Annotated in this window: 55 protein-coding genes and 1 pseudogene (1 of these 56 cut by a window edge); 20 read left to right on the top strand and 36 right to left on the bottom strand. The window is 63.3% G+C overall.

Annotated features, from left to right (window positions below; genetic code table 11):
* Nucleotides 1–170 precede the first annotated feature (170 nt).
* The 5 genes from NKH30_RS08850 to NKH30_RS08870 all read right to left on the bottom strand — a co-directional run bounded on the left by NKH30_RS08850 (nt 171) and on the right by NKH30_RS08870 (nt 5,669).
* Entirely contained in the window at nt 171–551 is a 381-nt protein-coding gene (locus NKH30_RS08850) for a GFA family protein (RefSeq protein WP_352542779.1), read from the bottom strand.
* A 52-nt stretch (nt 552–603) separates the two neighbouring features.
* On the bottom strand, nt 604–1,656 hold the full coding sequence (locus NKH30_RS08855; RefSeq protein ID WP_352542780.1) for a Gfo/Idh/MocA family protein: 1,053 nt from the start codon (nt 1,654–1,656) through the stop codon (nt 604–606).
* A gap of 55 nt (nt 1,657–1,711) precedes the next feature.
* A complete protein-coding gene (locus tag NKH30_RS08860; RefSeq protein ID WP_352542781.1) occupies nt 1,712–2,497 on the bottom strand; it encodes a ThuA domain-containing protein in 786 nt (261 codons plus the stop codon).
* 185 nt (nt 2,498–2,682) lie between these two features.
* Nucleotides 2,683–4,212: a DUF2778 domain-containing protein gene (locus NKH30_RS08865; protein WP_352542782.1), complete on the bottom strand. Its 1,530-nt coding sequence runs from the start codon at nt 4,210–4,212 to the stop codon at nt 2,683–2,685.
* Nucleotides 4,213–4,856: 644 nt separating this feature from the next.
* On the bottom strand, nt 4,857–5,669 hold the full coding sequence (locus tag NKH30_RS08870; protein ID WP_352542783.1) for a class I SAM-dependent methyltransferase: 813 nt from the start codon (nt 5,667–5,669) through the stop codon (nt 4,857–4,859).
* 191 nt (nt 5,670–5,860) lie between these two features.
* Between NKH30_RS08870 and NKH30_RS08875 the strand changes: the two genes are divergently transcribed.
* Entirely contained in the window at nt 5,861–6,283 is a 423-nt protein-coding gene (locus NKH30_RS08875) for a hypothetical protein (RefSeq protein WP_352473275.1), read from the top strand.
* 285 nt (nt 6,284–6,568) lie between these two features.
* Here NKH30_RS08875 and NKH30_RS08880 read toward each other — a convergent pair whose 3' ends face one another.
* Together NKH30_RS08880 and NKH30_RS08885 are read right to left on the bottom strand one after the other, a co-directional pair.
* Nucleotides 6,569–7,165 carry a cation efflux transmembrane domain-containing protein gene (locus NKH30_RS08880; protein ID WP_352743631.1) on the bottom strand — a complete coding sequence of 199 codons (597 nt, stop codon included), beginning with the start codon at nt 7,163–7,165 and terminating at the stop codon, nt 6,569–6,571.
* A gap of 31 nt (nt 7,166–7,196) precedes the next feature.
* The gene (locus NKH30_RS08885) at nt 7,197–9,398 is read right to left on the bottom strand and encodes a heavy metal translocating P-type ATPase (RefSeq protein WP_352994911.1); all 2,202 of its coding nucleotides are present in this window, start codon (nt 9,396–9,398) and stop codon (nt 7,197–7,199) included.
* A gap of 63 nt (nt 9,399–9,461) precedes the next feature.
* Between NKH30_RS08885 and NKH30_RS08890 the strand changes: the two genes are divergently transcribed.
* The 8 genes from NKH30_RS08890 to NKH30_RS08925 all read left to right on the top strand — a co-directional run bounded on the left by NKH30_RS08890 (nt 9,462) and on the right by NKH30_RS08925 (nt 15,075).
* The gene (locus NKH30_RS08890) at nt 9,462–9,887 is read left to right on the top strand and encodes a MerR family transcriptional regulator (protein WP_352455405.1); all 426 of its coding nucleotides are present in this window, start codon (nt 9,462–9,464) and stop codon (nt 9,885–9,887) included.
* A gap of 87 nt (nt 9,888–9,974) precedes the next feature.
* On the top strand, nt 9,975–10,382 hold the full coding sequence (locus NKH30_RS08895) for a hypothetical protein (RefSeq protein ID WP_352994914.1): 408 nt from the start codon (nt 9,975–9,977) through the stop codon (nt 10,380–10,382).
* Between the two features lie 130 nt (nt 10,383–10,512).
* On the top strand, nt 10,513–11,946 hold the full coding sequence (locus NKH30_RS08900) for a multicopper oxidase family protein (protein ID WP_352994917.1): 1,434 nt from the start codon (nt 10,513–10,515) through the stop codon (nt 11,944–11,946).
* A gap of 28 nt (nt 11,947–11,974) precedes the next feature.
* A complete protein-coding gene (locus NKH30_RS08905) occupies nt 11,975–12,415 on the top strand; it encodes a DUF411 domain-containing protein (protein WP_352994920.1) in 441 nt (146 codons plus the stop codon).
* Between the two features lie 7 nt (nt 12,416–12,422).
* Nucleotides 12,423–12,962 carry a TlpA family protein disulfide reductase gene (locus NKH30_RS08910; protein ID WP_352994922.1) on the top strand — a complete coding sequence of 180 codons (540 nt, stop codon included), beginning with the start codon at nt 12,423–12,425 and terminating at the stop codon, nt 12,960–12,962.
* A 3-nt stretch (nt 12,963–12,965) separates the two neighbouring features.
* Nucleotides 12,966–13,679, top strand: coding sequence for an SCO family protein (locus NKH30_RS08915; RefSeq protein WP_502911455.1), 714 nt, complete (start codon nt 12,966–12,968; stop codon nt 13,677–13,679).
* A 53-nt stretch (nt 13,680–13,732) separates the two neighbouring features.
* Complete coding sequence (locus NKH30_RS08920) at nt 13,733–14,512, top strand: DsbA family protein (protein WP_352994925.1); 780 nt, start codon at nt 13,733–13,735, stop codon at nt 14,510–14,512.
* Complete coding sequence (locus tag NKH30_RS08925) at nt 14,509–15,075, top strand: hypothetical protein (RefSeq protein ID WP_352994927.1); 567 nt, start codon at nt 14,509–14,511, stop codon at nt 15,073–15,075. Before NKH30_RS08920 ends, NKH30_RS08925 begins: the two co-directional genes overlap by 4 nt.
* 560 nt (nt 15,076–15,635) lie before the next feature.
* Here the strand turns inward: NKH30_RS08925 and NKH30_RS08930 are convergent.
* The 5 genes and pseudogenes from NKH30_RS08930 to NKH30_RS08950 all read right to left on the bottom strand — a co-directional run.
* A pseudogene (locus NKH30_RS08930) lies at nt 15,636–15,965 on the bottom strand (four-helix bundle copper-binding protein); the annotation flags it as partial.
* Between the two features lie 10 nt (nt 15,966–15,975).
* On the bottom strand, nt 15,976–16,119 hold the full coding sequence (locus NKH30_RS08935; RefSeq protein WP_352822781.1) for a hypothetical protein: 144 nt from the start codon (nt 16,117–16,119) through the stop codon (nt 15,976–15,978).
* A 558-nt stretch (nt 16,120–16,677) separates the two neighbouring features.
* Nucleotides 16,678–17,898, bottom strand: coding sequence for an NAD(P)/FAD-dependent oxidoreductase (locus NKH30_RS08940; protein WP_352822784.1), 1,221 nt, complete (start codon nt 17,896–17,898; stop codon nt 16,678–16,680).
* Nucleotides 17,895–18,608: a methyltransferase domain-containing protein gene (locus tag NKH30_RS08945; protein WP_352542791.1), complete on the bottom strand. Its 714-nt coding sequence runs from the start codon at nt 18,606–18,608 to the stop codon at nt 17,895–17,897. Before NKH30_RS08945 ends, NKH30_RS08940 begins: the two co-directional genes overlap by 4 nt.
* Entirely contained in the window at nt 18,605–19,672 is a 1,068-nt protein-coding gene (locus tag NKH30_RS08950) for a type III polyketide synthase (protein WP_352994931.1), read from the bottom strand. Before NKH30_RS08950 ends, NKH30_RS08945 begins: the two co-directional genes overlap by 4 nt.
* A 269-nt stretch (nt 19,673–19,941) precedes the next feature.
* On the opposite strand from NKH30_RS08950, the gene cueR reads away from it, so the two are divergent.
* Entirely contained in the window at nt 19,942–20,340 is a 399-nt protein-coding gene (gene cueR, locus NKH30_RS08955; protein WP_352473250.1) for a Cu(I)-responsive transcriptional regulator, read from the top strand.
* Between the two features lie 42 nt (nt 20,341–20,382).
* On the opposite strand, the gene NKH30_RS08960 is transcribed toward cueR, so the two are convergent.
* Nucleotides 20,383–20,865, bottom strand: a complete 483-nt coding sequence (locus NKH30_RS08960) for a DUF2127 domain-containing protein (RefSeq protein ID WP_352452336.1) — start codon at nt 20,863–20,865, stop codon at nt 20,383–20,385.
* Nucleotides 20,866–20,906: 41 nt separating this feature from the next.
* On the opposite strand from NKH30_RS08960, the gene NKH30_RS08965 reads away from it, so the two are divergent.
* Nucleotides 20,907–21,449, top strand: coding sequence for a phosphatase PAP2 family protein (locus NKH30_RS08965; RefSeq protein WP_352473248.1), 543 nt, complete (start codon nt 20,907–20,909; stop codon nt 21,447–21,449).
* 17 nt (nt 21,450–21,466) lie between these two features.
* Nucleotides 21,467–22,024, top strand: coding sequence for a cytochrome c (locus NKH30_RS08970; protein WP_352473247.1), 558 nt, complete (start codon nt 21,467–21,469; stop codon nt 22,022–22,024).
* A 5-nt stretch (nt 22,025–22,029) separates the two neighbouring features.
* On the opposite strand, the gene atzF is transcribed toward NKH30_RS08970, so the two are convergent.
* From atzF to NKH30_RS09010, 8 genes are read right to left on the bottom strand one after another with little or no spacing between them, the layout of a single operon-like run.
* Nucleotides 22,030–23,838 (bottom strand): allophanate hydrolase, encoded by a 1,809-nt coding sequence (gene atzF, locus NKH30_RS08975; RefSeq protein ID WP_352994934.1) that lies wholly within the window; start codon nt 23,836–23,838, stop codon nt 22,030–22,032.
* Nucleotides 23,835–24,185 (bottom strand): cupin domain-containing protein, encoded by a 351-nt coding sequence (locus NKH30_RS08980; RefSeq protein ID WP_352501326.1) that lies wholly within the window; start codon nt 24,183–24,185, stop codon nt 23,835–23,837. Before NKH30_RS08980 ends, atzF begins: the two co-directional genes overlap by 4 nt.
* Nucleotides 24,178–24,846: a cysteine hydrolase family protein gene (locus NKH30_RS08985; protein WP_352541667.1), complete on the bottom strand. Its 669-nt coding sequence runs from the start codon at nt 24,844–24,846 to the stop codon at nt 24,178–24,180. The genes NKH30_RS08980 and NKH30_RS08985 overlap by 8 nt, the downstream gene beginning before the upstream one ends.
* Nucleotides 24,846–26,378, bottom strand: a complete 1,533-nt coding sequence (locus NKH30_RS08990) for an ABC transporter ATP-binding protein (RefSeq protein WP_352541668.1) — start codon at nt 26,376–26,378, stop codon at nt 24,846–24,848. The genes NKH30_RS08985 and NKH30_RS08990 overlap by 1 nt, the downstream gene beginning before the upstream one ends.
* Nucleotides 26,379–26,388: 10 nt before the next feature.
* Nucleotides 26,389–27,090, bottom strand: coding sequence for a biuret amidohydrolase (gene biuH / locus NKH30_RS08995; protein ID WP_352452343.1), 702 nt, complete (start codon nt 27,088–27,090; stop codon nt 26,389–26,391).
* Nucleotides 27,091–27,105: 15 nt separating this feature from the next.
* Nucleotides 27,106–28,032, bottom strand: coding sequence for an ABC transporter permease (locus tag NKH30_RS09000; RefSeq protein ID WP_352452344.1), 927 nt, complete (start codon nt 28,030–28,032; stop codon nt 27,106–27,108).
* The gene (locus NKH30_RS09005; RefSeq protein WP_352541670.1) at nt 28,032–29,156 is read right to left on the bottom strand and encodes an ABC transporter permease; all 1,125 of its coding nucleotides are present in this window, start codon (nt 29,154–29,156) and stop codon (nt 28,032–28,034) included. Before NKH30_RS09005 ends, NKH30_RS09000 begins: the two co-directional genes overlap by 1 nt.
* Before the next feature lie 20 nt (nt 29,157–29,176).
* Nucleotides 29,177–30,304, bottom strand: a complete 1,128-nt coding sequence (locus NKH30_RS09010) for a BMP family ABC transporter substrate-binding protein (RefSeq protein WP_352467659.1) — start codon at nt 30,302–30,304, stop codon at nt 29,177–29,179.
* A gap of 322 nt (nt 30,305–30,626) precedes the next feature.
* On the opposite strand from NKH30_RS09010, the gene NKH30_RS09015 reads away from it, so the two are divergent.
* Nucleotides 30,627–31,286 carry a GntR family transcriptional regulator gene (locus NKH30_RS09015; RefSeq protein WP_352541730.1) on the top strand — a complete coding sequence of 220 codons (660 nt, stop codon included), beginning with the start codon at nt 30,627–30,629 and terminating at the stop codon, nt 31,284–31,286.
* 3 nt (nt 31,287–31,289) lie between these two features.
* Here NKH30_RS09015 and doeB read toward each other — a convergent pair whose 3' ends face one another.
* The 10 genes from doeB to ehuR all read right to left on the bottom strand — a co-directional run bounded on the left by doeB (nt 31,290) and on the right by ehuR (nt 41,009).
* Entirely contained in the window at nt 31,290–32,291 is a 1,002-nt protein-coding gene (doeB, locus tag NKH30_RS09020) for a N(2)-acetyl-L-2,4-diaminobutanoate deacetylase DoeB (RefSeq protein ID WP_352501331.1), read from the bottom strand.
* Nucleotides 32,292–32,296: 5 nt separating this feature from the next.
* A complete protein-coding gene (gene doeA / locus NKH30_RS09025) occupies nt 32,297–33,475 on the bottom strand; it encodes an ectoine hydrolase DoeA (protein WP_352541671.1) in 1,179 nt (392 codons plus the stop codon).
* A 38-nt stretch (nt 33,476–33,513) separates the two neighbouring features.
* On the bottom strand, nt 33,514–34,506 hold the full coding sequence (locus NKH30_RS09030; RefSeq protein ID WP_352541672.1) for a cyclodeaminase: 993 nt from the start codon (nt 34,504–34,506) through the stop codon (nt 33,514–33,516).
* The gene (gene eutB / locus NKH30_RS09035) at nt 34,503–35,495 is read right to left on the bottom strand and encodes a hydroxyectoine utilization dehydratase EutB (RefSeq protein ID WP_352541673.1); all 993 of its coding nucleotides are present in this window, start codon (nt 35,493–35,495) and stop codon (nt 34,503–34,505) included. Before eutB ends, NKH30_RS09030 begins: the two co-directional genes overlap by 4 nt.
* Nucleotides 35,496–35,505: 10 nt before the next feature.
* Entirely contained in the window at nt 35,506–36,279 is a 774-nt protein-coding gene (eutA, locus tag NKH30_RS09040) for an ectoine utilization protein EutA (protein WP_352541674.1), read from the bottom strand.
* Entirely contained in the window at nt 36,276–36,935 is a 660-nt protein-coding gene (ehuD, locus tag NKH30_RS09045; protein ID WP_352467665.1) for an ectoine/hydroxyectoine ABC transporter permease subunit EhuD, read from the bottom strand. Before ehuD ends, eutA begins: the two co-directional genes overlap by 4 nt.
* A 16-nt stretch (nt 36,936–36,951) precedes the next feature.
* The gene (ehuC, locus tag NKH30_RS09050; RefSeq protein ID WP_352541675.1) at nt 36,952–37,611 is read right to left on the bottom strand and encodes an ectoine/hydroxyectoine ABC transporter permease subunit EhuC; all 660 of its coding nucleotides are present in this window, start codon (nt 37,609–37,611) and stop codon (nt 36,952–36,954) included.
* Nucleotides 37,612–37,798: 187 nt separating this feature from the next.
* On the bottom strand, nt 37,799–38,650 hold the full coding sequence (gene ehuB / locus NKH30_RS09055) for an ectoine/hydroxyectoine ABC transporter substrate-binding protein EhuB (RefSeq protein WP_023677200.1): 852 nt from the start codon (nt 38,648–38,650) through the stop codon (nt 37,799–37,801).
* A gap of 65 nt (nt 38,651–38,715) precedes the next feature.
* The gene (gene ehuA, locus NKH30_RS09060) at nt 38,716–39,501 is read right to left on the bottom strand and encodes an ectoine/hydroxyectoine ABC transporter ATP-binding protein EhuA (RefSeq protein ID WP_352501337.1); all 786 of its coding nucleotides are present in this window, start codon (nt 39,499–39,501) and stop codon (nt 38,716–38,718) included.
* Nucleotides 39,502–39,623: 122 nt separating this feature from the next.
* On the bottom strand, nt 39,624–41,009 hold the full coding sequence (gene ehuR, locus NKH30_RS09065; protein ID WP_352541676.1) for a MocR-like ectoine utilization transcription factor EhuR: 1,386 nt from the start codon (nt 41,007–41,009) through the stop codon (nt 39,624–39,626).
* A gap of 82 nt (nt 41,010–41,091) precedes the next feature.
* Here ehuR and NKH30_RS09070 point away from each other — a divergent pair, with 82 nt between their 5' ends.
* The 5 genes from NKH30_RS09070 to NKH30_RS09090 all read left to right on the top strand — a co-directional run bounded on the left by NKH30_RS09070 (nt 41,092) and on the right by NKH30_RS09090 (nt 47,109).
* The gene (locus NKH30_RS09070; RefSeq protein ID WP_352484028.1) at nt 41,092–41,583 is read left to right on the top strand and encodes an Lrp/AsnC family transcriptional regulator; all 492 of its coding nucleotides are present in this window, start codon (nt 41,092–41,094) and stop codon (nt 41,581–41,583) included.
* A gap of 127 nt (nt 41,584–41,710) precedes the next feature.
* Nucleotides 41,711–43,204 carry an NAD-dependent succinate-semialdehyde dehydrogenase gene (locus NKH30_RS09075; protein WP_352541677.1) on the top strand — a complete coding sequence of 498 codons (1,494 nt, stop codon included), beginning with the start codon at nt 41,711–41,713 and terminating at the stop codon, nt 43,202–43,204.
* A gap of 35 nt (nt 43,205–43,239) precedes the next feature.
* Nucleotides 43,240–44,619 (top strand): aspartate aminotransferase family protein, encoded by a 1,380-nt coding sequence (locus NKH30_RS09080; RefSeq protein WP_352994941.1) that lies wholly within the window; start codon nt 43,240–43,242, stop codon nt 44,617–44,619.
* A 9-nt stretch (nt 44,620–44,628) separates the two neighbouring features.
* Nucleotides 44,629–45,777: an alcohol dehydrogenase family protein gene (locus tag NKH30_RS09085; RefSeq protein ID WP_352994944.1), complete on the top strand. Its 1,149-nt coding sequence runs from the start codon at nt 44,629–44,631 to the stop codon at nt 45,775–45,777.
* A gap of 219 nt (nt 45,778–45,996) precedes the next feature.
* Nucleotides 45,997–47,109: a nucleotidyltransferase family protein gene (locus tag NKH30_RS09090; RefSeq protein WP_352541679.1), complete on the top strand. Its 1,113-nt coding sequence runs from the start codon at nt 45,997–45,999 to the stop codon at nt 47,107–47,109.
* 85 nt (nt 47,110–47,194) lie between these two features.
* Here the strand turns inward: NKH30_RS09090 and NKH30_RS09095 are convergent, their stop codons facing one another.
* Nucleotides 47,195–48,541: an aspartate aminotransferase family protein gene (locus tag NKH30_RS09095; RefSeq protein WP_352994947.1), complete on the bottom strand. Its 1,347-nt coding sequence runs from the start codon at nt 48,539–48,541 to the stop codon at nt 47,195–47,197.
* A 166-nt stretch (nt 48,542–48,707) separates the two neighbouring features.
* On the opposite strand from NKH30_RS09095, the gene NKH30_RS09100 reads away from it, so the two are divergent.
* Both NKH30_RS09100 and ftsZ read left to right on the top strand, forming a co-directional pair.
* A complete protein-coding gene (locus NKH30_RS09100) occupies nt 48,708–49,826 on the top strand; it encodes an NAD(P)/FAD-dependent oxidoreductase (RefSeq protein WP_352817273.1) in 1,119 nt (372 codons plus the stop codon).
* A gap of 222 nt (nt 49,827–50,048) precedes the next feature.
* Nucleotides 50,049–51,056 carry a cell division protein FtsZ gene (gene ftsZ / locus NKH30_RS09105; RefSeq protein ID WP_023677189.1) on the top strand — a complete coding sequence of 336 codons (1,008 nt, stop codon included), beginning with the start codon at nt 50,049–50,051 and terminating at the stop codon, nt 51,054–51,056.
* A 46-nt stretch (nt 51,057–51,102) separates the two neighbouring features.
* Here ftsZ and NKH30_RS09110 read toward each other — a convergent pair whose 3' ends face one another.
* The 4 genes from NKH30_RS09110 to NKH30_RS09125 all read right to left on the bottom strand — a co-directional run.
* Nucleotides 51,103–52,119: a phosphotransferase family protein gene (locus NKH30_RS09110; protein WP_352501437.1), complete on the bottom strand. Its 1,017-nt coding sequence runs from the start codon at nt 52,117–52,119 to the stop codon at nt 51,103–51,105.
* 7 nt (nt 52,120–52,126) lie between these two features.
* On the bottom strand, nt 52,127–53,368 hold the full coding sequence (locus NKH30_RS09115; RefSeq protein WP_352995111.1) for an acyl-CoA dehydrogenase family protein: 1,242 nt from the start codon (nt 53,366–53,368) through the stop codon (nt 52,127–52,129).
* Between the two features lie 216 nt (nt 53,369–53,584).
* Nucleotides 53,585–55,726, bottom strand: a complete 2,142-nt coding sequence (locus tag NKH30_RS09120) for a beta-galactosidase (RefSeq protein WP_352994950.1) — start codon at nt 55,724–55,726, stop codon at nt 53,585–53,587.
* A gap of 18 nt (nt 55,727–55,744) precedes the next feature.
* Nucleotides 55,745–55,747: the 3' end of an ABC transporter ATP-binding protein gene (locus tag NKH30_RS09125; RefSeq protein WP_352473208.1), read on the bottom strand. 1,137 nt of this gene lie beyond the right edge of the window; the window shows 3 of its 1,140 coding nt (coding positions 1,138–1,140); the start codon falls outside the window, past its right edge; its stop codon occupies nt 55,745–55,747.

Genomic DNA, 55,747 nt, shown 5'->3' on the forward strand with positions numbered 1-55,747 from the left:
TCAAACGCCGGAGAAGCCGCAAGCTCGAAAGCGCTTGACCTCAACATGCCGAATAGAGAAGTGCTTCAGGACTGCTGCAACCCGGACTTTTTCAACACTATCGGTCGAACTCGGTCGTTCAGAATGATTGGGTTTGATCCTGAAACGTCAGCCGGCCGTGGCCGGCGTCTTCAGCAGAACGTCGCCAGAGGCTCAGTGCGGATCTCGACCCACTGGCAGCGCCGGCTCTCATGATAGAAGGACAAGAAGGGCGATGGGAACGCAGGGTCCGCGAAAGCGCCCACCGGGATGACGGTCAGACCGGGCTGCGTGTCGATCCGGTAATGGACGGTGGTGCCGCAATCCGGGCAGAAGCTGTAGATGACGCGGCCGCCCTCGTCGCCAATGCGCGTGAACTCCGCCGAGCGGCCCTGGACAACAACGTCACCTTCCTCAAACCACGCGTTGAAGCTGAACGCGCTGCCGGTGCGTCGCTTGCAGGCCAGGCAATGGCAGACGAGACGCGTACCGGCTCGCCCGAGCAGGTGGCTGACAGCTGAGCGCAGGAACATTCGGCGCGCCGCGTGACCATGGCTGGCTCCTCTCAAGATTCCCTGAACGATATCACTGCGTATCGGTGCTCAATTCGGCCCGCTTCTCATCCGAGACGACGGCGAGATCGAGGACCTTCTGCAATTCGGCAGCATGCCGGAACGACGGTTCGGCCTGGACGCCGCTGCGCACCGCATCGACGAAGCGCTGGTAGTTGGTCTGCACCGTTCCGGCGTCCAGAACTTGCCATTTGGCGTTCTCGACATCCTCGCCGATGCAGGCTTTCAGCTCCGAGCCGGTCAGATTGTGCACGACTTCGATGCCACCCTTGTCGCCGTAGATGCGCAGTCGGAGCTCGTTGAGATGGCCCGTCGCCCAGCGGCTGGCATGGACGACGCCGAAAGCGCCATTGCTGAAATCGAGCGCCATGGTGAAACTGTCATTGGCGTCGAGCTCGTACTCCCCGATCCGGTTGCCAGGCGCCTTGTCGAAGGACCGCAGGCGGCAGAACACATGGTCGATGTCGAGCACCGCGCCATAGCTGGCGAAATCGAGGATGTGGATGCCGACGTCGCCCAGCACGCCATTGGAGCCGTGGCCGCGCGACAGCCGCCACAGCCATTTCGGATCGGTGCGCCAGTCGCCCCAGAACTTGGATATCAGCCAGCTCTGCAGATAGGACGCCTCGACATGCCTGACCGTGCCGATCTCGCCTGCCAGCACCATGGCGCGCGCTCTCTGCAGCGGCGCGACATTGCGATAGGTCAGGTTGACCATGTTGATGATGCCGGCCCGCTCGGCCGCATCGGCCATTTCACTGGCCCTCTGGTAATTTTCGGCGAGCGGCTTTTCGCACAGCACCGGCTTGCCCGCCGCGATCAGCATCATGGTGGTCGGATGGTGGATGCGATCGGGCGTCACGTTCGCCACCGCGTCGAACTTGCCCCATGCCAGCGCCTCGTCCAGCGACGCGAAGCGGTTGGGGATACCGTAGATGTCCGAAAACTTGTCGACACGCGTACGGTCGAGATCGACGGCGCCGATCAGTTCGACGCCCTCGATCTTGCCGAACTGCCTGGCATGCTCCTCCGCCATCCAGCCGGTGCCGAGTATCAACAGACGCATGATTCTTATCCTTAGGACAGGGCTTTATCTTCTTGTTCGATCATGGATTTGTCGTCTAGCGGAAGCCGGCTTCGCCCGCGGAATGAAGTTTTCCGCCGCGCTCGACGATCGGCTCGAGCGCCTTTTCCACCGGCACGTTCGGCGCATCGAGGATGGCCGGATTGGAGCCTTGCGGGTTGTACGCCCATTTCACCGCATTGCGCAGCACCTTCTGGACGTTGGCGTCGTGATAGGTCGGATAGGTCTCGTGGCCGGGCCTGAAATAGAAGATATTACCGGCGCCGCGGCGATAGGTCAGCCCCGACCGGAACACTTCGCCGCCCTGGAACCAGGAGATGAACACGGTCTCCAGCGGCTCCGGCACGGCGAACTGCTCGCCATACATCTCCTCGTTCTCGAGCTCGAAATACTCGCCGATCCCGGCAGCGATCGGGTGGTTAGGGCTGGTCACCCAGAGCCGTTCGCGCTCGCCCGCCTCGCGCCATTTCAGCGTGCAGGGAGTGCCCATCAGCTTCTTGAATACCTTCGAGAAATGGCCGGAATGGAGAACGATCAGCCCCATGCCTTCCCAGACGCGGCGCGCCACGCGCTCGACCACTTCGTCGGCGACGGCGCCATGGTCCTTGTGTCCCCACCACAGCAACACGTCGGTCTCGGCCAGACGGTCGGCCGGCAGCCCATGCTCCGGCTGCTCCAGCGTCGCCCACGACACTGATATTTCCGGGTCGAGCTTCAGTGCATTGGCGATCGTCGCATGCATGCCCTCGGGATAGATGCCCGCGACCACTTCGTTGGTCCGCTCATGAATATTCTCGCCCCAGGCGACAGCGCGTATTGTCATGATGTCCTCGTGATTGTTTGAAGCCGGAGCCGCCCACCGGCCACTCATACTGTCCCTGGACGGGATTGAAAACCTTCGAGATTGGCCAAACCTCCCCAGCTTCGTCATCCCAGGGCGGAGCAGGCGCGAAGCGACGTCGCGAAGACCCTGGGATGACGAAGCCATGAAGGACTGCCGCGAGCGACCTAAGCCCCTCGCCCCTCTTGGGCGACGCGTGTCAGCGGCTTCGACAGCCGCGGCACGACGACCAGGCGCTTGATCTTGCCTTTCTTGTAGGCGGCGAGGAAGCGGGCATAGTCCTTGAAGACGACGCAGCCATTCGATTCGGCGCGGCCGCCGCGCAGCATGTAGGTGTGGGCGAGCAGGCCGTCACGGCCATATTTGTTGCTGCCGCTGGCCGGCGTCAGACGGATCGCCTCGACACCGTGGAAGCGCGATTCGCGCATCGTCAGATTGTAGGTATCCGGCGGCGTCGGGCCGACATTCTTCTTGTGGACGTAGCGTGGCTGGTCGACCATCGCGCCCAGTCCCGAATGTGCCTCCAGCCGCGAGCCGTCGGGCATATAGACGGTCTTGGCCGAGATGTCGTAGACGGCGACGCCGGTACCCATGTTGGGCGTGGTGAACAGGTTCCTGAAGGCTCCGCCGAGTCCGCCGGAAGGCATGTCGGGCTTGGCATAGGCCAGCATGTCGCCGCCCTGCGTCTTCGAACGTTTGCCCGGCTTGCCCGATACGGCCGGCACTGCCGCTTGTGACGAATTGCGAGGCGACAGGCTGCCGGGTTGCGTCTCGACCGGCGGAGCGTCGGCCGTCTGCACCTTGCTCGCCTTGGCGGTCCTGGAGGCCTGCGCCTTGGGCGGCTCCGTTTTCGATGCCTGATCCTTTTGCGCCTGATCTTTTCGCGCCTGGTCTTTTGGCGCCTGATCTCTTGACGCTTGAGCCCGCGGCGCCTCGGCCAGCTTATCGATGTCCGCCTGCGGACGCAGCGTCGGCAGCGGAACGCTGTCGGGCATGTCGTCCTGCGGCGGCAGCGAGGCCAGTTGGACCTCAGGCTCTTGCGTCTCTTGCGAAGCCGCGGGCTCGCTTGCCGCGACGGCTGCCGGGAGCACGTCGATCATCTGCTCCGGCAATGTATTCGCCAGCGCCAGCGCCAGGCGCGACGAGCGTTCGATCTCCGCCACCTCCGGCCCGAAGCGCACCGACGCCGGGCCGTTCGGGTCGGGTATGCGTACCGGCTCGGCGAACCGGGCGTCGGCCGGCAGGCTTGCGAGCATGACGGGTGAGCCGGCACGGGCAAAGGCGGCGGCAAGCTTTTGCGGCGACAGCGCGGCCTTGGCGACCACGTCGTCGAAGCTCGATTGCCGCGACGCATCAGCGACAAGCGGCACGGTATTGCGCTTGAGGCGGGCCGATTTTCCCTGGTGGACGAAGTTCGACGCCGACCGCAGGCAGTTGGCATCGCATCCGTGCTGCAGCAGCTTGGCCGAGAGCGCCGCGTTTGCTGCGGCCCATGTCGGGGCCTGCGCCTTTGCAAGGCTGCGGCGAGGATCGGCGAGCGCGATGGTGCGCGGCGCGAGCAGGCTTTGCGGGAGACCGTTGGAAGCGGCGCTGAGCGAGGTTCCCACTGAATAAAGGCCGGCCAAAGTCGCCACCGACCATAAAGCAATGGCTGCACCGACGGCCGGAACCGCGACCCAGCGCAGGCCGGGCCTCATCGAAGTCAATCCAGTTGCAGGACTGTCACCCCGGGTTTTCGCACTTACAAACGCCATTCAACCACTCTCAATCGGCCGATGCCGGCTAGCGGATTTCGCAGCCGTGACATTCACAGTTCGCCTGGTGCCCCCAGCACGCTTTGCGTCTGTTGCCGATTGATTCAAAAGATGGACAAAGTTGGTTAACCAATCCCTCTACCGACCGCCGATTGGGCGACGGTCACACCGAAAAACGCCCTCCAAAACCTGCATAGTTGGCAAAACTGCCCTCCAATGATGACTTTGCTGCCCGTTTTTGTCGGCCGAGTCAAGAAAGCGAAATGACTAGACCTTGCTGGGCGGAGTCGGCCATGGCTGCGAAAGTGAAGCCGCGCCGACCAGAATCGCGCGGCCGGCCGCCGCCGCCATCAAGCCCCGGCGATCGTCAACCTGCCACTTGTCGACCTGCCACTTGGGCGAATGAACGGTCATCGTCTGGGAATTCGGAATAGCGGCAAGACGTGTGCTGCATGGCAGCTGAACGTCGCAGGTGCTGGAACGGGATATCCAATACCTCGAGCAATTTCAGGAAAGTTTGAAACGGTTTTCCGTCCGGAATTGCGTCAAAACAAAAGACAGAGCGTTTCCGTGAAACGATGAACCGTTCAGACCACAGCCATGACTATGTGAGCCTGGATTTTGGCAGCAACCTCGCCGCTGCCATGCCTGTCTGCAATCGCGGCTGCGGCGTAGTCGGTTGCAGCGTCCAGTTTTCCCGCCTCTCTGGCCTCGATTTCATTGCGAAGGAGAGTGCCCTGGCAATAAGCAACGGCCGGAACGCGCGGCGAGGAGGCACGGCTTTGTTCGGCTCTCGTCTCGATCACCACACCGGAAAAACCTGCGTCCTCCAGCTCGCTACGGATCAGTGCCGTATCGTGGTAGCCATGCGGCGTGCGTGCCAGAAAGCGCGGCGGATCGTTCGGAAAAATCCTCGCCAGGGCATTCGTCACATCGTCCGCAAATACATTCTCTTCGATGCGATCCCATACGCTGAATAGAAAATGTCCTCCGGGCTTCAGGACTCGCCGGGCTTCGCGGTAGGCAGATGAGCGGTTGGGAAAGAACATCGCACCGAACTGACAACAAACGAGATCGAAGGCCGCATTTTCGAACGGTAGCGCCAGAGCATCAGCCTGACGCCAATTGATGCGATCGTCGGGAGCTTGCCGCGAAGCGGCGTAGTCGAGCATCGGCTGGTTGAGGTCGGTTACGACATAGCTTGCACCGGGCGACAGTTTTGGCGCCAATGCGCGGGTGACAACCCCGGTGCCCGCGGCGGTTTCCAGAACGGCGCTTGGCGACAAGGACGCTGCTCGTCGCGCAAGATCTGCGGCGAACGGCTCGAAAATCAACGGCACCATATAGCGGTCGTAGTTTTCCGGAATTGAGCCAGCGAATACCTTGTCCGTTTCCAACATTGCTATCCCCCGTCGCCCGTTTGATGGCTCGCCAGCATAGCATGGAATTGTTTGCTGTTCGGTCGCATTCGACCGGGAGGCGGTTCGCTTCCGTAAGCTCCGAAACGCCGTGCTGCAATTATCTGCATGTGTGCTAATGTATTGTGGTCATGCGCATTGGTGCGTGGCCAAACATTAAATGGGAGGACGCGATGAAAACCATGAATCGCAGGTCCGCGATTGCGCTCGGCGTGACGGCGGCAGCGGTAACGCCTTTGTTCACGCTGGCGGCGGCGGCAAAGGTGAAGAAATACGGCCCGAAGGAAGGCAAGGAGATTGCACCCGGCGTCAGATTGGTCGAGGTCGGCACCGGCAATTCCGATATCCCCGCCTACAAGAGCATCTCAATTGTCGATATAGTCTTTCAGCCCGGAGCAGCCGCCCCTCAAATGGTGATGGACAACGACATGGTCTGCACCATTGCTGCCGGTGAATTCACGATCAAGAAGGCGGACAAGGAATTCAAGCTCAAGGAAGGTGACGTGTACACCTGCTCCAAGGGCAAGACCGACGAGGCAGCCAACACCAGCAAGGTGGTCGGCATCCACCGCATCGCTGTCTTGATACCTGCCTAGCGTATACCGACGAAATCGGCCCGCGTCCTCTTCGGAGGCGCGGGCCTTTTGATGACGTGCGTGGCCTTGAGCGGTTCATCGTTTCACCGCTTCGACCCGGTCGACTTCGTCCAAGTGTGGTGAGACTCACGCTGTTCATGGTTTTTCCTCCCGATTTTTACTTATGAGCGGTTCTCCCTCCGACCGCTTTGAAAGGGTGCGATTATATTAGAGATCGCGCAAGTTTCTGGCTGACTGCTGCATTGGCGGATTGGCAATCCGGCAGCGCACTGAGCGTTTTGGAGTTCACGAAACGGCCCGGTGCTCTTCCCGAGCTGCCTCCCAGACCTCGCGCGCCGCATCTGCATTCAGTGCCGCGATTCCCAGGCCGACGATCAGATCCGGCCACGCCGAGCGCCACAGGAAAGCCGTCACCAATCCGGCCAGTATGATCGCAATATTGGCGACCGCATCGTTGCGGGCCGAGAGGAATGCCGCCCTGGTAAGACTGCCGCTGTGATGGCGGTAGCGCGCCAGTATGTAGGCGCATGACAGATTGACCGCCAGAGCGCCCAATCCCGCCAGCGTCAGCGCCGTTGGCTGCGGCGGCACCGGCATGTTGAACTTTTCCCACGCGGTCCACAGCGTCGCCAGGCCCGGCACCAGCAGGATAAGCGCCAGCGCCATGCCGACCCGCGAGCGGGCACGCAGCGACCATCCCATGGCGAGCAGTATGAGGAGATTGACCGAGGCATCTTCCAGAAAATCGACGCTGTCGGCGAACAGCGACACCGAGCCGATCGCCAGCGCGACGGCGAATTCAATGCCGAAATAACCCAGGTTCAGCACTGCGACGACAAGCACCACCCGGCGAAGGCCGTCCGACGCAATGGCTTGCTGCATGGTCTGCCCTAACACGATGCCGTTGTCGCTCTTACCAGCTGCTCTTCCAACGCAACAGCCGCATGGCATTGGCCGTCACCAGCACCGTCGCCCCGGTGTCCGCGAGAATGGCGGGCCAGAGGCCGGTGATGCCGGCGATCGTCGTCACCAGGAACACTGCCTTCAGACCCAACGCAATGGTGACGTTCTGCTTGATGTTGGCTATGGTTGCTTGGGACAGCCTGATCATGGCCGCAACGTCGCCGACGCGTCCATGCAGCACCGCTGCGTCAGCCGTTTCAAGAGCCACATCGGTGCCGCCGCCCATGGCAATGCCGACATCGGCGGCGGCAAGTGCCGGCGCATCGTTGATGCCGTCGCCGACCTTGGCTACCCTAAGCCCTTGCCCCTTCAACTCGCCGAGGATGCGCTGCTTGTCCTCCGGGAGCAGTTCGGCGCGCACCTCGATGCCGAGCTGTTTGCCAATGGCAGCCGCCGTGCGCTTATTGTCGCCGGTTAGCATGACTGTCCTGATGCCTGCATTGGTCAGCGCCTTTAGCCCGGCGAAAGCATCCGGCCGGGGTTCGTCGCGCATGGCAATGAAGCCGGCCAGCGCGTTGTCTACAAGCAGCACCGCCACTGACTTGCCTTCATCGTTCAATGCCACGATGCGTGCCGCCTGGTCTGCTGGCAGCAGGTTTATCTCGCCCGCCGCGACTGGCGAGCCCAGAAACAGGTTCTTGCCGCCGACACGACCGATAACCCCTTTACCGCCGATCGCTTTGGCTTCGGCGGCAGGCGGCACGGGAATGTTGCCGGCTTTGGCCCTTTGGAGGATGGCCAAAGCGAGGGGATGGCTCGAGCCGATCTCAAGCGCTGCCGCCAGCGAAAGGATGTCGCGTTCACCGGCACCCACCGCAACGACATCGGTGACCTGTGGCTTGCCGAGCGTCAGCGTGCCGGTTTTGTCGAGCGCCACGGCGTTGATGGTCGCGAGCCCTTCCAGCACCGCCCCACCTTTCATCAGCAGGCCGCGCCGGGCTCCGGCCGAAAGCGACGCCGCGATCGCCGCCGGAACTGAAATGACCAGCGCGCACGGGCAGCCGATGAGCAGCAGCGCCAGCCCCTTGTATATCCATTCGTTCCAATCGCCGCCCAAGAGCAGCGGCGGTGTGGCGGCCACAAGCGCCGCGACGGCGACAACGCCGGGCATGTACCAACGCGAAAAGCGATCGATGAAGCGCTCGGTCGGCGCCTTGTTTTCCTGCGCCTCCTCGACCAGCTTGATCACGCGTGCAATCGTGTTGTCTGCGGCGGTCGCCGTCACCTTGACGCGCAGCACGCCGTCGCCGTTGATAGTGCCGGCAAAGACCGTGTCGCCGACGTCCTTGCGCACCGGCACGCTTTCACCGGAGACGGGTGATTCATCGATGGCGCTCCCGCCTTCGGTGATCTCGCCGTCAGCCGGAATCCGGTCGCCCGGCCGCACGAGGATGATGGCGCCCACAGCCAGGCCTTCGGCCGGCACCTCGCGGGTCTGGCCGTCTTTCTCGACGAACGCGGTTTTGGGAACGAGGGTCGTGAGCGCTTGAATACTGGACCGTGCGTTGCCGGCCGCAACCCCTTCGAGCAACTCGCCGATCAGGAACAAGAAGACCACCGTCGCCGCTTCCTCGCCGGCACCGATGATGACGGCCCCGGCCGCCGCCACAGTCATCAGCATTTCGATTGTGAACGGAATGCCTGCCGCTGCGGCCATGGCCGCTCGGCGCGCGATCGGAGCCAGGCCGAGCAGCATTGCGGCGATGAAGGCCCACGGGCCGGTCGCGGGCCAGGCGTAATCAATCGCGAAAGCCACGGCCAAGGCGACCCCGCTGGCGATGGCCAGGCGGCCCTTGGCGCTGTCCCACCATAGCTCCGACGCCGGCGCATCATCGTTATCATGTAACCCCGCTACGTTCTCGTCGTGATTGCGCCTTCCGTCGGCATGGTTGTCGGCGGATTGATCGGACGCCGGCGTCCCAGACTTGGAGGTCAGCGGAGCGACGGCGTAGCCGAGGCCGGTGACCTTCCTCTCGATCGCGCCGAGATTGCTTTCGGGAGTATGAGTGACCGTCAGAGTGCCCGCCGAAACGGATACGTTGATGTCCTGAACACCAGGCATCCGCCGCACGGCCGTATCGATTTTGCTGGCGCAACCGGCGCAATCGATGCCTTCCACGCGGTAGCGGGTCTGTTGTTTGGTCGCAGCCATGGTGAACCTCTTGTATCTTCGACCGCGACGCTACATCCTCTAGCGACTAGAGGAGCAAGCGAAATGTCAACAGGTGTGACCATCGGTGAAGCGGCCCGACACAGCGGCGTGAAGGTTCCAACCATCCGCTACTATGAGCAGATAGAGTTGCTTCCTGCCGCTGCCCGCAGCGAAGCCAATCGCCGGCAGTATGAAGCGGCAGACTTGCGCCGGCTCGCCTTCATCAGGCACGCGCGCGAGTTGGGGTTCGGGATCGAAGCCATCAGGGCGCTGCTGACGCTGCAGGATAATCCCAGCCAGCCTTGTGCCACCGCCGACGCCATTGCCCAGGCGCGTCTGGCCGACGTGGTTCAGCGGATACGCAGCCTTACAGCATTGAAAGCCGAGCTGGAGCATATGGTCGAAGGCTGCCGGCACGGAAAAGTCTGCGAATGCCGTGTCATCGAGGTGCTGGCGGATCACGATAAATGCGAGCATCCTCACCATTGATTTGCCAGAGCAGAGCTCGCGTCAGCCCCGATGTCGCGGCATCCGGAGCTTGCAAAAGCCGCACTTTACGGTCAACCTGAGTGGATGATGGCGCGCCTGTCACCAAAACATCTCCTGGTCATGCTTCTCGCGGTCGTCGTGACCGCCGGGTTCAGCCTGTCCGCCGCTCAGGCTGCCGTGATGTCGGCCAGGATGGCAGTCGACGGCCGCATGACCATGGCCGCGGATACCGGCACCACCGACGCCGACATGGCCAAGATGGCCGATGCCAGGGACGGTGACTGCAACGCTTGCCTCAAGGGCTCGGCCGGCAATGACAAACCGATGGAATGTGCGCCGACCTGTGTCGCACCGGTTCTGGCGGTGCTGCCGGAGGCTCTCCCCGTGACGGGACTGCCGCAGCCCGAGCTGCCGTCGGCGCTTCCCGCCCCGTTCCTGCACGGGCGAAGTCTGCTGCCCGAGCCATTCCCTCCAAGACCCAGCGCTCTCGTCTGACGCCGTTTCTGCCGTTCCACGGCTGATTAGCGGCGTTTGATCGCCCGGTTGCGCGTACTGCGCAGCGGGCGCGGTAGCAATTCAATCGATGTCGCGACGTTCGCCGTCGATTACCGCAAGGGTCACAAAAGTGAATTCCGTTTCAAATCCGTTCATAACGCGCCGCAAATTCCTGCTTGCGGCAGCAAGCATTGCCGCCGCGCCGATCCGCCCTGCGCTGGCGATGGCCACCGGCGAATACCGGATCAGGGTGGCGCCGGGCCAGGCCCGGTTCGCCGGCCCCGATGGTCCGCGCACTCCGGTATGGGCCTATGATGGCACGGTCCCCGGCCCGACACTGCGCTTACGCCAGGGGCAGCCCGCTCGGATCATCGTCGAGAACGGACTGGACGAAGACACCACGGTTCACTGGCATGGCATCCGGCTGCCGAACGCCATGGATGGCGTGCCCGGCCTGACGCAGAAGCCGATCAGGCCAGGTGAAAATTTCATCTATGAGTTCACACCGCCGGACGCTGGCACCTTCTGGTACCATCCGCATGCCGACAGCCTGGTGCAGATCGGCCGCGGCCTTGCCGGCCCCCTCATCGTCGAGGAGGCCGAGCCGGTCGCCGTCGACCGCGACTTTGTCTGGCTGCTGCAGGACTGGCGGCTTGTTGCCGACGGGCAGATCGCCGGCGGCTTCGGCAGTGCCATGGATGCCTCGATGTCGGGCCGCGTCGGCAATGTCGTCACCGTCAACGGCACGGGGCCAGGCGATCGGAGCGTGAAGGCCGGCGAGCGCGTCAGGCTGCGGCTCGCCAATGCCTCGCTTGCCCGCATGATGGCGCTGCGCTTCGAAGGCCACCGTCCGGTCGTCGTCGCCATCGACGGCCAGCCCTGCAATCCGCATGAACCGGAGGGCGGTCGCCTGGTGCTGGCGCCCGCCATGCGCATCGACATCGTGCTCGACATGCAGGGCCACCCCGGCAGCCGCCACGCGGTGATCGACGATTTCTACGACGGCCTCGCCTATACGCTGACCACGTTGGCCTATGACGCAGCGCCGCCGCTGAGAACCCATCCGCTCGACGCGCCAGCCGGCCTGCCGCGCAACCCTCTGCCCCAGCCCGACCTCGCTGGCGCCGAGCGCCAGGAAATCGTGCTGCAGGGCGGCATGATGGGCGGCGGCAAGCTCAAGGGCGTCGGCGGCATGATGGGCATGGGGATGATGGGCATGAACGGCGGTGCGGCCTGGGCGATCAACGGCATGTCGATGACCGGCGACGGCCATGCCGGCATGGCGCCGCAGTTCACGCTGAAACGCGGTGTGACCTGCCATCTCACCATGCGCAACGAAACCGCCTGGTGGCACCCGATGCATGTCCACGGCTTCAGCCTGTCGGTCATCTCGCGCAACGGTTCGCCGGTGCCGCACCGCCAATGGCAGGACACGGTGCTGCTCACCCCCAAGGATGTGATCGAATGCGCCTTCGTCGCCGACAATCCGGGCGACTGGATGCTGCACTGCCATGTCGCCGACCACCAGATGGCGGGTCTGATGACGGCGTTCCGTGTGACCTGAAACTTTTATCCAATCAAGGAGAACTGCAATGAAACTGACCTACCGCCTTGCCGCACTGTCCCTGCTGATCGCAACGCCGCTGCCCGCCTTCGCCGCAACGATCAACGCAGTCATGTACAAGAACCCGCAATGCAGCTGCTGCGAGTCCTACGCCAACTATCTCGAGCACAACGGCTTCAACGTCGACATCAAGCCGGTCAACAATCTCTCCCAGATCAGCAGCGATGCCGGCGTGCCGGCCGACCTCGAAGGCTGCCACACGCTGATGGTCGACGGCTATATCGTCGATGGCCTGGTGCCGGTCGAGATCGTCAAGAAGCTTTTGACCGAGCGCCCTGCCATCACCGGCATAACGCTCGCCGGCATGCCGGCCGGCGCCCCAGGCATGGGTGGCGAGAAGCAAGGCCCCTTCGTCGTCTACGCCTTCACCAAGGACGGCAAGGCGCCCACCGTCTACGCGACCGAGTGAGGACATTGTGAGCAAACTAGCCATGGTCCTGGTTGGCATGCTGCTGGCGTTTTCGTGGCCGGTATCAGACGCTGAGCCGCCGCAGAACTTTGCCGTTCACGAGGCGCCCGTCCCGGTGCCGGAAATCAGCTTCGAGGACGGCAATGGCAAGCCGAAAACGCTTGCGGATTTCCACGGCAAGGTCGTGCTGCTTAACGTTTGGGCGACATGGTGCGCGCCCTGCCGCAAGGAGATGCCGACGCTCGATCGTCTGCAGGCCAAGCTCGGCGGTCCGGATTTCGAGGTCGTCGCGCTGTCGATGGACCGTGCCGGACCTGACGCCGTCAAAATGTTCTATGGCGAGATCGGGGTCACACACCTCGCCCTCAACATCGACAGTTCCGCGAAGGCGATGTTCACGCTCGGCGCTGTCGGCCTTCCGATGACCCTGCTGATCGACCGCGACGGCAAGGAAATCGGCCGGTTGATTGGGCCGGCCGAATGGGACGCGCCCGACATGGTCGACTTCCTCCGCGGCCGCATCGCCGCCAACCCGGAAAGGAAGTGACCGATGCACATCCAATCGAGCTGGAAAGGATGGATGCGTGTGCTGCTGGTCGCGCTCGCAGCACTGGTCGCGGGCTTCGCCTACGGTGCGCGGGCGCACTCACTCGACGATGTCGACGCCATGCTGCAAAGCGATGAGAAATATTTCCAGCAGATCGACAAGCCGGCGCCTGATTTCACACTGCGCACCGCCGATGGGCGTGTCGTGCGAACGGCGGATCTGCGCGGCAAGGTGGTCGTCCTCCACTTCATCTACACATCGTGCCCGGATGTGTGTCCCCTGCATGCCGAGAAGATCGCCGATGTCCAGAACATGGTGAACGGCACGCCGATGAAGAATCAGGTCATCTTTGTCAGCATCACCACCGATCCAAAGAAAGACACGCCCGACGTGCTGCACTCCTACGGGTCGGCGCACGGGCTCGATCCCGTCAATTGGCTGTTCCTGACCACGACCGAGGATCAGCCGGAGGATGCGACCCGCAGACTGGCGGAGGCCTTCGGCCACAAGTTCACGCTGACCGATGCCGGCTATCAGATGCATGGCATCGTCACCCATGTGATCGACAAGGAGGGCCGCTGGCGGGCGAATTTCCATGGCCTGGATTTCGCGTCCGTCAATCTCGTCACCTTCGTCAATGCGCTCACCAACAATGTCGAGCGCCCGCACCATGAGCAGGAAACGGGATGGTGGGCGAAAATCAAGGGCATGTTCTGAGGCATCATTTGCACGTGCCGGCGGTCCGGCGAAACAGAGGGAAGGAGAACCCTGTGACCCACAAGTCCAATCCATTGAGCGGAGCCGTCGGCAAAATGGCCCGTGCCGTCATGCTGGCCGGCGCGACGATCTGGCTCGCGCTCGGTCTCCACAATCAGGCGATCGCCGCGGGCGAGATGTCCCAGGACCAGTTCGACCAGCGTATCCACGATTATATCCTCGCGCATCCCGAAGTCGTCATGGAGGCGCTGCAGAGCCTCGACGCCCGTCAGCGCGAGGCTGCGGCAAAAGAGGCGAAAGCCGCTTTGACGGACAAGGCGGACGAGATTTTCCGGGACCCGGCGAGCCCGGTCGGCGGCAACGCCGAAGGCGACGTCACCATGGTCGAGTTCTTTGACTATAACTGCCCCTATTGCCGGCAGGTCGCGCCGATCATGGCGCAGGCAATGGCCGACGATCCGCAGCTCAAGATCGTCTACAAGGAATTCCCGATCCTCAGCACGGATTCCGTATTTGCTTCCAAGGCGGCTCTCGCCGCAGTGCGCCAGGGCAAATACATGGCGTTCCATAAGGCCTTGTATGCGGTGAAGACGCGGGTGACCGAAGCGGTCGTGCTGAAGGTGGCTGCCGACGTCGGTCTCGACGTGGCTAAACTCAAGACCGACATGCAGCGGCCCGACATCCAGGCGTCGATCGACCGGAATACGCAACTGGCACAGGCGCTGAAGATCAGCGGAACGCCAAGCTTCGTCGTTGGCGAGCAGATTTTCCCCGGTGCGACCGACCTGCCAACGATGAAGAAACTGATCCAGCAGGCGAGGAGCAGCAAATGAGCCGAATATGCTACCTAAACCGACGGACGGTTGTTCTGGGCGGCGCCTTTTGCGCCGCCGTGGTCCTGAGCTTCCTCAAGGGGCCGGATCTGGCGATGGCCGATGGGGATGCCGATCTGCTGCGCCGTTTCAAATATCTCAGCCAGAACGGCAACAGCACGTGTTCGGCCAAGTTCACCGAGTCGATCGCGACCATGCCGGCGATGTCGCGGATCACGGGCTCGTGCTGCAGCCCGATGGAGATGAAGCGCTATGCCGAGCAGGTGAGCGGCCTGGCCAGGTACCGCGACATCGCGATGATCCCAAGCGATCCGTACGATATTCAGGCCGGCATCGCACAGAAGATGATGCCCTACTACGATGTGAAGCTCTCCGGCGACGAGCAGCAGGCCTACGACTATGCGATGGCCAATTCCAACGAGAAAGGCCCTTGCTGCTGCCCATGCTGGCGCTGGAAAGTGTATGGCGGGCTGGCGAAGTTCCTGATCCGCGAGCACGGTTTCACCGGCAAGCAGGTCGTCGACGTCTGGGATCTCTCGGACGGCTGCGGCGGAGGTATGTAAGACGACCAGGACGTGGTCGACACTCCGTTGGCAGGACAAGACACTTCCGGTTGCCGGGACAAGGGCGACAGGGCGGCCGATCGGGTTTCCTCGTCGTCTTGACCGAAATCCACGGCGAGCTAATTCCCTGCGCAATCGCCGATGCTTACCGACTAAGGCGGGCTTTCACTGACAGCAAGGTGATTGCAATGATGAATGGTCCAATGGGTACGTGGATGATGGGCGGCATGGCGCTCGTCTGGGTCCTGGTGTTCGTCGCCCTCTTGCTCGCGATTGCAGCCCTGGTCAAATACCTGCGAACCTGAAGCCGTAGACACCGTCAAGCATACGACTATGCGATGGCAAATTCCGAGGAGAAGGGGGCAGCCGCTGCCAATGCTGGCGCTGGAAAGTGTATGGCGGACTGGCGAAGTTCTTGATCCGCGAGCACGGTTTCACCGGCAGGCAGGTCGTCGACCTGTCGGACGGCGGTGGCGGGTAGACTGCCGTGGCAACACGATTCTTCGCGCGGGATAGCTGATGCGGAGCCGGCGGGCTTTTCGCCCCCCCGCCCCCGATAAAGCCGCCCACCTTTTGCAGCTCTCGGCGCAACGCCGACAGGCTTCGACACAGTCCTGCATATCGCCGATGCGCTCGCAGTCTGTTGCGCACTCGTCGCAGATTTCCGCGCATTCGCGGCAGACGTGTTTGTGATGCGCCGAACCGAGCAGCATGAAATGCGCAGCGGTCCGGCAGATCTCGGCGCAGGCGAGCATCAGCCGGAAATGTTGCGGCTCGGTGTGTTTACCGCCTGTTTCGAGGCAATGCCCCGAAGCGGTGCCGAGGCAGGCTTGATAGCAATCCAGGCAAGCCTCGATGCAGTCCTTCATTTCGGGAGACTGGTTGTGCATGATCGTGTCCTCACTCCGCCTTGGCCTGCCAGGCCTTGTGGATTGTCATCGCTTCGTCTGTGTGGCCGGACGAGGCGGCGACGGCTGTTGCGACACCGGCCATCAGGCCGACAGCTATAAGGCCGACAGCCATAAGGATTGTCTGCTTTCTCATGGTCTTCTCCAATCGGATTGGGGCTGTGAGCTCGAAAACAGGATGGACACCCTGTTTGGGCGTCCGTTCAGGACATCCGATCGATTGGCGGCCGTTCAATTCGCCGAGGCACGGTGCCATGGGCGCGCATCGGACCGGATTGAACCTGTCTTGCCGGGGCGCTCGACGCGCTTAATGCCGTTTCATGGACGAGGAAGGCATGACAGGCCGATCCGCAACACGCCGATCCGCAACACTGGGCGGCAGGGTGAGCGGGACAGGTTGCGTCGTCAAAGTGCCCGCCGGTAGCGGTGGGTTCGCCCGCCGCTACCGACTCATTCGAGGTCGAGAGATGCTGCACGGGCGATGCGATCAGTTTGTCGGCGGCAGAAGGAACCGAGTCGACGGCAGAAGGAACCGGCCGGCCTGCAACAATCAGCAACGCGGCAAAGATGATCCACGCCACCCATGAAAGGTCCATCCCTGTCGCAACCCGAACTTGCATTCGCGCCCAACGCGCGGTGGCCCTAACTGTTCCGACAGCCAGTGTTCGGCGTGCCCAATGCGCTGCACTACTCGTCAGACGAAGCCGGGAACCGGCTTGGTCTTGCCGCTCAGTTGCGCGCCCAGCGTCAGTGTCTGCGGGAAATTCCGGACGATCGCCGCCATCAAGGTGGCGCTGCCGGGGCGAAGGGCAATTCCGGCAACGGCCGCGGCGGCGTAGACCCGTGTCGAAAACAGTCTTTTCCAGGCCGCCTCGTAGCGTCTGGCGGCAGCCTCGCGCCCTGCTCGGCCACTTGGCGCGCATGCGAGTTCGCAAGCCAGCAGCCAGCCGGACTGAAGCGCCATCGAGATGCCCTCGGCGATGACAGGATGAGACTCTCCGGCTGCATTGCCGACGCGGAAGATGTCCTCTTCGTAGCACGAGCGAATTCCCGGCCGGATCGGACCTGCGGCAAGCCACGGACCGTCGAGGAGAGCCGGTTCCAAGGCGTTCCTGACGCCTCGGCACGAGTCCACGAGATGGCGCGAGACCGCATCGGCGGCCGACACGTGGCTCCGTTGTTTGGGGCCATATTGTTTACGCAGCCGCGCGAGCATATCGCGCCGGATGCAGCACGAGATCGACAACCGGCCATGATCCGCCGAAACCATGCCGCCATAGCCGCCGGGGAAGGCCAGCAGAGGCATCAAATCCGGCGGCAGGGACGACCCGGTGAAATGCGCCTTGAAGCCGAGCAGGTCCGACGGGCGATTGGCCTTTGCGAGCTGGCTGGGCAATGGTCCCGGTTCCCACGAGCCGTGTGCGGCGACAATCACCGGCGCTCGCAATATCGCCGCTTCATCCCCGGCCTGAATTCGCACCCTTCGCATCTCACCGTCCGGCTCGATGGCGACGGCGCGGCAAGGTTGAAAGATTTCGACACCCGCCGATCGCGCCGCTTGCAAAAGCAGAGAGTCGAGAATGTCCCGGCCGAGCGCCCGGCCGAAGCTGTCTTTCCCACGAGGCCCAGCTCCTGCACGTGGCATTGCCGCCTCGACACAGGTCTCCCCGGAAAACAAACCGACGCGGCGGATTTCGGGGCCGGCATTGGCACGCCAGGCATCGCCGATCTCGAGCCGGTCGAGAAGCGCAAGATTGCTTGCCGAGATGTATTCGCCGCAGACCTTGCGGCGCGGAAATGCGGTCTTTTCCACAATTGCCACGGCCCATCCGCGCCGCGCCAGCGCGAGCGCGACGGATGTGCCCGCCGGGCCGGCGCCTATGATGATCGCGTCATGGGTCGACAATCGCGTCATGGGTCGTTGCCGGCGCTGGCGCCGACGAAAATGTGGGAAAACAGGCCGGCGCGCCGTTCCTCGACCGGTTTGCCGTTGGCCGCAAGCCAGAGACCGGAAAGCTCGCTGCCGCGAAAGCCGGCACGCACGCTTTGCGCCGCGTCGTTTCGTGTGACGTCGTTGGCGCCGATTGCCGGCAGAAGACGGGTCGCGGCCAGCGGCAGTTTCGCCCGCAGCGGCTCTGTCGCAATGAGCAACGGGGCTTTCGGCCCGATCAGCGAAAACAGACGCACGAGCTGTGCATCATCGAGGTGATGCAGGAACAGATTGACGGTGACGGCGTCGAAACGCGCACTCTCGATCTTTCCTGCCCAGTCGAAGACATCGGCGGTGACGCCTTCCGCCCTCCATCCCAGCCGGTCAAAATCGCCGCGCAATTGCGCGGTGAGGAGGCCGACGCGGTCGAGCATCACCAGTTCGACCCCGGGCCAATGCCTGGCCACGCGCCGCGCCACCGCCAGCATGAAGGAGCCATCGCCGGCGCCGATCTCCAGGATGCGGCGTGGCGGCGTTGGCACGAACCTCCTGAGCAACGACGTCATGATCGGCGCCTGAAACATCAGCATATTGATGCGCCGAAGGTCGCGGCGCGCGGCCAGCGCTCGCGGATCGTCGGCCGCAAGTCCGTCGAGGATTTCCGGCGCAAGCTGCCGGTGCTCCAGGCCGCTCATGACACCGTTCGAAAGAGCATGGTTTCGGCCGTCAGCCCGGGTCCGAACGACATGCCGCAACCGAGCAGGCCGGGTGGCGCCTTCAGCATCTCCTTCATCACGAACATGACGGTCGCCGACGACATGTTCCCATACTGGCGCAACACCTCGCGCGATGGTTCCAGCGCGGTGGGCTCCAGTTCCAGGGCCCTTTCGACGGCGTCGAGCACCGAACGTCCACCCGGATGCACGGCCCAAAGGTCGATGTCTTTCGCCGATCGGCCTCCGAGGATGGCGGCCTGGCTGTTCCGCAACGCTTCATGAATCGCTGCCGGCACCTGGCCGGAAAGAACCATTTCGAAGCCGTGGTCGCGAATGTTCCAGCGCATCAGGTCCCGCCGTTCCCTCGCCACCAGACAGTGAAAGCTATCGAGCTCGATGCCGGCCGGCTCGGCAGTGATGAGCGCAGCCGCGCAGCCGTCGCCCCAAAGGCAGAACGACAGCAGTTTTTCCAGTTCGGTGGTCTGTCGCAGATGCATCGTGCAGAGCTCGATATTGACCAGCAGGACCTTGGACTGCGGGTCGGAGCGGACGATGTGGCGGGCCAGCTTGAGGCCGTTGATCGCCGCATAGCAACCCATGAACCCGATCATCGTGCGTTCGATCCCGTTCGGCAGCCCGCAACGCGCAACCAGCTCGAGATCGATGCCCGGCGCCGAAAAGCCGGTGCAGGTGGTGACGATCAAATGGGTGATGCGGGAAGCGTCGTCGCCAAGCTGCAATCCGTCGATGCCCTTTTGCGCCAGAACAGGTGCGGCATCGTCGAACATCGCCATTCTCGCCGCCGTTCCGGGAAACGCGCCCCGGATGAAGGTTCCGGCCAGGTCGGCGGACGGTCCCTCGGGGTCGGACGCCGGCGCAAAGCAGGAATAGCGGTGCTCGATGCCGGCAAGATCGGCCATGCGTTCGAAGATCCTCCGGCGATCGGCCGCGAGCATGGAGGCCGCGAAACGCAGGTAGAATTCATGAATCTCGTGCTCCGGTGCCGCTGTCGCGATCCGGTTGATATAGGCCTTGACGGGCATGTTCTGTCTCCTCGGCGTCTGCACGGTGTTGCGTCGAGCCAGCGCCGGAGGGTCTTTGCTCATCGGCACCCGGTGTCGAACACCGGGTTTTGAGCACTGTTCGGTAAAAACGTTTCCGAGGACCGATTTCTTCCCGAAGGTTCAGTATGTACTGGCAGGCAAACGGTTGGAGCGGGCGGGCGGTTGCGTCAGGCATCCAAAATCGCCACATCATGTTGACCTTCCATCTACTGGAAGGTCTATTTCCTCCGACAAAGGAGATTTCCGCCATGAACATCGGCGTCGCATCCGAAAAATCCGGCTTGCCGGCCAAGACGATCCGTTACTACGAGGATATCGGGCTCTTGCACCCGGCCCGGACGGACAATGGCTATCGTGATTACTCGACGGCCGATATTCACCGGCTGCGCTTCCTGCAGCGCTCGCGAAGCCTGGGGTTTTCGGTCGACGAATGCCGCCAGCTGCTGTCGCTGTACCAGGACAGGGAACGTGACAGCGCCGACGTGAAGGCGATCGCGAAAGCCAAGCTGGTCGAGGTCGACAGGAAGATCGCCGAACTGGTCGGATTGCGCGGCTTGCTTCACCAATTGGTCAGTCACTGCCACGGCGACGAGCGGCCGGATTGCCCGATTATCGACGAGCTGGCAGGACAAGGCGTCGCCCAGTGAGGTGGATTGAAAATCGGAGCGGCTGACGTGCAAACTTCGCTGTCATGCCGGCTTGTGCTGCCGCACGACCTTCCATTCATGCCAGATCAGCACCATGACGACAGCATCGAATACGGTCAGGACAAGCAGGCCGAACGAATGAGTGTAGGAGTAGCGGTAGACTTGATAGAACATAAATGCGCCCAGCGCCGCAAGCGATGCCGGATACGACCACAGCTTGCCTCTCAAAAGCCCGACAACGAGCAGCAGTTTTATCAGGCCGTGGCTAAGCAGGTAGAAGGCATAAAACTCCTTGCTGGCGACGGAAAAGTGGCTTGCCATCTGCGACAGATAGCCAGCTATGAAATCGTTCGGATCTTCGATCAATTCCTCTTGGGTGAATGTATTGACCCAGGAGGCAATGGCGTCGGTGGTGACGACATAAAGCAGGATCCCGCCCACGCATTCGATCAGGGCATGCGCCCCTTTAAGCCAGATGCTGAGCTCGAAAATCTGATGGATGCGGCGTTCGTCTACTGCTTTCACAAAATTCACCTTGCGATCGACAACAGCGGAAACGAGAAACGATGGATGCAGCTCTAACCCACTGGATCAACGCGGCAGCCGGGATCAGCCCTTTTCTTGATAAGGCAATGATCGCCGTCTCACAAATCGGCGTTCCGCTGATGGTGCTGGCTGTTGCCCTGCAATGGTGGGCAAAGGCCGACCGCTACCATGTGCGCCATGCTGCCTTGTCCGCCGGCTTGGCGTTCCTGCTCGGTCTGGCGATCAATCAGTTCATTTTGCTATTCGTCCACCGGCTGCGGCCCTACGATGCCGGCGTGACGCATCTGCTGATTGCGCCCAGCGCCGACTGGTCGTTTCCCTCCGACCACGCGACAGCCAGCTTTGCGGTTGTTGCTGCTCTTGCAATGCAAGGTCTGCCGCGCCGGATGCTGGCCCTCTCCATCATGGCATTGCTGATCTGCTGGTCGAGAATTTATATCGGCACCCACTATCTCACCGACGTGATAGGCGGTGCCATCACTGGCGTCTTAGGTGCCGTTGTGGTCCGATTTGCCTATCGCGAGAACTCCCGACTGGACAGTCTGGTCACAAGAATTCTCTAGCTCCTTATGTGCCAACGATGAGACGAGCAGCTATCATAGCGGTCCTGTCGCTTGCCTGCGTCTCTGTCGTGCTCGCCGCCGCCCATTCGGGTCGTGATGCGGTCATCCAGGCTCGCCAGGCCTCGATGAAGGAAATGGCCCAGGCCGCAAAGACGATAGCCGGGATGTTCGACGGCAAGCAGGCGTACGACGCCGCGGCCTTCAAGGCGGCGGCCGAGACCATCCGCGCCCGCACCGGCCCTGCCCTGATTGCCGAATTCCCCAGCGCGACATTGGGCGCGCCTTCAGGCGCCAGGCCGGATATCGACCCCGCCCGCGCGGAGTTCGAAGAGCTGGCTCGCCACATCGGGACGCTGGCCAGCGCCTTGGCCTCCGACGCCGAGCGGGCGCCGCCGCGCATCACCGACGACATGAGAATGGGTTCCGGCCTGGCGATGGGCGGTGGCAGCCTGCTTGGCAAGCGACCATCACTCGCGGAAGCCGATCCCACTAAATTGCCGGCGGAGCACCTCCTGCATCTCATCTTGCAGGATTGCTCGAGCTGCCATTCGAAGTTTAGGCAAAAGGTCGAGTGATAGCGTCAGCTTCGCTGCAGCTGACCCGCCATGAAATTGCGCCAGCCGCCGAAATGCGAAATCTCCTTTGCATCGGTGAGACCGGCACTTTCGACGAGGAAGCCTTTCGGCGAAGTTCCGTCATCAAGCAGAAGCGTGCCGATGCCTAGCGGCGGCGGGATCGCGGCAACAAAACGGCCGAAGGCTTGCGGCGAGAGCCGCCAGACTTCGACCTCGATCGCTGTCCCCTTGCCGTTGCAAATCCGTTCGAGCCCCGGTCGCGGCACCGACTGGCCGGCGAGCGCGTAAAGCCGGTAGAGCGGCGCCGTTCTTGCAGCCCGGGCGAACATTGCGCCGAGCTGCTGCAGCTGGCCGTTCAGCGCCATCCCCGACAGATGCGCGCCGACCACGGCCAGCTCGATCGTGCCTTCATCCACGCCCGCCAGAACATCGCCGCGCTGCGGCTGCGGCCAGCCGATAGCACCAAGCGCAAGGCCGCTTGCCGCATGGACATCGCGCGCAAGCGACGCAGTCAGGTGGTCCTTGCCCGCCGCGGCAAGCAAGGTGACGCTCATCGGCAGACCGTCGCTGCGGGTTCCGCTCGGCACGGCAATGCCGCACATGTCGAGCAGATTGACGAAGTTGGTGTAGGTGCCGAGCCGGCTGTTGGTGACGATGGGATCGGCCAGCACCGCTTCGACTGTGTAGTGCGTCGGCGCGGTCGGCACGCAGAAAACGTCGACCGAGGCGATGACCGGCGCAAGCCTGGCCTTATAGCCTTGCAGGGCATAGAGCCCCTTGAAAGCGTCCGCAGCGGAAAGTTTTCGCGCACCGCCGATGATCTGCCGCGTCACCGGATGCATGGCGGCCTCGTTGGCATCCATGAAGTCCCTGATCGCGGCGTAACGCTCGGCCACCCAGGCGCCTTCGTAGAGCAGAGTGGCGGTGGCGTAGAAATCACCGAACGGGATTTCGACCAGCCGGCAGCCCAGCGTCTCCAGCGAGGCAAGAGCGGCCTCGAAACCCGCCTGCATCGCCTCGTCGCCGAAGAACGTCCAGTCGGCCCTTGCCGGCACGCCGACAGTCAGCACCGGCGGGCGCGCGGCAAGAGCCTGAATGCAGAGGTCACGCGAATAGGGATCGGCGTCGCCCTTTGCCGCCGCCGCCTCGAACACGTGATAGGCGTCATCGACGGTGAGCGCGAAGACCGAGACGCAGTCGAGCGTCCGGCAGGCCGGCACGACGCCGGCGGCTGATAGCGCGCCGACGCTCGGCTTCAGCCCGACGATGTTGTTGAGGCCGGCGGGAATGCGCCCAGAACCGGCGGTGTCGGTGCCGAGCGCGAACGAGACGATGCCGCGCGCGGTTGCGACGGCCGAGCCGCATGAGGAGCCGCCCGGCACCAGTTTCGGGTCGATCGCATTCCTCGGGATCGGATAGGGCGTGCGAACGCCGACCAGGCCGGTGGCGAACTGGTCGAGATTGGTCTTGCCGACAACCAGCGCGCCGGCGGCCTTGAGCCGCGCGACGACGGTGGCGTCTTTCGCCGGCAAATAGGCATATTCCGCACAACCCGCCGTGGTCGGCATGCCGGCAACATCGATGTTGTCCTTGACCGCGAACGGCACGCCCCACAGCGGCTTTGCCACCGGATCGAACGGGCCGAGCTTTTCCGCCTCGGCAAGCAACTCCGCCCTGCTCGCCAGATGGATGAAGATGCCGGGGTCATCGGCCGCCGCGAGCCGCGCATGGACCATATCGATCACCTCGCCAATGCCGACGCCGGCGTGATAGGCAACGTGCAGGCTCGCTATGTCGAAGCGGATGTCGCTCATTTGGCCTCGCCCAGAATGACTACCGGCAGGTTCCACTGGATGAGCACGACGCAGCCATCCTTGGTCCACACCGAATGCTCGGTTCCGACCGGGTTCAGGATCACGCTGCCCGCGGCATGATCGCCGTTCTCGTCGCTCTGCGTGCCTTCCAGCACGATGATCGTCTCCAGCCCGGCATGGCGATGACGCGGCACGCTGGCGCCAGCCCGGTAGTTCAGGATGGCGACCGACGGTTCCATCGGCCCACCCTTGAGCAGCCAATGCACTGTGATGCCTTCGCGAAAATGCTCGAATGGCAGATCACGCCAGCCCCCTTGGATGAGAGCCGCGTATGCGACGTTAGGCATTGGAAAGTCCCTCGAGCACCTGGTCCGTCGTTGCCGTCCAGCCGACGATGGCGCCCTGCGCCCTGATCATGGCAAGGGCTGCCGCCTTGAACTCCGGAAAATAGCTCTCAGTGGCATCCTCCGCCAGAAGGCATTCATAGCCGCGGTCGTTGGCCTCGCGCATCGTCGTCTGCACGCAGACCTCCGTCGTCACCCCGGCAAAGACTAGCTGCTGTGCGCCGAGCCGCTTGAGGTCGTCGCCGAAGCTGGTGGCATAGAACGCGCCCTTGCCGGGTTTTTCGATGACGATCTCGCCAGGCAGTGGGGCAAGTTCATCGAGGATCGCCGTTCCCGGCTCCCCGACGATCAGCACACGACCCATTGGCCCGACATCGCCGATCCTGATCGACGGATTGCCGCGATTGCGCTTGGCCGGCGGCAGATCCGAAAGGTCTGCCTTGTGGCACTCCATCGTGTGGATCACCGGCAGGCCAGCGGCGCGAAACCCCGCGATCAGCCTCTTCACCGTCGGCACGATCGCCGTGACCCGGCTGACGTCATTGCCGAGGCTGGCGCCGAAGCCGCCGGGTTCGGCAAAGTCGCGCTGCATGTCGATGACGACCAGCGCCATCGCCTCAGGCTTGAACACAAACGGAAACGGCAGCGCCTCGATCTCCGCCATCAGTGATGTCCCGCCATGTGCTCGCCGATCGTCTGCACGCTCGCCTGCGCGATCGGCGTTTCATAGACCAGCGCGCCATCCGACATGACGAAGATGCGGTCCGAGAGCTCGAGCAGCTCATCAAGGTCCTCCGACATCAAAAGCACGGCGGCACCGGCGTTGCGCGCCTTCATGATGCGGGCGCGGATTTCGGCGACGGCAGAGAAGTCGAGGCCGAAGCAGGGATTGGACACGATGAGCAAATCGACCTCGCCGGTCAGCTCGCGCGCCAGCACGGCGCGCTGCACATTGCCGCCTGACAGCGACGAAATCGGCGAAGCGAGCGAGGCCGTCTTGACCTTGAACTGTTCGACCAGGCGGGCCGCGTAGTCCCTGATCGCACTCATCCTGATCCAGTTGACCGGCTTGCCGGCCTCGTTGAAGTCGAAGGTCCGGAAGGCCATGTTTTCCGCCACCGTCATCTTCGGTGCGCAGGCATTGCGCAACGGCTCCTCCGGAATGAAGCGGACATTGAGCGTGCGCGCCTCGCTGCGGCTGGCGCCATAGGGCGAGCCTTTCACCAGAACGTCGCCGCCAGTGCGCGCCCGCTGTCCGGCAAGGACTTCGAGAAACTCCTTCTGGCCGTTGCCGGAGATGCCGGCAATGCCGACGATCTCACCCGACTTCACATCGAGCTCGCCGATGTCGATGGTTTTCAAACCGGTGCGGTCGGGCGCCTTCAGCGACTTTACCGTCAGCACCTGTCTGGCGCCGGCCGGCACCGGGGCGCGGCTATCGAGTGCGGCGATCGGCTGGTCGCCGATCATCATCGCCGCCATCTGCTTGTGCGAAAGCTCCGCGACTTTGCCCGTTCCGGTCAGCCTGCCCTTGCGCAGCACGGTGATGTCGTCGGCAAAGGCCGTCACCTCGTGGAATTTATGCGAGATCATCAGCACTGTGAGGTCGCCGCTCCTGGTCATGTCGCGCACCAGGCCAAGCACTTCGTGTGCCTCGCCGGGAGTGAGCACCGAAGTCGGCTCGTCGAGCACCAGGAAACTGCGGCCGAGATAGAGCTGCATGATGATTTCGAGCTTCTGCTTCTCGCCGGCCGCAAGTTCCGCCACCTTGACGTCGAGCGGCAGCTTGAACGGCATCCGCTGCATGAATTGCGCAAGTGCGGCGCGCTCCTTGCGCCAGTCGATGACGCCGGGCACCTTCTCGCGCGAAATGACCAGGTTCTCCGCGCCGGTCAGCGACGGGACGAGCGTGAAATGCTGGTAGACCATGCCGAGCCCCAATGCCGAGGCATCCTTCGGACTGGCGATCGCGACCTCGCGGCCATCGACCAGCATGTCGCCGGCGGTCGGATGGTAAAAACCCATCATGCATTTGACCAGCGTCGACTTGCCGGCGCCGTTTTCGCCGAGCAGCGCATGGAACGATCCCGCCGGCACCTTGATCGAGACATCGTCCAGCGCGGTGAAGGCGCCGAAGCGCATGGTCATGCCGATGGTCTCGACGCCGACGGCTTTCTTGCCGATGCTTCCGCTCAAGATCGTGTCCTCACGGCAGCTGCGCGACGAAGGATACCGAATTCGACACCGCGCCGAACACGCCGCCCTGCATCTTGATCATCTTGATCGCGGCGAGATGGTTGCCGTAATCGGTCGCGCCGCAGCAATCCTCCAGCATGACGCATTCAAAGCCGCGATCATTGGCCTCGCGCATCGTCGTGTGGACGCAGACATCGGTGGTGATGCCGGTCAGCACGATGTTTTCGATGCCGCGCTGGTGCAGGATCAGCTCCAGGTCGGTGGCGCAGAACGAGCCCTTGCCCGGCTTGTCGATGATCGGCTCGCCAGCCGCCGGATAGAGGTCGGGGATGATGTCCCAGCCGGGTTCGCCGCGCACCAGGATGCGCCCGCAAGGCCCGGGGTCGCCGATGCCGGCATTGATGCGGCGCGAGCGCCAGCGCTTGTTGGCCGGCAGGTCGGCGAGATCGGGCCGATGGCCCTCGCGCGTGTGGATGATGGTGTAGCCCTTGGCCCGCATGGCTGCGAGCACCGACTTGATCGGCTCGATCGGCGCCCGCACCAGCGAAAGATCGTAGCCCATATGATCGACATAGCCGCCCGGCCCGCAGAAATCGGTCTGCATGTCGATGATGATCAATGCCGTATTGTCCGGCCGCAGCTCGCCATTATAGGGCCATGGATAGGGGTCGGCATCGATGTAGCGCTGGGTGATCTCGGCTCTGGCGTTCATCGGAAAAAACTCCAGTCATTTGGTGATCGACAACTCGCCCGGCGCGCCGGCAAGCGAGCGGTTCGGCGACGATGTGGCGATCATGATAATGAGCGTGAGGATGTAAGGTGCGGCGTAGAAGAGATAGTAGCCCTGCGTCACCCCGACCGATTGCAACGCCGGGCCCAGCGCGCCGGCGCCGCCGAACAACAGTGCCGCGGCAAAGCAGCCAAGCGGGTTCCAGCGCGCGAAGATGACCAGCGCCACCGCCATCAGCCCCTGCCCCGACGAGATGCGTTCGGTCCAGCTGCCGGGGTAATAAAGCGACAGATAGGCGCCGCCGATGCCGGCGAGCGCACCGCCGACGCCTGTCGCAAGCAGGCGCACGGTGTTCGGATTGAGGCCCATGGCGCGCGCCGCATCGGAGCTGTCGCCGACGACGCGCACGACCAGGCCGGCGCGGGTGTTGCGGAAGGCCCACCACAGGAACAGCGCAAGTGCGGCCCCGATCAGGAACAGCACGTTGACGTTGAGCGCCGCCTGCACCTGCGGGATATCCGACCAGCCACCGAAGGCGAGGGCCGGCAGGTCTGGTGCCGAGGGCTGGATGAATGGCTTGCCGAAGAAGAAGGCGAGACCGGAGCCGAACAGCATCAGCGCGATGCCGATGGCGATGTCGTTCACCCCGCGGAATTTGCAGATCCAGCCATGGAACAGGCCGAAGCAAAGACCGGCACCGGCGGCAGCCAGCAGGCCGAGCCATGGCGAGCCGGTCATCACCGCGACGGCGTAGGCAGTCATCGCACCGAAGACCAGCGTGCCTTCGAGGCCAAGATTGATGCGGCCGGAGCGTTCGGTGATGGCTTCGCCGAGCGAGACGAAGATGAAGGGCGTCGAAACGCGGATGGCGCCGCCGAGAATGGCGAGCGGCACGCCCCACAGGCCGATCTCGGTCGCGTCCATCAGGAGCCTCTCTTCCACAGATCGGGATTGAAGACCTTGAAGCGGCCGTAAAAGGTTTCGCTGAACAGGATGACGACGAAGAGCATGCCTTGCAGCACCAGCACGGTGGCGTCGGGCAGGTCCATGCGGCGCTGGATCAGCCCGCCGGAAGCGCCGATACCGCCGAGCAGGAAAGCGACCGGGATGATGGCGAGCGGATTGTGGCGAGCGAGGAAGGCGACGAGGATGCCGGTATAGCCATAGCCGGCGGCGAGCGAGGCGTTGGCGCTGCCTTGCACGGCGCCGACCTCCAGCATGCCGGCCAGCCCGGCGAAGCCGCCGGCCAGCCCGGTGAAGCCGACGATCAGCGGCCCGACGGCAAGCCCTTGCACCTGAGCTGCCCTGACATTGCCGCCGGCAATGCGGGCGGCAAACCCCCAGCGCGTCTTTTCGATCAACAGCCAGGACAGGAGGCAGGCGAGAATGCCGACGACCAGGCCCCAGTGCACGTCCATGCCTGGAATGTTGCCGATGCGGTAGGCATCCGCCAGCGGCTCGGTCGAGGGTTTGTTGAGCGAAGCCGGATCGCGCAGCGGCCCTTCGACCAGATGGTTCATCAGCGCGATGGCGATATAGGCCATCAGCAGACTGGAGATGGTTTCGTTGACGGCGCGGTAGTGGCGCAGTGCGCCGACGGCACCTATCCAGATGCCGCCGGCGACCGCGCCCGCCACGCCCATCAGCAGGATGACCACAAAAGCCGGCGCGCCATTCGCCGCGACGCCGATGGCGGCGGCGGCAACGCCGCCCAGCACGATCGCGCCTTCGCCGCCAATGACGACGAGGCCGAGCCGGGCCGGCAGCGCCACGCAGAGCGCTGCCAGTAAAAGCGGTGCTGCCCGCGACAGCGAGTTCTGGATCGAGAACCACGAGCCGAAGCCGCCGCGCCACATCGTCTCGTAGAGTTGCACCGGCGATTTGCCGACCAGCGCGATGAACACGCTGAACAGCGCCATGCCGACGATCAGCGCCGCGAGCGGTATGACGAAGGCTTCCGCCCGCCGCGCCGCCCATTCGAGCGCCGCCGGATAATTCCTGGCGCCAAACAGCGCCGGTGCGCTCGCAGTGCTGATCGTGTCTGCCATGGCCCCGTCTCCGATCCGGTTCAGGCGGTCGAGCCGACGACGCCCTCGACCAGGTAGTCCATGCTTTCGAGTTCGAGCGCGGTCTCGGCGAAGGCCTGGCCTTCGGTCGCGACGACGACGCCCTTGTTGCTCTTCAGCGGACCCTTGATGACGGAAAAGCCGCCTTTCATCATTTCGGCCAGCGTGCCGTCGAACTGCTTGCGGGCGGCATCGCCGACGGCCGGGCCGAGCGGGCTCATCTTGACGAAGCCGTCGGCCAGGCCGCCGCGCGTGAAATTGGGCAGCGGCGTGCCGGCCACCAGATCGTCGACGAACATCTTGTAGACCTTGGCCCAGTTCCATTCCGCGCCGGTCAGGTATTTTTCCGGCGCCAGCGGGCTCTGGTTGGCATGATAGCCGCAGACGAAGGCGCCACGCCCGGCCGCCGTCTCGACCACCACCTTGGGGCTATCGACATGGCAGGTGATGACGTCGGCACCCTGGTCGACCAGCGCATTGGTGGCCTCGGCCTCCTTGACCGCCAGCGACCACTCGCCGGTGAAGATCACCTGGCAGGTGATGGTCGGGTCGACCGAGCGCGCGCCGAGCAGGAAGGAATTGATGTTGAGCAACACCTGCGGGATCGGCTTTGCCGCGACGAAGCCGAGCTTCTTGGTTTTGCTGGTGTGACCGGCGACGACGCCATTCAGATACTGGCCCATGCCGATATAGCCGAAATAGGAACCGGCATTCATCGGATGCTTGTCCTTGTTCCACATGCCACCGCAATGGCGGAACTGCACGTCGGGGAATTTCGCGCACATGGCGAGCATGTGCGGATCGAAATAGCCGAACGAGGTCGGGAAGATCAGCGACGCACCGTCGAGATTGATCATCGATTCCATCGTCTTCTGGACGTCGACCGTCTCCGGCACGTTCTCCTCCTCGACGACGGAAATTCCTTCGATCCCCTTCAGCGTGGCGGCGCCTTCGGCATGCGCCTGGTTGTAGCCGTAATCGTCCTTTGGCCCGACGTAGATGAAGCCGACGGTGGCCGTCGCGGCGAAGGCCCTGCTGATCGGAAACGATGCGGACGCAAGGCCGAGCGCCGCTCCGGCGGCGGAGGTCTTGAGCAGGTCGCGGCGGCTAAGCATGAATCTCTCGGACATTGAATGCTCCCTCTGTGGGGCCTTTGGGGCCGGTTAACACCTCAATGAAAGAAGTGTATGCAATCAGCATGCCAGTTTCAGAAATGAGATTTATTCAGCAATATCAATGAGTGTGCCGATGTGGGCTGCACAAAGCCGGAGCAATTGCATACACTTTTTGCCTCCAAAATCGCCAATTTGACATGAAGGCTAAAACATAGGCATACAGAGATGCGGAGGAATCGAAGCCGGTGAGTGGCTTGCGGCTCTAGCGAAAAGACTGGACGGAGGAGACGTGCCGGGAAAGCGCAATTTGATCAGGTCGGGCACGACCGTCGATCAGATGGTGAGGGCGATCAGCGACCGGATCGTCACCGGTTTCCTGCGCCCGGGCGAAAAGCTCGACGAGGCCTCGCTCGCCGCCCGCTTCGACGTCTCACGCACGCCGATCAGGGAAGCGCTCAGCCGGCTCAGCGCCATGGGGCTCGTCGAAAGGCGGCCGAACCGCGGCGCCACCGTCGCCGTGGTGACGCAGGAGCACCTCGCCTCGATGTTCGAAAGCATGGCCGAGCTTGAAGCGATCTGCGCGCGGTTCTCGGCCGAGCGCATGACCGGTGGCGAGCGCCGCACGCTGGAGGCCGAGCACCAGGCCTCGGCGCGCTTCGTGCAGCTCGGTGCCGAAGAAGAGTATGAGCTTTTCAACACCGAATTCCACACCCGGCTCTATCGCGGCGCCCACAGCAAGCACATTTATGAACTGACCGTCATGACCCGCGGCCGCCTGGCGCCGTTCCGGCGCGCGCAATTCATGCTGCCGGGCCGGCTGGCCCAGTCCTGGCAGGAGCATGACGCCATCGTCACCGCAATCATGCGCGGCGACAGTGCGGCGGCCGGAACAGCCGCCAAGGATCATGTCTCGATCGTCAGCGAGGCGAGCGCCGTCTTTGCCATCGGCGATCGCCCCAAAGGCAGGACCGAGCCGTTCCCGACATCGGCTTCCTAACCGTCAATCGACCAGCACGGCGACCACGGCAGCGCAGTCGCCGGCCTTGACCAGCCCCGGAAAATGCCGCGCCGCCAACAGACCGGACATTTTGGCCCGGATCTCCCGCGGAGCGCCGCCGGTGCGGCCTATAGAATGGATACGTGCCAGCACCTGGTTCTCTGCCACCGCCTCGCCGAGATCGATCATCGTTTCGATCATCCCGTCGTCCTCGGCGAACGAAAAGCAATCGCCGGACGGCATGTCGAGCCAGCGGGTCGGCTGCATCTCGACCGCGCCGGCGACAATGCCGGCATGGCGCAGCACATTGAGCACGCCGCGACGCGCGATCCGCACCGTTTCCGCGCGCGAAGTCCCGCCGCCGCCAAGCTCTGTGGTGATGAACAGCTTGCCCATCTCTTCGGCGGCAGTGTCGAACATACCGACCGCGTCGATCTCCAGCATTTTCATCGACCATGGTGCGGAGAAGGCTTCAACCGCGGCGAAACCCTTCGCTTCCAGCACCTTGTCGGGCCGGATGTGGGCGGCGCAGAACGGCACGAAGTCGAGCGTCTTGCCGCCGGAGTGGAAGTCGAGCGCGATGTCTGTACGGGGCAGAAGCTCGCGCTGGAAATAATCGGCGATCTTCTCGGTCACCGTGCCGTCGGGCCGGCCGGGAAAGCTGCGGTTGAGATTGCCCTTGTCGATCGGCGAGGTGCGTGTGCCGGCGCGGAACGCCGGATAGTTCATCGCCGGCACGATGATGATCGTGCCGCTGACTTGCTTCGGGTCGAGCGTACGGGCGAGGTCATAGAGCGCCAGCGGCCCCTCGTACTCGTCGCCATGATTGCCGCCGGTGAGCAATGCGCTCGGCCCCTTGCCGTTGCGGATGACGCAGATCGGGATCATCACCGATCCCCAGGCGGAATCGTCGCGGCTGTAAGGCAGGCGCAGGAAACCGTGCTGCACGCCGTCGCGCTCGAAATCGACGGTCGGCGTGATCGGTGACGGGCGAAGGCTGGACATCGGGCTCAATTCTTCACCACCAGTTTGCGCGGCACATTCGCCAGGCACTCGACGCCCGTCTCGGTGATCAGGATGGATTCGGTGATTTCCAGCCCCATCGTCTCAAGCCACAAGCCGGTCATGAAATGGAAGGTCATACCGGGCTTCAACTCGGTGCGGTCGCCTGGACGCAGGCTCATCGTGCGCTCGCCCCAGTCAGGCGGATAGGAAAGCCCGATCGGGTACCCGGTGCGGTTGTCCTTGACGATGCCGTACCGCTTCAGCACCGCGAAGAAGGCGTTGGCGATGTCCTCGCATGTGTTGCCGGGGTTGGCGGCCGCAAGTCCCGCCTCCATGCCTTCCAGCGTCGCCTTTTCGGCATCGAGGAATTCCTGCGTCGGTTTACCAAGGAACACAGTCCGGGAAAGCGGACAATGGTAGCGGTTGTAGCAGCCGGCAATTTCGAAAAAAGTGCCCTCGCCCGACTTCATCGGCCTGTCGTCCCAGGTCAGATGCGGCGCCGATGCGTCGGCGCCCGACGGCAGCAGCGGCACGATCGCCGGATAGTCGCCGCCAATGCCATCGACGCCGCGCGTGCCGGCATCATAGATCTCGGCGACCAGGTCGCATTTGCGCATGCCGACCTCGATCTTGTCGACAATGCGCTCGTGCATTGCCTCGACGATGCGGGCGGCTTTGCGCATGCAGTCGATTTCGGTCGGGCTCTTCACTGCGCGCTGCCAGTTGACGAGTGCCGTGGCGTCGACGAAGCGGGCATTGGGCAGATGTCTCTGCAGAGACGCGAAGGCTGCGGCGGAGAACCAATAATTGTCCATCTCGACACCGATGCTGAGCTTGCCCCAGCCGCGATCGGCGAGCACCTGCGAGAGAAAATCCATCGGATGGCGCTCGGTCGACTGCACATAGTGGTCGGCATAGCCGATGATGTTGTCGTGCGCGAGATAGGCGGTGCGCTTGGCGCCGTTGGCGTCCTGGCCGCGCCCGTACCACACCGGCTCGCCCGACGGCGGCACGATGACAGCCTGGTGCACGTAGAACGACCAGCCGTCATAGCCGGTCAGCCAGGCCATGTTGGACGGGTCGCTGACGATCAATAGATCGACGCCCTTGACCTGCATGGCCTTCCGCGTCTTGGCGAGGCGCTCCGCATATTCGCCGCGCGAGAATTTCAAATTGGGCTGCATTGTTCTTGGTCCTCGTTTGTTGGGCCTTGCGGCCAGCATCAGCTTTCGAAAATCGTACCGGTCTTGGCCGCACGCGCACGGTCGCGGGCGAGCGTGGCGATTGCCGTGTCCTGCACGCCGGTGCCGGTCAGGTCGGCAATGGTGATGTCGCTGTCCGAGCGCCGGCCATGCCTTTCGCCGGCGATGATGTGGCCAAGCTCGGTGATTTCGGCATCGGACGCCATCACGCCCGCCGCGATAGCATGGTGCAGTTCGCCCAGCCGGCGCGTCTGTTTGGCGCTGTCGGCGACGTAGAGATCGGCCATGCGCAGGATCGCCGGCGCGATCTCGTTCTTGTGCTCGGCATCCGAGCCCATGGCAGTGATATGCTGGCCGGCGGAGACGAAGCCGGCCTTGATCAGCGGCTCGGTCGACGGCGTCGTGGTGACGATGATGTCGGCATCGGCCGCAGCCTTTGCCGCGTCGGGCTCGGCGTGAACGGCGATGCCCAGTCTTTCGGACAATGCGTCGGCCGCGGCTTCGGCCTTGCCGGCATCCCTTGCCCAGATGCGGGCTTTGGTGATCGGCCGCACCAGCATCAGCGCCTCGAGCTGCAGTCCGGCCTGAACACCGGCGCCGAAGATCGCGGCAACGGAGGAACCCGGCCGCGACAGATGCTTGGCGGCAACCGCGCCGGCCGCCGCCGTGCGGATGTCGGTGAGATAGCCATTGTCGAGCAGCAGCGCCTCGACCAGACCGGTTTTCGCCGACAGCAGCACCATCATGCCGTTGACGCTGGGCAGGCCGAGCTTCGGATTGTCGAAGAAGCCGGGGCTGATCTTGATGGCAAAACCGTCGATGCCCGGCACATAGGCGGTCTTGACGTCGACCTCGCCGCGATGCTCGGGAATGTCGAGCCTGAGGATTGGCGGCATCGCCACCGGCAAGGTGGCGAGCGCGCGAAACGCGCTCTCGACGCAGGCAACGGCATCGAGATCAAGCTTCACGATCTTGCGCAATTCAGCTTCGGTGAGGATCGTCATCCGGCTCATGCTGCGCTCTCCGCAATTGCTTCGCCGCAGATGATCTTGCGGTGCAGTGTCATATCGATGTTGCGGCCGGACAGCACGAGCACCGTCGGGCCATTCGCTTTGACCTTGCCGGCAAGCACGGCCGCGATGCCGACCGCGCCGGCGCCTTCGACGATCTCGCGCTCCTGCTCATAGGCATGGCGGATGCCGGCGGCGATCTCGTCCTCGCTGAGCAGGATCACATCGTCGAGCAGGTCGCGGCACATCGAGAAGGTCAGCCGGTTGTCGAGGCCGATGCCGCCGCCGAGTGAATCCGCCAGCGTCGGCAGTTCTTCGACCAAAACCGGATGTCCGGCGTCGAGGCTCGCCTTCATCGCCGCACCGCGCGCCATTGAAACGCCCACCACCTTCGTCGCCGGGCTGACGCCCTTGACGGCAGCGGCAACGCCAGCCGCCAGCCCACCGCCAGAAAGCGGCACCAGCACAAGGGCGGCATCAGGAACCTGTTCGATGATCTCCAGCCCGAGCGTGCCTTGCCCGGCGACAATGGCGGGATGGTCGAAAGGCGGCAGCATGACCAGCCCCTCTTCCGCGACCAGCCGTTCGACCTCCCGCTGCGCATCGTCCTGGCTGTTGCCGACGATGCGGATCCCGGCGCCGAGCCGGCGGATCTCGTCGAGCTTGTTCTGCGGCACCAGCCGCGACATGCAGATCGTCGCGTGGATGCCTTGCGATTGAGCAGCATAGGCAAGTGCCCGGCCGTGGTTGCCGGTCGAGGCAGCGACGACGCCGCGCGCCTTCTCCTCTGCTGTCAGCGAAGCGATAGCGTTCGAGGCACCACGCAGCTTGAAGGCGCCGGTGGTCTGCCGGTGTTCGAGCTTGAGATAAACAGGAGCGTCCAAGTGCTGGGAAAGACTCCGGGAAGGAACGGTCGGCGTACGCTCGACCTTGCCTGCGATGCGCTCGCGCGCGGCGTGGATTTCGGACAGGCTTATCCTGGACGTGGTCATGGCTCTGCAATCAGTTCAGCGGCAGCGTCATCAGACGGCCGAATTCAGGGCGCGGCTCGTCGTCGTCGCAAAGCCGCAGGCAATTCCAGGCCGTCGCCTGGTTGCTGGTGACGACAGGACGGCCGATGGCTTCTTCCATACCGACAACTGCCGCCGCGGACCGCAGTGCCGTGCAGGAGACAAACAGCGCGTCCGAGTGTTCGGCCGTCGCCTCGCGAGCCAGATCGACCAAGGATTTCGGCGCAATCCGCGCCATCTCGCGATCATCCTCGAAGCCGAGGCAAGTGAAGCTGACGATTTCGAAACCATGCTCGGTGAAATAGGTCGCCATCGGCCGGCTGGTCTCGACCGTATAAGGGGTAAGAATGCTGATCGTCCTGGCGCCCAGCGCCTTCAGGCCGCGCACCCCGGCCATCGGCGGCGTGACCACCGGCACGCCGGGCTTGGCGGCCTGCACCGCCGCCTCGATTTGGGCATCGCGGATCACGACGGAAGCTGAGGTGCAGGAATAGCAGATCGCATCGAGCGGCTCGTCGGGCAGGATCAGGGCCGCGGCCGCCGTCAGTGACGGCTGCATCTTGCGCAAATTGTCCGGCGTCGTCGGGTTGGCGTAGGGGATGCGTGCGACATAGACCCCGATGCGGTCGCTTGCCACCATGCGGTGAAAATCCGGTTCGCTCGTATGGTCGGTGGCAAGGATGATCAGGCCGACCCGCTTTTCCAGCGGACGCGCGTCGAGCGGCGGCCGGGCCGAATGCAGGCGGATTTCGGGTGCAGCGCTCATCTTTCGATCCGCCCATAACGGTGTTCCAGCCAGCGCAGCAGCACCACCGAGAACAGGCTGATGGCGAGGAAGAAGGCGCCGACCAACGTGATCGGTTCGATATACCGATAATAGGTATTGGCGACGCTCTTGGCCTGGTTCATCAGTTCCAGCACGGTGATCGCCGACAGCAGCGGCGTCTCTTTGAACATGGCGATGAAATAATTGGCAAGCGCCGGGATCATCGGCGGGATCGCCTGCGGAATGATGATGTGCGTCCAGGTCTGGGTGGCGTTCAGATTGCAGGCCTTGGCCGCTTCCCACTGGCCGCGCGGAACATTATCGATGCCGGCGCGGTAGACCTCGGCCGTGTAAGTGCCGTAATGCAGCCCGAGACCGATGACGCCCGCGACCAGCGGCGGCAACAGGACGCCAAAATCCGGCAGCACGTAGAAGATGAAATAGAGCTGCACCAACAGCGGTGTGCCACGGATGAACTCGGCAAGGAAACCGACGGTGCGCGACAGAGCCCTGTTCGGCGACCGGCGCGCCAACGCGATGCCCAGCCCGACGATCGCCGCCAGTACCGAGCCGAGCAGCGTCGCCAGGATGGTGATCTTCACCCCCTCGATCAGCGTCGGCAGGATCTGCCGGACAAAATCCCAATCCCATTCCATTATCAGGTCCGATCCATCATACGCGCACCCCGTCGAGGCCACGCGCCATGCGGCGTTCCAGCGACCGCACGCCCCAGGAGATGAGCAGCGCCAGGACGAAATAGATGACGAGGATGGTGCTGAACGGCACCAGAGTATTGCCGGTCTGCGAGCGCACCACCTGCGCCTGGAAGGTCAGGTCGGCGAGCGAGATTAGCGAAACGACGGCGGTGGCCTTGAGCAATTCAATGGCGTTGTTGCCGAAGGTTGGCAGCATCACCAGAAGCGCCTGCGGCAGGATGACATGGCGCATGGCTTGCCAGCGGCCGAGATTGAGCGCGGTGCACGCCTCATATTGTTCGCGGCCGATCGACTTGATGGCGCCGCGCACCACTTCCGCTGCATAGGCGCCGACATTGAGGCCCAGCGCCAGCACGCCGGCCTGCAGCGGCGTCAGCGAAATGCCGGCAAAGGGCAGCACGAAATAGGCCCAGAACAGCTGCACGAAAATCGAGGTGCCGCGGAAGAACTCGATATAGGCGGTGGCCAGCGCCCGCAGCACGAAAAACCGCGACAGCCGCCCCAGCCCGGCAAGAAAAGCCATGATCAAGGCCAGCACCGACCCCATCAGCGTCAGCTCGATGGTGACAAGCGCTCCTTGCAATATCAGGCCGAAATAGCCGGACCATTGGGTCATTGGGTCGAAAGTTTCCGCGTTGAATGTCTAGCGACACGTTGCTTCCAGCGTCCTTCTCCCGGTTCACGGGGAGAAGATACCGGCAGGCAGATGGGGGGCAGCGCGAACCAACCGGAGTATGGCGCCGCCCCTCATCCGGCCCTTCGGGCCACCTTCTCCCCGTGAAAGGGGAGAAGGAAGAACGCACCTACTTCGCCGAGCAGAGCTTGTCGCGGCTCGTCGACATTGCCGCCGCCGCCGAGAAGCCGTAAGGCTCGATGATCTTGGCGAACTCGCCGGACTTCTTCAGTTTCGCCAGCTCGACATCATAGGCGTCGCGCAGCGCTTCGTCGCCCTTCTTGAAGGCCGCGCCGTCGCAATAGACCGGCGCACCGACCACCGGCGCGATGACTTCGAGGTTCGGATCATTGGCTTTCTTGACCAGGTCGTTGATCGACAGCACGGGCAGCGAATAAGCATCGATGCGGCCGTCCTGCAGCATTTTCAGGCCGCTCTGGCCGTCCGGCACGACGATGACGCGCTCGCGCGGCACACCTGCGGTGAGCGCCAGCTTCTCTTCAGTGCCGCCACCCGGCGCGCCGATCGTGGCGCTCGCGTCCTTCGCGACGTCCTCGTAGCTCTTGAAGCCCTTCGGGTTGCCCTTCTTCACCAGCATCGCCTCGGCGTCGCACAGCACCGGTTCCGAATAGGCGACCGCAGCACAACGTTCCGGCTTCATGAACAGGCCGGCGGTGACGACGTCGAAACGGCCGGCCTGCAGGCCGGGAATCATCGCGCCATATTCCGAGATCGAGGCGACGATATCGTTGACGCCAAGGCGCTTGAAGATTTCACGGGCAACGTCAGGCGCCGCACCCGAAACCTTGCCGTCGGCAGCGACCGCCGTATAGGGCGGCTCGTTGGCGATGGCGACGCGGGCAAAGCCTTGCGCCTTGAGCTCTTCGAGCTTGCTGTCATCGGCCGAGCCGGCCGTCGAGGCGGCCAGCACCGCCGTCAGCGCGATACCGGCGACGCCGGCCAAAATGGCAAATTTCTTCATTGTTCCCAACTCCTTGTTTGTCTGTCTTCTTGGCTTGCTTGAGGCGTCGCCGCCTCGCATGGCAGTCAGACCCGATGTCCGGCCGCAATGATCTTCTTCAGGAAACCTTGCGTGCGCTCCTGTTTGGGATGGCGGAAAATCTCGTCGGGCTTGCCCTCCTCGACTATTCTGCCGCGATCGAAGAACAGCACCCGGTCGGCGAAGTCATGGGCGAAACCCATCTCGTGGGTGACCAGCAGCATGGTCATGTCGGTCTCGGCGGCGAGCTTGCGCATGACGTTGAGCACCTCGTCGACGAGCTCAGGGTCGAGCGCCGAGGTGACCTCGTCGAACAGCATGATTTTCGGCGACAGCGCCAGCGCCCGCGCAATCGCGACGCGCTGCTTCTGGCCGCCTGAAAGCTGCGCCGGCATCGCTTTGGCCTTGTCGACCATGCCGACCATGTCGAGCAGTTCCATCGCCCGTTTTTCTGCGGCGGCCCGCGGCACGCCTTTGGTCAGCATCGGTGCCAGCGTCACATTGTCGATGACGCATTTGTGCGGAAATAGATTGAATAGTTGGAAGACCATGCCGATCTTCTGGCGCATCTTTGCCAAATGCCGTTCATCGGCCGTCAGCAGCCGGCCGTTGCGCTCCATGTGGTACAGCTGTTCGCCGTCGACTTGGATGTGGCCGCTGTCGATACGCTCTAGCGTCATCAGGATGCGCAGGATCGTCGTCTTGCCCGAACCCGATGGGCCGATCAGTGCCAGCTTCTCGCCGGGCATGACTTGCATCGAGAGGCCGTCCAGCACCTTGAAGGTGCCGAAGCTTTTCGAAATGCCGTCGATGTTGATGATGGGCGCCGACAATGAATTTCCCGTGCTAGAGAAGCTATGCCTTTAACGATGCGGATCGCGGCAAATCATGTCAATCAAGAAAATAATATCATGACAATATTTCGGATTCCGCACAATTTCGCGCCGTTCGCCGTCTAGATCACAAGCAGGAGATGCTCGGGATCGCCGAGCAGAAGCTTGGTGACAACGCCGAGACCGGCACGCAGTTCCCCCTCCGTGGTCGAGCCCAGCGAAATCCGTACGGCTGGATGCCAAGGCATCTGCGAAATGCGAAACGACGTACCGGGCGCAATCGCCACGCCCTGCAGGCGCGCCTGGGACACAAAGCTTTCCTCGCCGCGATCCTCGGGCAGCCGCAGCCAGACATGCAGCCCGTCGCGATGAGCCCGATAGTCCACTCCGGCAAGCACCTCGGCGGCGATGTCCAGACGCCGCCGCAAAGCCAGGCGCTGCCATCGAACGAGTTCCATCGCGGTGCCGTCGGTCACCCATTTGGTGGCGATCTCGGCCACCAGCGGCGTCGCCATCCAGTTCGAGACGAGGTGGCGGTTGGCAACTGCGGCGACATAACGATCGGGCGCGGCGAGATAGCCGATGCGCAGGCCGGGCACCACGATCTTGGTGAAGGAGGTGACATAGAGCGTGCGCTCGGGGGCAAACGCCGCGACCGGCGGCGGACGGTCCTCGACCAGCGGGCCGAGCACGTCGTTTTCGATAATGGCGATGTCGTGCCTGCGCGCCACCGCAGCGATCTGCTCGCGCCGGGCGGCATCCATCAGCGTTGCCGTCGGGTTGATCACCGAGGGCTGCACGAACACGGCGCGGATGTCGGACAGCCGACAGGCCTCGTCCAGCGCTTCCGGGATCAGCCCATTGTCGTCGATCGGCAAACCCTCGAGGTTGAAGCCGAGATAACGCGCCAGCGGGATCAGCGTGTGGTGACCGATCGCCTCGGTGGCGACGGTCGAACCGGGCGGCGCTACGCTCATCAGCGCTACCGTCATACCGGCGGTGGCGCCGTTGGTCAGGCTGATGTTCTGCGGCGACGCGTCGAGGCCGCAGAGCCGCAGCCACTCGACACCCACCGCACGGTGGCGTGGGAACACCATGTTCGGCCTGAACGACAGCGCCGAGCTCGACGGCAGGTTTTCGGCGAGCCAGCCCAGTGCCTGCCTCAGCCGCTCCAGATGCATCGGTTCGCAGACCGGCTTCAGGATGGAGAGGTCGATGAGCTCGCCCAGCCGCTCCGGCAGATAGGGGGGCTCCGGCTCGCGGCGCTGTGTCTGCACGAAGCTGCCGCGGCCGACCTCGCCGGACACCAGCCCGCGGCGGATCAGCTCCTCATAGGCGCGGCTGACCGTCTGCACGGAAAGTTGCAGATCGTCAGCCAACTGCCGGTGCGTCGGCAACCGAGCGCCATTGGCCAGGCGCCCGTCATGGATGGCGCGCGCGAACTGGTCGGCGAGCGATTGATAGGCCGGCCGCCGGATAAGTGCGGGATCTGGTCGCCAAAATGTCATGACTTATTAGAGATCGAAATCAGTGCAATTGACAATCGAAATAATGCGCCGTCATGGTGTCCGGCACTGGAAGTGGGCGATCATGGCTGCAGCGAAACTCGATCCGATCGATCTGAAAATCCTCGACGCCATCCAGCGCGACGGGCGCATCACCAAGCTGGCGCTGGCCGAGAAAGTCGGCCTGTCGCCGACGCCGTGCTGGATGCGGCTGCGCAAGCTGGAAAAGGCCGGCATCGTCTCGGGCTACCATGCCAGGATCGCCATGCGCGCCATCGCGCCGGTCGCTACCGTGCTGATGGAGGTGACGCTGGCTAGCCACCGCCAGGCCGATTTCGACCGTTTCGAGCGCGTCATCCGCGACATCCCCGAGATCGTCGCCTGCTGGTCTGTCGGCGGCGGCGTCGATTACCTGCTGAAGGTGATGGCGCGCGACATCGACGCCTATCAGCGGCTGGTCGACACTCTGCTCGAACGCGAGATCGGCATCGACCGCTACTTCACCTACATCGTGACCAAGACGGTGAAGGAGGAGAGTGTGCTGCCAGTGGCGGATCTGTTGCCGGCATCTTCCTGATACCGGAGAGATCGTCTGGCTGGGCAGGGCAATAGAGACAATCTCTCTACGTGCGGGCACGCAAATAGCCTCTCTGTTTGCGCGGCAGAGATAGTCTTGCGGCATCACCCGAACCGGGAGCCCGATGATGTCCGCACATTTTGCCCGCTCGCACCGCCATGAAGCACTTGATCGCCTTGCCGACCGGCGGCTGCTGCGCGAACTCGCCTATGTCGCTGGCCACTGGACGGCGAGCGAGACCGCGGAGAGTTTCGAGGTGACCGATCCGGCCACCGGATCCACCGTCGCTTTCGTTGCCGCGCTCGATGCCCGGCAGACCACATTGGCGATCGATGCGGCATCGCGCGCCTTTCCTGCCTGGCGCGCATTGCTGCCGCAGGAACGGTCGAAAATCTTGCGAAAATGGTTCGATCTGATCGTCGCCGCCAAAAATGACCTGGCCATGCTGATGACGCTAGAACAAGGCAAGCCGCTGAAGGAATCGCGCGGCGAGATCGACTACGCAGCCTCTTTTGTCGAGTGGTATGCCGAGGAGGCCAAACGTCTCAACGCCGAAAGCGTCACCAGCCATTTGCCAAATGCCGAGATGGTGGTGCGACGCGAACCGCTCGGTGTCGTCGGCGTCGTCACGCCGTGGAATTTTCCAGCGGCCATGCTGACCCGCAAGGCGGCTGCCGCCCTTGCCGCCGGCTGCACCATCGTCGCGCATCCTTCCTCGGAAACGCCGCTGTCGGCACTGGCGCTGGCCGAGCTTGGCGAACGTGCCGGCCTGCCGGCTGGCGTGTTCAACGTCCTCACCGGCAGGGCTTCGACCATCGTCGGGCGGATGTGCGAAGACCCGCGCGTTCGCGCCATGAGCTTCACCGGCTCGACCGAGGTCGGCAGGTTGATCGCCGCGCAGAGTGCGCCGACGATGAAGCGTCTGGTGATGGAACTTGGCGGGCATGCGCCGCTGATCGTCTTTGCCGACGCCGATCTCGACAAGGCGGTGACCATAGCCGTCGATGCCAAATTCGCCACCTCCGGCCAGGACTGCCTCGCCGCCAACCGCATCTATGTCCAGCGCCCGATCTACGACCGTTTTTGCGCCGCCTTCACCAAGCGCATCGAGACGTTGCGGACCGGCAATGGCCTGGCTGACGACACCGACATCGGGCCGTTGATGCACGAGCGCGGCGTCAAGAAGATCGAAGAGCAGGTCGCCGATGCGCTGGCTGGTGGCGCGCGCTGCCTCACCGGCGGTGGCCGCCATGTGGCTGGGCCGCTGTTCTACCAGCCGACCCTGCTCGCCGACGTTGGAGACGACGCGCTGATCATGCGCGAGGAGACCTTCGGTCCGGTTGTGGCCGTGACGCCTTTCGACAGCGAAGACGAAGTCGTCGCCCGCGCCAATGCGACAGAATACGGGCTCGTCGCCTATGTCGTCACTGAAAACGGCGGCCGGCAATTGCGCATGGGCCGCGCGCTCGACTATGGCATGGTCGCCATCAACCGCGTGAAGATCACCGGCGCGCCGATCCCCTTCGGCGGCGTCAAACAGTCCGGCATGGGCCGCGAGGGCTCGCGTCACGGGCTCGAAGCCTTTACCGATCTCAAATATCTCTGCCTCGACGTAGCGTAAGCCGCGCCCGACACTTTCCCTTAGGAGTTAAAAAAATGCTCGACCAGTCAAACGAACTCGCCGCCTGGGATCGCGATCATTTCTTCCATCCCTCGACCCATATGGGAACGCATGCGCGGGGTGAATCACCGACCCGCGTGATCGCCGGCGGCGAAGGCGTCACCATCTGGGACAATAATGGGCGCAAGAGCATCGATGCCTTCGCCGGGCTCTACTGCGTCAATGTCGGCTATGGCCGCCAGAAGATAGCCGACGCCATCGCCGCGCAGGCCAAGAACCTCGCCTATTACCACGCCTATGTCGGGCACGGCACCGAGGCATCGATCACGCTTTCCAAGATGATCATCGACCGCGCGCCCGAGGGCATGTCGAGGGTCTATTTCGGCCTCTCCGGTTCCGATGCCAACGAAACCAACATCAAGCTGATCTGGTACTACAACAATGTGCTCGGCCGGCCCGAGAAGAAGAAGATCATCTCGCGCTGGCGCGGTTATCACGGCTCCGGGATCATGACCGGATCGCTGACCGGCCTCGACCTGTTCCACAACGCCTTCGATCTGCCGCGTGCGCCGGTCCTGCACACCGAGGCGCCCTACTATTTCCGCCGCGCCGACCGCTCGCTGAGCGAGGAGCAGTTTTCGCAACACTGTGCCGACAAGCTCGAGGAGATGATTCTCGCCGAAGGGCCGGAGACGGTCGCCGCGTTCATCGGTGAGCCTATCCTCGGCACCGGCGGCATCGTGCCGCCCCCGGCCGGCTACTGGGAGAATATCCAGGCGGTGCTGAAGAAGTACGACGTGCTTCTGGTTGCCGACGAGGTCGTCACCGGCTTCGGCCGGCTGGGCACCATGTTCGGCTCCGACCACTACGGCATCAAGCCCGACCTGATCACGATCGCCAAGGGCCTGACCTCGGCCTATGCGCCGCTGTCGGGCGTCATCGTGTCAGACAAGGTCTGGCAGGTGCTGGTGCAGGGTTCAGACAAGCTCGGCTCGCTCGGTCATGGCTGGACCTATTCGGCGCATCCGATCTGCGTCGCCGCCGGCGTCGCCAACCTGGAACTGATCGACGAGATGGACCTGGTGCGGAACGCCGGCGAGACCGGCGCCTATTTCCGCGCCGAGCTGACGAAAGCCGTCGGCGGCCACAAAAACGTCGGCGAGGTGCGCGGCGACGGCATGCTGGCGGCGATCGAGTTCGTCGCCGACAAGAACGATCGCGTATTCTTCGACGCCTCGCATAAAATCGGGCCGCAGGTCGCGACCACCCTTGCGGCAAGCGGCGTCATCGGCCGGGCCATGCCGCAGGGCGACATTCTCGGTTTCGCGCCGCCGCTCTGCCTGACGCGGCAAGAGGCCGATATCGTCGTGTCGAGGACGGCCGACGCGGTGAAGAGCGTGTTTGCAAACATCTGAAGAGCCGACATGAATGCCATGACCAAAACCCTCCCCGCCACCATGGCCGCCGTGCAGCTGATCGGGCACGGCGGGCCGGAAAAGCTCGTCTACCGCACCGACGTGAAAGTGCCCTCGCCCGCCCGGGGCGAGGTGCTGGTCAAGGTCACCGCTTGCGGCATGAACAACACCGACGTCTGGGTGCGCCAGGGCGCCTATGGAACGGAGGAGGATGCCGCCGCTGTGTCGACCTGGCGTCGTCGGGGCAATACGCTGAGCTTCCCGCGCATCCAGGGCACCGACACGGTCGGCAACATCATTGCCGTCGGCGACGGCGTCTCGCCGACCCGTATCGGCGAGCGGGTGATGGTCGACTTCTCCATCTACAATCGCGATGACGATTCACTCGCCGACATCGACTATATGGGCCATGGCCGCGACGGCGGCTATGCCGAATACCAGGCGGTGCCGGCAGAGAATGCCCATGTCGTCGATACCGATCTGAGCGACGTCGAGCTTGCCACTTTCTGCTGCGCCTATCTCACCGGCGAGCAGATGCTGGAACGCGCCGCATTGAAAGCCGGCGAGCGTGTGCTGGTCACCGGCGCCTCGGGCGGCGTCGGCTCCGGCATCGTGCAGTTGGCGCGGGCACGCGGCGCCATTCCCTATGCGGTTGCCGGCAAGGGCAAGGAACAGGCCGTGCGTGACGTCGGCGCCGAGGCGGTGATCACCCGTGGCGTGGCCGACCTGCCGGCAGCCGTGAACGAGGCGACCGGCGGGCGGCCAATCGATGTGGTCGCCGACCTGGTCGGCGGCGCGATCTTCAACGACCTCCTGCGCATCTTGAGGCCGGAAGGCCGCTATACCACGGCCGGCGCGATTGCCGGCCCGGTCGTGCAGCTCGATCTGCGCACCATGTACCTGAAACAGCTGCAACTGCATGGCTCAAGCCAGGGCACACGCGCGGATTTCCGCCGCATAGTGCGCTACATCGAGGACAAGAAAATCCGGCCGCTGGTCGGCGGCGTCTACAAGCTGTCCGATTTCCATCGCGCCCAGGCCGATTTCATCGCCAAGGATTTCGTTGGCAAGCTGGTCGTCGTGCCGGATGCGGTCGCCAAAATAGCGCGTCGACCAAAAACGCCTATGACAGGCTCGGGCCGTTCGCGGACGCGGTGAGGTCGAGCGCCACATCCAAGCAGCGTTTTCGTGATGGCTTTGTTTATCTGAATGAGCAAAACCCATTCTGATTTGGCTGCACGCCGGCAACAAGGATTCCTGACCCTCTCCTGCGGCGTTATACGGTTTTCGCGATTTTCTTATAACTCCCGCTTGCGTCCCTTGAGGTCATGCCGCTATAAGAGAACCGCATTTTTCTTATAACCGGAGCCGCCTGACATGAAGACGGTCGACCTCGTTTACCGCACGATGTATGCGGAACTCGTCCAGCGATCCTTGGACGCAGTCTTCGAAACGGATTTCCCTACGACGGGCAATCTCGTCAAGGTGCCCGTCAAGGGCAAGGTATACTGGTATTTCGAGGAAACGCAGCCGACGAAGACGCGACGGTATGTCGGGCCTGACAGCGATCCCGAGATTGCAAAACGCGTCGAATCCTTCCGTCAGATCAAGGACGACCTCCGCGCCCGCAGGAAGCTGGTATCCACGCTCGTGCGCGAGGCAGGGCTGACAGAACCCGAAAGGTTCACCGGGGATGTCGTCGAGGCGCTGGGGAAGGCTGGCATCTTCCGCTTGCGCGGCGTCCTGGTCGGCACAGTCGCCTTTCAGTCCTACGCGGGCTATCTGGGCGTGAAGCTGCCCGGTGCAGCGTTGCAGACGGGCGATGCAGACTTCGCCCTATTCCATTCCGTGTCGGCCGCGGTCGAGGACAGCCTGCCGCCCATCCTCGAAATCTTGAGGGAGATCGACCCAACCTTCAGGGAAATCCCTTACAGATCAGATCCCGGACACGCGACGCAATTCGAGAACGCAGTCCGATACAAGGTCGAGTTCCTTACACCGAACACGGGCAGCGATGACTACGCCGATCATGCAACCTCGATGCCGTCTTTGGGCGGTGCATCCGCGCAGCCTCTTCGGTTTCTCGATTTCCTGATCCACGAACCAATCAGAACTGTGCTGCTGCATCGATCGGGAGTGCCTGTCGTGGTACCGTCGCCCGGACGATATGCGGTTCACAAGCTGATCGTTGCCTCGCGCCGACAGAACAACGCAAACGGCGTGGGCAAGCGGGAAAAGGATGTCCACCAGGCAGCACTTCTGGTCGAGGCACTGGAAGCTACCCGTCGCCAGGACGATCTCGCCATCGCGTTTTCGGAAGCGTGGGACAGGGGGAAACATTGGCGTGAAGCGATACAAAAAGGACTTGGCTTGATTCCCCAGAAACAGCGTGGCGACATCGAGGCGACGATCGTCAACGCACTTTCAGGAATCGGCGAGGAACTGGAAGGATTCAGCGGCTCATCTGCGAAAACAAAGCACGGAGACTAAACGGCAGCAACGGGTGTGGAGGGTAACCTTCTGCCAGCCGTCGCCGAGGCGTTTGTTTTCAGGTTTCAAAATCGACTTTGCCTATTCAGCTCTGCGATCGGACCTGCTTGACGGCAGCCTCGAGCGACCGTTCAAACGCGTCGATCACCTGGTCGACCTGCGGCTCCGTGATGATCAGCGGCGGGCAGAAGGCCAGCGCGTCGCCCATATTGCGCGAGATGACGCCGTTCTGCTGCATAAAACCGTTGACGAGCCCGCCCAGCGCGCCGGCCGTCTCCCACGGCGTCTTGTTCGCCTTGTCGCTGACCAGCTCGACCGCCGCGATCAGGCCGACGCCGCGCACCTCGCCGACAAGCGGGTGCGAAGCGAGCGTGCGCAGCCGCTTCTGCATATGCGCGCCGACCGCACGCGCATTGCCGACAAGGTCGCGCTCCTCGATCAGCTTCAGGTTCTCGAGCGCGACCGCTGCCGCAACGGGATGGCCGCCGCCGGTGAAACCGTGGCCGAAGGTGCCGATACGGTTGCTTTCGTCGGCGATCGGCTCGAATACCTTGTCATTGATCAGCAGGGCTGAGATCGGCAGGTAGGACGAAGAGATCTGTTTCGATAACACCATGATGTCGGGCCTGATGCCGAAGGTCTGCGAGCCGAACATCTCACCTGTTCGGCCAAAGCCGCAGATCACCTCGTCGGCGACGAGCAGGATGTCGTACTTCGACAGGATCGCCTGTATCTTCTCCCAGTAGCCCGCCGGCGGTACGATGACGCCGCCGGCGCCCATGATCGGTTCGCCGAAAAAGGCGGCGATGGTTTCCGGTCCTTCGGCGAGGATCAGCTTTTCCAGTTCGTCGGCAAGCCGCGTCGAAAACAGCTCCTCGCTTTCACCCGGCAGCGCCTCGCGCCAATGGTGCGGCGTCGAGGTATACAGCACATTGGCAATCGGCAGGTCAAAGGAAGTGTGGTTGTTGGGCAGTCCGGTCAGGCTTGCCGAGGCGATGGTGACGCCGTGATAGCCCTTCTTGCGGCTGATGATCTTCTTGCGCGCCGGCTGGCCGAGCGCATTCGCGTTGGCCTCGGAGCCGGAATTGGTGAAATACGCCTTGCTCATCGGCACCGGCGCCATCTGCACCAGTCTCTCGGCGAGATCGATCAGCGGCGAATGCGATTTGGAGCCGAAATCGTGATAGTAAGGCAGCTTCGACATTTGCCGTACTGCCGCATCGACCAGCCGCTTCTCCGAAAAGCCGACCGCGACGCTCCAGAGCCCCGCCATCGCCTCGATATAGCGGTTGCCGGCAAGGTCCTCGACATAGATGCCGTCGCCCTTCTCGATGACGAGCGGCCCCGACTCCTGATGCTTGCGCGCATTCGTATAGCCATGCATGTGAAAGCTTATGTCGCGGGCTTCGGGTGAATTCGGTCGTGCGTCCATGACGGCTCCTGATGCTGACGCGGAACAATCCTGCCGCCGGTCCGGCTCGGCAGGTCCCCGTGCGTTATGCCGTTTGATGCATCTTTCTCGAACGGTATAGTGTCAAGCGCTTTCGGCAGGGCCAGCGGATGGATGGACGCATGCAGAACTTCGGCTTGACCTAACCGTGGACCATGTCGACTGCATTGTCGCTGGCGCCGGCGTTGTTGGCCTGGCGATCACGCGAGAGATGGCGCAGCGCGGCATCGATACGCTGGTCCTGGAAGCCGAGAACGCTATCGGCACCGGGACAAGCTCGCGCAATTCCGAGGTCATCCATGCCGGCCTCCACTATCCGGTTGGATCGCTGAAAGCCCAGTTCTGCGTGGCCGGCCGGGAAAGACTCTATCGCTATTGCGAGGAGCGGGCGGTCCCACACGCGCGCTGCGGCAAGCTCATCGTTGCCACAAGTGCCGAACAGGAGCCGGTGCTCGCCTCAATCCGGGCCAATGCACGCGCTTGCGGCGCCGGCGACCTGTTGCGCTTGAGCGAAGCCGAGGCGCATACGCTGGAGCCCAGCCTTAAGTGCACGGCGGCGCTGCTGTCGCCCGCCACCGGCATCATCGACAGCCATGCCCTGATGCTCGCCCTGTTGGGCGACGCCGAGGAGCACGGGGCGGCACTTAGTCTCAACACGCGCATCGCCTCCGGCCGCATCGAAGCAGGCCGCGTCGTGCTCGAGACGGTGGACGCTGCCGGCGGCGAGCGCTTCGAGATCGCCACTCCGCGTTTCGTCAATGCCGCCGGGCTTGGCGCCGCAGCACTTGCCGGTTCGCTTGAAGGGCTCAATCAGCAATTCGTGCCAAAGCTCCATTATGCCAAGGGCAATTATTTTTCGGTGGCCGGACGGGCGCCGTTCTCGCGATTGGTCTATCCGGTGCCCGAACCCGGCGGGCTCGGTGTTCATCTGACACTCGACCTTGATGGCGTCGCCCGCTTCGGGCCGGACGTCGAATGGACCGATCAACTCGACTACCGCGTCGACCCGGCTCGTGGCGAGCGATTCTACAGCGAGATCCGCAAATACTGGCCGGACCTGGCCGATGGCAGCCTGCAACCCGCTTACAGCGGCATCCGGCCAAAACTGTCCGGTCCCGGTGAGGCCAATGCCGACTTCGTCGTCCAGGACGTGGCGGTGCACGGCGTGGATAGCCTGGTCAACCTGTTCGGCATCGAAAGCCCCGGCCTGACCTCCTGCCTGACGATTGCCGACCACGTCGCGCAGTGCCTCGCGCCGAAGTTGTAGCGTGCGGCGCCCCGCGCCGCGATCTGCACTGTATCAAGGCGCATTGCGTGAACTTTCAGACGCAAGTCGCCTATGAGGCACATCGCGCACTTGCAGCCCGCTCCGCGCTCTGATTCCCTGCATTCTGGGGCTGTCCTGATTCGCACTGCCCGGTTCAGAGTTTTCGCAGTGCGCCCGGGACAAGCTTCCAGCGACCACTCGGCGTATCCAGGGAGAACGGCAATGAACACCGCGACGAGGCCGGTAATCTCGGAGATGAGGCCCAAGATCACCGTCGTCGGGGTCGGCGGCGGCGGCGGCAACGCCGTCAACAACATGATCGCCGAAGGCCTGCAGGGCGCGGAATTCATCGTCGCCAACACCGATGCCCAGGCCCTTGCCATGTCGAAGGCAACGAGGCTGATCCAGTTGGGCGCTCATATCACCGAAGGTCTCGGCGCCGGGTCCCTGCCCGAGGTCGGCCGTGCCGCGGCCGTGGAATCCATCGACGAGATCATGGATCACCTTGCTGGAACGCACATGTGCTTCGTGACCGCCGGCATGGGAGGCGGAACCGGCACTGGTGCCGCGCCTGTTATAGCACAGGCAGCGCGGGCAGCCGGAATACTGACCGTTGCCGTCGTCACCAAGCCATTCGTCTTCGAAGGCAGGCGCCGCATGTACGCTGCCGATGAGGGCATCGAGCGCCTGCGCGAAAGCGCCGATACCGTCATCGTCATTCCCAACCAGAATCTGTTCAGGATCGCCGACGCCAGAACCACGTTCGCCGACGCCTTTGCCATGGCCGACCGGGTCCTCTATGCGGGTGTCGGCTGCATCACCGATCTGATCGTCAAGGAAGGCCTGATCAATCTCGACTTCGCCGATGTGAAGTCGGTGATGCGCGACATGGGCCGCGCCATGATGGGAACCGGCGAAGCCGCCGGAGAAGGCCGCGCCAAGAAGGCAGCGGAAGCGGCAATCGCCAACCCGCTGCTCGACGAAGCTTCGATGATGGGCGCCAAGGGCGTCCTTGTCTCGATATCGGGCGGCATGGACATGACGCTGTTCGAGGTCGACGAAGCCGCTACCCGCATCCGCGAGGAGGTCGACAACGATGCCGACATCATCGTCGGCGCCATCTTCGACAAGGCACTCGCCGGAAAATTCAGGGTATCGGTCGTGGCGACCGGCTTGCGGCGTGGCCTGGAGATTCCACTGCTTGCCGAACCGGAAGTTCGCATGAACTGAACAGCGTTATCGCGTGCGGTTCGCTCAGCTGATTGCCAGCCTCGCGTCACCACGGCCGCGCGCCGTCGATCACTTCCATGGCGCGTGCAGCAAAACGGCCGGCCAGCGGTGCCACGTCGGCCGCATCGGCCGCAACCGCGCTGCCGGCCAGCACGCGGTCGGCGATGCCGACGAAGATCACGGCAAAGCGGAACATGGCAAACACCAGATGGAACCGCTGGAGCGGCGCCGTCGGCACGGCGTGGGCGAAGTAATGATCGAGGAATTCGCGCTGTGTCGGAATCCCGAGGGCTGCCTGATCAAGGCCGAGGATGCCGCCATATTCGTCCGATGAGGAATGCCAGGGCATCGAGCAGAAGCCGAGATCAGCAAGCGGATGGCCGAGGGTCGATAACTCCCAGTCGAGTATGCCGATCACCTCGGGCCGCTCGGGATGGAAGATGAGATTGCCGAGACGGAAATCGCCATGCGCGATCGAAACGTGGCCGTCATCTGGCGGAAGATGTCGCGGCAGCCATTCGGCGACGGCTTCGAGCGCGGCAATGCGCTCACTCGGCGATTCCCGCAACTGTCTGGTCCAGCGCGCGATCTGTCGCTCAAAATAGTTCCCGGGACGGCCATAGTCGCCGAGCCCAACCTCTTCCGGCCGGACTGCGTGCAGCTTTGCCAGCGCCTCGGCCATGCCGAAATAGATGCCGCGCCGCTCGTCCGGCGCCAGTCCCGGCAACGCGCCATCGTGGAACACCCGGCCGTCGAGCCGCTGCATCAGATAGAACGGCGTGCCGAGCGGCTCGTCGCCGTCGTGATAGAGCACCGGCCGCGGCACCGGCACCTTTGTCGATGCTAGCGCCTCGATCACCCGGTACTCGCGATCGACCGCATGAGCGCCGCGCAGGATCGGTCCCGGAGGTTTCTTGCGCAGAACCATGCGGCGGCCGCCATAGTCGACGAAATAGGTCGGGTTGGATTGGCCGCCGACGATCCGCTCAAGCGACATTTGGCCATCGCCAAAATGCGCTCTCAGAAAATCCTCCAGGCGTACCGGATCGAAATCCATCCTCATTGCCGGCTCAGCGGTTCCCGCCGCGACCTGTTTCGTCTTGTCTGCCGGCTTCGACATGCCAGCGCCAGAAGCCCGCACCTTCCTCGTTGAGAAAGCGGTTGAGCACCATCTTGTGGACCTCGTCGGCGCCGTCGACCAGGCGAGCCTGGCGGGCGTAGCGGTAAATCCATTCGAGTACAGTGTCTTTCGAATAGCCGCGGGCGCCGTTGATCTGGATCGCCACGTCGGCGGCGTCATGCAGCACGTTGGCGACCTGGATCTTGGCCATGGAGACCTCCTTGCGGGCAAAGCCGCCGCGATCGAGCTCCCAGGCCGCCTTCATCACCAGCAGCCGCCCGATCTCGATGCGCATGGCAAGGTCGCCGAGCATCAGCTGGATACTCTCACGGTCGGCCAAAAGCTGCCCGAAACCGCTACGCTCGGCGGCATAGGCGCGCGCGATCTCGATGCAGCGCTTGGCAAGGCCGAGCCAACGCATGCAATGGGAGAGCCGCGCCGGACCGAGCCGGACCTGGGTAACCATGAGGCCGCTGCCTTCGCCGGCAAGCACATCCTCGACCGGAACTTCAAGACCGTCGAATTCCAGCTCGCAATGGCCGCCATGTTCTTCCGGTCCCATGATCTCGATGCGCCGCACGATCCGCCAGCCCGGCTGGTCCTTGTGGAACAGCAAGGCCGAAAGGCCGTGACGCGGATCGTCCGAAGTGCGCGCTATGAGAATGAAGTGGCTCGCCTCTTGCGCGCCGGTGATGAACCATTTGCGGCCTTTGACGACATATCTGTCGCCGCGCCGTTCGGCTCTGGTCATGATCATCGACGGGTCGGAGCCGCCGCCCGGATGCGGTTCCGTCATTGCGAAAGCCGAACGCACCTTGCCCTCGACGATCGGCTTCAGCCATCTTTGCTTCTGCTCCGGCGTTCCCAGTCGCTCCAGCACCATCATGTTGCCATCGTCGGGGGCCGCGGAATTGAACACGACCGGACCGAAGATCGAGCGGTTCATCTCTTCATAGCAGACGGCCATATCCACCTTGGAAAGGCCGGCCCCGCCGGTCTCGGGTTTGAGCTGCAGGCACCACAGGCCGGCTGCTTTCGCCTTGCCCCGCAGCGTTTCAAGCAGCGGCAGCGCGATATTGCCATGGCCGTCATAGCAAGCCTTGTCAGCCTCGAGCGGCAGGATTTCGCGCTCGACGAAATCGGCGATCCGGCTGCGGAAGGCCTCGGTTCGGACGGAAATGTCGAAATTCATGGCGCTCACAAGGATGAAACGAAACCCGCCATCGGCTCCGATGGTCGCGCCGGTAGTGTAACTGCCGTCGTTGAATGCGAGCAACAGCAGTTCGCCGGCCGTTCCTTGCGCACGTTCAAAGCGCCGGTTCGATATGCATCGATGCCGGCGTGCTGCCGATGGCGGTCGAATTCCAGGAGTACTCAGGCTTCGTATGGCTAACGTCCGCGACAATGCTCAGATCAATTCGAGGACAGCGCAGCCATAGCCGTCCAGCGTCAACACTCGGGAGACGGGTCCTTCGCTATCGAGCAGGTTGCTGCCGAAGGGAACGCCGGTTACCGTAACGGGCGTGTCTTTGACGTTTTGCACAAACAGCAGCCGGCGTTCGTCATTCTCGCGCATCGTGACCTCGACGCCGTCCGGCAGATCCGGAACCAGAGGCTCCACATTCGCATCCACGAAAGTGCGCGTAGCGAGTTGAGCTGTCAGCTCCGGGGTTAGATAAGTGCCGACATAGAGCACACGGCCCTTGCCGACGGCGCGGGAGGTAATTGCAGGCGTTCCCGCCGCGTAGCGGTTCGACCAAACCCCTACAATTTCGACTTCCGGTTCGACTGCGAGGTTCTCATAGAAATAACCGGCATCGAACTCGTGGTTTCCGACGGTGAAACGACGGATACGGCGGCTGGATTCGGCCGGTCTGTCGGGAGGAATGACGAGCCCGCCGGAGCGCGACATGGTATTGAACAGGCCATTGGCCCCAGGTGCCGCCAGCCGCCCGAAATCCTCGACGCGAACGCCGGTCAACTTCGACAGCGACCGGCCCGGCGCTGTCTCGCGGATGACGTGGTTGTTTTCGTCGCGGGTTCCCGTGCGCGCGCCGATGATGACGGTACCGCCATTTTCGGCAAAGACTTGCAGCCGCTCGGTCCAGCTGTCCTTCCAGATCACCCAATGCGGCACGTAGAACACCTTGAGCTTCGACAGATCGTCTTCCGGGTGGATGAAGCCGCAGGCGATGCCGCGGTCATAGCAATACTGATGCAGCAAGATTGCATCATCCTGCGGACTTGGCAGGCCGATGGGGAAGGTCTTGTGGGCTTCCTGATTGTCGAAGTCCGAGCCGGCGATGCCGACATCCATCCGCACATGGGTGCCCAGGATCTTGTCTTTAAGCGCCGTCATCTCGGTGGCGAACTGCCTGGCTTCGTCATAGCGGCGGCGAGCGACATCATCATGGTCTATGATGCCCATCCAGTATATCTCGGCGCCGAAATGTGCGGGACGCCAGCGGAAGAACATGATCCCATCGGCGCCACGCGCAACCGACGACATCGCCATGCGTCGCATTTCGCCCGGCTCCGGCGTCAGCGTGCAGAAGCCCGGCTGGGCGCCAAAACCCGACTGTTGTTCCGGCACTATGTAGTTGCCGGAAAATCCCCTGCAGATGTCGAGATGCAGCGCCTGGATCTTGGCGTGATTGCCGAGGCGAAAGAACTCGTCATAGAGGAACGGATAGATGTCGTAGCCGACGAAGTCGAGATCGGTGGAGAATTGGCCGCGAAAGTCGATGTCACGCAATCCGCCGAGATTGTGGAAGATGAACCAACTGGCATTCGCTTTTCTCAGGATCTCGACCTGGTCGTGCTGGAACCGTGCTGTCGAAAAGGCGAGAAAACGGTGGTAGTCCTGGAGGTGACCGGGACCGGGAAAGGACGGGGAAAAATCCAGCGGGAAGACAATTTCGCGGAAATCGCCGTAAGCCGTCGCCCAGAAATCGCCACCCCAGGCGAAGTTCAGCCTGTCTATCGTCTGGTAGGTTTCCTGGAGGTAAGCCTGGAATTCCTTCAATGCCGACGGCGAATAGGATTCCGGCATGCTGGTGTTGAGTTCATTGTCGGTCTGCCAGCCGATGACATTTGCGTTGTCGCGGTAGTGGTCCGCCATCGCCCTGGTAATCTTGCGGCTGTAGTCGCGAAACACCGGGCTGCTGGTGTCGGCATACTGGCGCGAGCCGTGGCCCATCGACCGGCCATTTCCATCAAGCCGCAGGATTTCCGGATGTTTTGCCGTCAGCCAGCGCGGCGGGGTGGCGGTCGGCGTGCACAGGATCGTGTTGACGCCGTGACGCGCGAGGCGCTCGATTGCCCGGTCGAACAGGTCGAAATCGAAGGTGCCTTCACGCGGTTCGAAAATGTGCCAGGCGAATTCGCCGAGGCGGGCGACGTTGAAGCCGGCCTCGGCCATGCGCCGGGCGTCGTTGTCCCAGTAACTCTCGTCCACATGTTCGGGATAGTGCGGCGCGCCGACCAGAAAGCGGTCGGTCTGGATCGTGCGCCAGACCGACAGGGCGCGGCCTCTTGAAGTCTTGTTCACGAAGGATACTCCTGCAGATCA

The sequence above is a fragment of the Mesorhizobium sp. M1273 genome, from assembly GCF_040318195.1.
Classification (GTDB): Bacteria; Pseudomonadota; Alphaproteobacteria; order Rhizobiales; family Rhizobiaceae; genus Mesorhizobium.

What these genes read in the sequence shown, in the direction of transcription:
- NKH30_RS09095 (WP_352994947.1), bottom strand. Translation starts at nt 48,541, where the DNA reads ATGGACGCACGACCGAATTCACCCGAAGCCCGCGACATAAGCTTTCAC.
- NKH30_RS08875 (WP_352473275.1), top strand. Translation starts at nt 5,861, where the DNA reads ATGAAAACCATGAATCGCAGGTCCGCGATTGCGCTCGGCGTGACGGCG.
- doeA (WP_352541671.1), bottom strand. Translation starts at nt 33,475, where the DNA reads ATGCAGCCCAATTTGAAATTCTCGCGCGGCGAATATGCGGAGCGCCTC.
- NKH30_RS08935 (WP_352822781.1), bottom strand. Translation starts at nt 16,119, where the DNA reads ATGAGAAAGCAGACAATCCTTATGGCTGTCGGCCTTATAGCTGTCGGC.
- ftsZ (WP_023677189.1), top strand. Translation starts at nt 50,049, where the DNA reads ATGAACACCGCGACGAGGCCGGTAATCTCGGAGATGAGGCCCAAGATC.
- NKH30_RS09115 (WP_352995111.1), bottom strand. Translation starts at nt 53,368, where the DNA reads ATGAATTTCGACATTTCCGTCCGAACCGAGGCCTTCCGCAGCCGGATC.
- NKH30_RS08890 (WP_352455405.1), top strand. Translation starts at nt 9,462, where the DNA reads ATGTCAACAGGTGTGACCATCGGTGAAGCGGCCCGACACAGCGGCGTG.
- NKH30_RS08980 (WP_352501326.1), bottom strand. Translation starts at nt 24,185, where the DNA reads ATGCCTAACGTCGCATACGCGGCTCTCATCCAAGGGGGCTGGCGTGAT.
- eutA (WP_352541674.1), bottom strand. Translation starts at nt 36,279, where the DNA reads ATGAGCGCTGCACCCGAAATCCGCCTGCATTCGGCCCGGCCGCCGCTC.
- NKH30_RS09075 (WP_352541677.1), top strand. Translation starts at nt 41,711, where the DNA reads ATGTCCGCACATTTTGCCCGCTCGCACCGCCATGAAGCACTTGATCGC.
- NKH30_RS08965 (WP_352473248.1), top strand. Translation starts at nt 20,907, where the DNA reads ATGGATGCAGCTCTAACCCACTGGATCAACGCGGCAGCCGGGATCAGC.
- NKH30_RS08880 (WP_352743631.1), bottom strand. Translation starts at nt 7,165, where the DNA reads ATGCAGCAAGCCATTGCGTCGGACGGCCTTCGCCGGGTGGTGCTTGTC.
- NKH30_RS08850 (WP_352542779.1), bottom strand. Translation starts at nt 551, where the DNA reads ATGTTCCTGCGCTCAGCTGTCAGCCACCTGCTCGGGCGAGCCGGTACG.
- NKH30_RS08860 (WP_352542781.1), bottom strand. Translation starts at nt 2,497, where the DNA reads ATGACAATACGCGCTGTCGCCTGGGGCGAGAATATTCATGAGCGGACC.
- NKH30_RS08950 (WP_352994931.1), bottom strand. Translation starts at nt 19,672, where the DNA reads ATGCCCGTCAAGGCCTATATCAACCGGATCGCGACAGCGGCACCGGAG.
- eutB (WP_352541673.1), bottom strand. Translation starts at nt 35,495, where the DNA reads ATGACCACGTCCAGGATAAGCCTGTCCGAAATCCACGCCGCGCGCGAG.
- NKH30_RS09090 (WP_352541679.1), top strand. Translation starts at nt 45,997, where the DNA reads ATGAAGACGGTCGACCTCGTTTACCGCACGATGTATGCGGAACTCGTC.
- NKH30_RS08895 (WP_352994914.1), top strand. Translation starts at nt 9,975, where the DNA reads ATGGCGCGCCTGTCACCAAAACATCTCCTGGTCATGCTTCTCGCGGTC.
- doeB (WP_352501331.1), bottom strand. Translation starts at nt 32,291, where the DNA reads ATGTCCAGCCTTCGCCCGTCACCGATCACGCCGACCGTCGATTTCGAG.
- ehuC (WP_352541675.1), bottom strand. Translation starts at nt 37,611, where the DNA reads ATGACCCAATGGTCCGGCTATTTCGGCCTGATATTGCAAGGAGCGCTT.
- NKH30_RS08885 (WP_352994911.1), bottom strand. Translation starts at nt 9,398, where the DNA reads ATGGCTGCGACCAAACAACAGACCCGCTACCGCGTGGAAGGCATCGAT.
- biuH (WP_352452343.1), bottom strand. Translation starts at nt 27,090, where the DNA reads ATGAACGCCAGAGCCGAGATCACCCAGCGCTACATCGATGCCGACCCC.
- NKH30_RS08945 (WP_352542791.1), bottom strand. Translation starts at nt 18,608, where the DNA reads ATGAGCGGCCTGGAGCACCGGCAGCTTGCGCCGGAAATCCTCGACGGA.
- ehuB (WP_023677200.1), bottom strand. Translation starts at nt 38,650, where the DNA reads ATGAAGAAATTTGCCATTTTGGCCGGCGTCGCCGGTATCGCGCTGACG.
- NKH30_RS09005 (WP_352541670.1), bottom strand. Translation starts at nt 29,156, where the DNA reads ATGGCAGACACGATCAGCACTGCGAGCGCACCGGCGCTGTTTGGCGCC.
- NKH30_RS09030 (WP_352541672.1), bottom strand. Translation starts at nt 34,506, where the DNA reads ATGAGCCGGATGACGATCCTCACCGAAGCTGAATTGCGCAAGATCGTG.
- NKH30_RS08865 (WP_352542782.1), bottom strand. Translation starts at nt 4,212, where the DNA reads ATGAGGCCCGGCCTGCGCTGGGTCGCGGTTCCGGCCGTCGGTGCAGCC.
- NKH30_RS08970 (WP_352473247.1), top strand. Translation starts at nt 21,467, where the DNA reads ATGAGACGAGCAGCTATCATAGCGGTCCTGTCGCTTGCCTGCGTCTCT.
- NKH30_RS09110 (WP_352501437.1), bottom strand. Translation starts at nt 52,119, where the DNA reads ATGAGGATGGATTTCGATCCGGTACGCCTGGAGGATTTTCTGAGAGCG.
- ehuR (WP_352541676.1), bottom strand. Translation starts at nt 41,009, where the DNA reads ATGACATTTTGGCGACCAGATCCCGCACTTATCCGGCGGCCGGCCTAT.
- NKH30_RS08915 (WP_502911455.1), top strand. Translation starts at nt 12,966, where the DNA reads ATGCACATCCAATCGAGCTGGAAAGGATGGATGCGTGTGCTGCTGGTC.
- NKH30_RS09070 (WP_352484028.1), top strand. Translation starts at nt 41,092, where the DNA reads ATGGCTGCAGCGAAACTCGATCCGATCGATCTGAAAATCCTCGACGCC.
- NKH30_RS08870 (WP_352542783.1), bottom strand. Translation starts at nt 5,669, where the DNA reads ATGTTGGAAACGGACAAGGTATTCGCTGGCTCAATTCCGGAAAACTAC.
- NKH30_RS09085 (WP_352994944.1), top strand. Translation starts at nt 44,629, where the DNA reads ATGAATGCCATGACCAAAACCCTCCCCGCCACCATGGCCGCCGTGCAG.
- NKH30_RS09080 (WP_352994941.1), top strand. Translation starts at nt 43,240, where the DNA reads ATGCTCGACCAGTCAAACGAACTCGCCGCCTGGGATCGCGATCATTTC.
- NKH30_RS09015 (WP_352541730.1), top strand. Translation starts at nt 30,627, where the DNA reads ATGGTGAGGGCGATCAGCGACCGGATCGTCACCGGTTTCCTGCGCCCG.
- NKH30_RS08985 (WP_352541667.1), bottom strand. Translation starts at nt 24,846, where the DNA reads ATGGCGGAGATCGAGGCGCTGCCGTTTCCGTTTGTGTTCAAGCCTGAG.
- ehuD (WP_352467665.1), bottom strand. Translation starts at nt 36,935, where the DNA reads ATGGAATGGGATTGGGATTTTGTCCGGCAGATCCTGCCGACGCTGATC.
- atzF (WP_352994934.1), bottom strand. Translation starts at nt 23,838, where the DNA reads ATGAGCGACATCCGCTTCGACATAGCGAGCCTGCACGTTGCCTATCAC.
- NKH30_RS09000 (WP_352452344.1), bottom strand. Translation starts at nt 28,032, where the DNA reads ATGGACGCGACCGAGATCGGCCTGTGGGGCGTGCCGCTCGCCATTCTC.
- NKH30_RS08905 (WP_352994920.1), top strand. Translation starts at nt 11,975, where the DNA reads ATGAAACTGACCTACCGCCTTGCCGCACTGTCCCTGCTGATCGCAACG.
- NKH30_RS09010 (WP_352467659.1), bottom strand. Translation starts at nt 30,304, where the DNA reads ATGTCCGAGAGATTCATGCTTAGCCGCCGCGACCTGCTCAAGACCTCC.
- NKH30_RS08855 (WP_352542780.1), bottom strand. Translation starts at nt 1,656, where the DNA reads ATGCGTCTGTTGATACTCGGCACCGGCTGGATGGCGGAGGAGCATGCC.
- NKH30_RS08925 (WP_352994927.1), top strand. Translation starts at nt 14,509, where the DNA reads ATGAGCCGAATATGCTACCTAAACCGACGGACGGTTGTTCTGGGCGGC.
- cueR (WP_352473250.1), top strand. Translation starts at nt 19,942, where the DNA reads ATGAACATCGGCGTCGCATCCGAAAAATCCGGCTTGCCGGCCAAGACG.
- NKH30_RS08940 (WP_352822784.1), bottom strand. Translation starts at nt 17,898, where the DNA reads ATGACGCGATTGTCGACCCATGACGCGATCATCATAGGCGCCGGCCCG.